This is a genomic window from Knoellia sinensis KCTC 19936 (genome assembly GCF_000768705.1).
Lineage (GTDB): Bacteria > Actinomycetota > Actinomycetes > Actinomycetales > Dermatophilaceae > Knoellia > Knoellia sinensis.
Window position 1 is genome coordinate 57,672 of record NZ_AVPJ01000013.1, and the last position, 43,323, is coordinate 100,994.

The 43,323-nt window shown below is 69.7% G+C and carries 28 protein-coding genes and 1 pseudogene; 17 read left to right on the plus strand and 12 right to left on the minus strand.

Annotated elements, in window-relative coordinates:
* Positions 1-15 precede the first annotated feature (15 nt).
* The 3 genes from rsmG (at position 16) to N802_RS14920 (ending at position 4,160) form a co-directional block, all read left to right on the plus strand.
* Positions 16-639, plus strand: coding sequence for a 16S rRNA (guanine(527)-N(7))-methyltransferase RsmG (rsmG, locus tag N802_RS14910; protein ID WP_245613954.1), 624 nt, complete (start codon positions 16-18; stop codon positions 637-639).
* Positions 640-1,890: 1,251 nt separating this feature from the next.
* The gene (locus N802_RS14915; protein WP_281175146.1) at positions 1,891-3,003 is read left to right on the plus strand and encodes a ParA family protein; all 1,113 of its coding nucleotides are present in this window, start codon (positions 1,891-1,893) and stop codon (positions 3,001-3,003) included.
* Positions 3,000-4,160 carry a ParB/RepB/Spo0J family partition protein gene (locus N802_RS14920; protein ID WP_035917777.1) on the plus strand — a complete coding sequence of 387 codons (1,161 nt, stop codon included), beginning with the start codon at positions 3,000-3,002 and terminating at the stop codon, positions 4,158-4,160. The genes N802_RS14915 and N802_RS14920 overlap by 4 nt, the downstream gene beginning before the upstream one ends.
* 243 nt (positions 4,161-4,403) lie before the next feature.
* Here the strand turns inward: N802_RS14920 and trxA are convergent, their stop codons facing one another.
* From trxA to N802_RS14950, 6 genes are all read right to left on the minus strand, one after another.
* A complete protein-coding gene (gene trxA, locus N802_RS14925; protein WP_035917779.1) occupies positions 4,404-4,730 on the minus strand; it encodes a thioredoxin in 327 nt (108 codons plus the stop codon).
* Positions 4,731-4,843: 113 nt separating this feature from the next.
* Positions 4,844-5,887, minus strand: a complete 1,044-nt coding sequence (gene trxB / locus N802_RS14930) for a thioredoxin-disulfide reductase (protein WP_052110005.1) — start codon at positions 5,885-5,887, stop codon at positions 4,844-4,846.
* 101 nt (positions 5,888-5,988) lie between these two features.
* Complete coding sequence (locus N802_RS14935) at positions 5,989-6,768, minus strand: hypothetical protein (protein ID WP_156971436.1); 780 nt, start codon at positions 6,766-6,768, stop codon at positions 5,989-5,991.
* An 85-nt stretch (positions 6,769-6,853) separates the two neighbouring features.
* Complete coding sequence (sigM, locus tag N802_RS14940; protein WP_035917781.1) at positions 6,854-7,432, minus strand: RNA polymerase sigma factor SigM; 579 nt, start codon at positions 7,430-7,432, stop codon at positions 6,854-6,856.
* 2 nt (positions 7,433-7,434) lie between these two features.
* Complete coding sequence (locus tag N802_RS14945; protein ID WP_035917783.1) at positions 7,435-9,708, minus strand: protein kinase family protein; 2,274 nt, start codon at positions 9,706-9,708, stop codon at positions 7,435-7,437.
* A 63-nt stretch (positions 9,709-9,771) separates the two neighbouring features.
* A complete protein-coding gene (locus N802_RS14950; RefSeq protein ID WP_035917786.1) occupies positions 9,772-10,254 on the minus strand; it encodes an NUDIX hydrolase in 483 nt (160 codons plus the stop codon).
* A 76-nt stretch (positions 10,255-10,330) separates the two neighbouring features.
* On the opposite strand from N802_RS14950, the gene N802_RS14955 reads away from it, so the two are divergent.
* Positions 10,331-11,785: a CCA tRNA nucleotidyltransferase gene (locus N802_RS14955; RefSeq protein ID WP_035917787.1), complete on the plus strand. Its 1,455-nt coding sequence runs from the start codon at positions 10,331-10,333 to the stop codon at positions 11,783-11,785.
* 90 nt (positions 11,786-11,875) lie between these two features.
* Here the strand turns inward: N802_RS14955 and N802_RS14960 are convergent, their stop codons facing one another.
* Positions 11,876-14,038, minus strand: coding sequence for an RICIN domain-containing protein (locus N802_RS14960; RefSeq protein ID WP_035917789.1), 2,163 nt, complete (start codon positions 14,036-14,038; stop codon positions 11,876-11,878).
* A gap of 224 nt (positions 14,039-14,262) precedes the next feature.
* On the opposite strand from N802_RS14960, the gene N802_RS14965 reads away from it, so the two are divergent.
* From N802_RS14965 to N802_RS15015, 11 genes are all read left to right on the plus strand, one after another.
* A complete protein-coding gene (locus tag N802_RS14965; protein WP_035917790.1) occupies positions 14,263-14,775 on the plus strand; it encodes a hypothetical protein in 513 nt (170 codons plus the stop codon).
* Entirely contained in the window at positions 14,772-15,587 is an 816-nt protein-coding gene (locus tag N802_RS14970) for a PP2C family protein-serine/threonine phosphatase (RefSeq protein ID WP_052110007.1), read from the plus strand. The genes N802_RS14965 and N802_RS14970 overlap by 4 nt, the downstream gene beginning before the upstream one ends.
* Positions 15,588-15,598: 11 nt before the next feature.
* The gene (locus tag N802_RS14975; protein ID WP_035917792.1) at positions 15,599-17,143 is read left to right on the plus strand and encodes an FHA domain-containing protein; all 1,545 of its coding nucleotides are present in this window, start codon (positions 15,599-15,601) and stop codon (positions 17,141-17,143) included.
* Complete coding sequence (locus N802_RS14980) at positions 17,140-18,627, plus strand: serine/threonine-protein kinase (RefSeq protein WP_035917793.1); 1,488 nt, start codon at positions 17,140-17,142, stop codon at positions 18,625-18,627. The genes N802_RS14975 and N802_RS14980 overlap by 4 nt, the downstream gene beginning before the upstream one ends.
* Before the next feature lie 3 nt (positions 18,628-18,630).
* A complete protein-coding gene (locus N802_RS14985; protein ID WP_035917796.1) occupies positions 18,631-19,323 on the plus strand; it encodes an FHA domain-containing protein in 693 nt (230 codons plus the stop codon).
* A 163-nt stretch (positions 19,324-19,486) separates the two neighbouring features.
* The gene (locus N802_RS14990) at positions 19,487-20,542 is read left to right on the plus strand and encodes a hypothetical protein (protein WP_035917797.1); all 1,056 of its coding nucleotides are present in this window, start codon (positions 19,487-19,489) and stop codon (positions 20,540-20,542) included.
* Positions 20,543-21,064: 522 nt separating this feature from the next.
* Entirely contained in the window at positions 21,065-22,033 is a 969-nt protein-coding gene (locus tag N802_RS14995; RefSeq protein ID WP_035917798.1) for an AAA family ATPase, read from the plus strand.
* Positions 22,034-22,035: 2 nt separating this feature from the next.
* Entirely contained in the window at positions 22,036-23,652 is a 1,617-nt protein-coding gene (locus N802_RS15000) for a DUF58 domain-containing protein (RefSeq protein WP_035917800.1), read from the plus strand.
* A complete protein-coding gene (locus N802_RS15005; RefSeq protein WP_035917801.1) occupies positions 23,649-26,063 on the plus strand; it encodes a transglutaminase domain-containing protein in 2,415 nt (804 codons plus the stop codon). The genes N802_RS15000 and N802_RS15005 overlap by 4 nt, the downstream gene beginning before the upstream one ends.
* Positions 26,064-26,179: 116 nt before the next feature.
* Positions 26,180-32,461 (plus strand): Ig-like domain-containing protein, encoded by a 6,282-nt coding sequence (locus N802_RS15010; RefSeq protein WP_035917802.1) that lies wholly within the window; start codon positions 26,180-26,182, stop codon positions 32,459-32,461.
* Between the two features lie 46 nt (positions 32,462-32,507).
* A complete protein-coding gene (locus N802_RS15015; RefSeq protein ID WP_035917804.1) occupies positions 32,508-38,900 on the plus strand; it encodes an Ig-like domain-containing protein in 6,393 nt (2,130 codons plus the stop codon).
* A 24-nt stretch (positions 38,901-38,924) separates the two neighbouring features.
* Here the strand turns inward: N802_RS15015 and N802_RS15020 are convergent, their stop codons facing one another.
* On the minus strand, positions 38,925-39,140 hold the full coding sequence (locus tag N802_RS15020) for a biotin/lipoyl-binding carrier protein (RefSeq protein ID WP_035917805.1): 216 nt from the start codon (positions 39,138-39,140) through the stop codon (positions 38,925-38,927).
* 215 nt (positions 39,141-39,355) lie between these two features.
* Here N802_RS15020 and N802_RS21120 point away from each other — a divergent pair.
* Positions 39,356-39,418, plus strand: a pseudogene (locus N802_RS21120) (zinc-ribbon domain-containing protein); the annotation flags it as partial.
* A 158-nt stretch (positions 39,419-39,576) separates the two neighbouring features.
* Here the strand turns inward: N802_RS21120 and N802_RS20895 are convergent.
* The gene (locus N802_RS20895) at positions 39,577-39,825 is read right to left on the minus strand and encodes a hypothetical protein (protein WP_245613955.1); all 249 of its coding nucleotides are present in this window, start codon (positions 39,823-39,825) and stop codon (positions 39,577-39,579) included.
* A 168-nt stretch (positions 39,826-39,993) separates the two neighbouring features.
* Positions 39,994-40,152 (minus strand): hypothetical protein, encoded by a 159-nt coding sequence (locus N802_RS20900; RefSeq protein WP_245613956.1) that lies wholly within the window; start codon positions 40,150-40,152, stop codon positions 39,994-39,996.
* Here N802_RS20900 and N802_RS19630 point away from each other — a divergent pair.
* Complete coding sequence (locus tag N802_RS19630) at positions 40,151-41,128, plus strand: zinc ribbon domain-containing protein (protein WP_245613957.1); 978 nt, start codon at positions 40,151-40,153, stop codon at positions 41,126-41,128. The genes N802_RS20900 and N802_RS19630 overlap by 2 nt on opposite strands.
* A 99-nt stretch (positions 41,129-41,227) precedes the next feature.
* Here the strand turns inward: N802_RS19630 and N802_RS15035 are convergent, their stop codons facing one another.
* Together N802_RS15035 and N802_RS15040 are read right to left on the minus strand one after the other, a co-directional pair.
* Complete coding sequence (locus tag N802_RS15035; RefSeq protein ID WP_035917807.1) at positions 41,228-42,319, minus strand: inositol-3-phosphate synthase; 1,092 nt, start codon at positions 42,317-42,319, stop codon at positions 41,228-41,230.
* A 129-nt stretch (positions 42,320-42,448) separates the two neighbouring features.
* Entirely contained in the window at positions 42,449-43,039 is a 591-nt protein-coding gene (locus tag N802_RS15040) for a PadR family transcriptional regulator (RefSeq protein WP_035917808.1), read from the minus strand.
* Between the last annotated feature and the right edge of the window lie 284 nt (positions 43,040-43,323).

Genomic DNA, 43,323 nt, shown 5'->3' on the forward strand with positions numbered 1-43,323 from the left:
GTGTTTGGTGAACGCATGCCGATCGCCCACCGTTTCGCCGAGATCCTCGCCGACACGGGAGTGACCCACGGGCTCATCGGGCCGCGTGAAGTCCCGCGCCTGTGGGATCGCCACGTGCTCAACTGCGCCGTGATCGAGGGCGCCTTCCCCGAAGGCGCCAAGGTCATCGACGTCGGCTCTGGTGCTGGCCTGCCCGGCGTGGCTCTGGCCGTCGTGCGCCCCGATCTCGACGTCCATCTCGTCGAGCCGATGCAGCGGCGGACGGACTGGCTGTCCACCACCGTCGCCGATCTCGAACTCGCCAATGTCACGGTGCATCGTGGGCGCGCCGAGGAGTTCGTCGGCGTCCTCTCGGCTCCGTGGGTCACGGCCCGGGCCGTCGCTCGCATCGCCAAGCTGGCGCGGTGGTGCGTTCCCCTCCTCGACGGACGGGGCACGCTTGTGGCGATGAAGGGCCGATCCGCGCAGGAGGAACTCGACACGGACCGTCGAGACCTCAACAAGCTCGGCCTGGTGGAAGCATCAGTGTCCGAGCACGGTGGAGACGTGTTGGACGACCCGACCTTGACGCTGGACCTGACGTTCGTCCCCAAGGCACGCCAGGCTGCCTCGACGAAGGGGCGTCGCAAGAAGCGGTGACCCCAGGGTGCTGAAGGCACTCCCGCCAGAGCTCGGCCCCGACTCCCATGGAGTTCGGGGCCGATCTGTCTGCGGTGGCCACGCAGAGGTCGCACGGTCCGTTGGGTGCGAGTACGCCATGTTTCACGTGAAACGGTGTGCGAGGTTGGGGCGCCTCGGCTGCCATCCCGGCGAGCCACTCGCGATGCCACACGATCCGTTTCACGTGAAACCTGATGTCAATCTCGGTGAGCCATCGACCCGTCTCCTCGTGGTGTTGAGTGGGGATGCGTCAGGGGTGGGCACGCTGGGTAGGTGCCTCTCGAACCTGCTCCAATCCGTCCACGGGCGTGCCGCTGGGCACCTCGCGGGATCTGGGACTAAGCCGTGAGGACGTTGCAGAAGGACGTCGGTTCGACGATCCACCCACTTGTTGTCGTCGTGGTCCACCGCCCGCTGGATCCGACCCCTCGCGAGATCGGTGTCGCAGCAGCCTCGGCCAGGGGCTCAATCACGGTCACGTCATCGACCCCGGAGCAACGGCCGCGTCGGTACGTCCTTCAGACTCACGCGGGCCTTCTTCAAGTGACGGGCGAGAGTCACTCCCGAGCCGACTCATGGCCCCAATGTGGAGGCGGGCGGCCTCACCGATCCACTGCGGGTCGGGTCCTCACCTGTGTCGCCGCGGCCAGGATCTCCCTCAGGCCTGTGAGGCCCCGACATCCAATGTCGACGCCCGCGGAGCCGGAGGAACCGTGGCCACGCGATTGTCAGGACTCCAGATCCGCAGGACGCAGCTCGCGGGGCTCCGACACCGGCAGCCACGAGAGCCGCCCTGCGACGTGAGGGTTTCACGTGAAACATTGCGCTCGCAGCGGAATTCGCGGCACGGCGCGCCGGTGGTTTGGCGTGTTGGCAGACGGTCCTGTTGGATTGAGTGTCCCTGCCCGATCGACTGTGAGGTGGTCCCCGACGATGGCCGTCGAGACCGAACGCCGAGTGACCCCCGGGCTGGGATTCCCCGCCCTGCCAGGCCCAGAGACGAGCGCCTTGGGGTGGCCCGGAGCTGATGGCGTGTTCCGTGGTGATGTTTCACGTGAAACCCCGACGGAGTCACCCACCGCTCCCGTCACGGACCTGACATCGGCATCTTCGTCGGAGGAGTCGCAGGGACCGACTGAGGCACCCACCCCGGAACCATCACCGGCGTCAGGAGCCGCCAATGCCACGGCGGGGACAGGGGACGCGTCCGCCCCTGAGCCCACTGAATCCGTGACAGCGGCTGTGGGGGAGTTCGACGGCCCAGATGCCGGGTCGGTCCCCAACGGTGAGGACGTCGTGGGGGAGACTCAGCCTGTGGCCGACCTCGATGTTTCACGTGAAACGCACCCTTCCGAGTCCGAACGAGCGGCTGACGCATTGGCGAAGGTGTCCCGGGACGCCAAGGGGGAGGAGCTGCAGGACCTCGCCGATATCCCGGCAGCCGGAGCGGACACACCTCTGGCGCAGGCAGTGGCCGAAGACACCCGCAAACGCCTGACCTTGGCTGGTCGTGAACTCCCGCGCCCTGCAGAAACGCGGATCATGACCGTGGCCAACCAGAAGGGCGGCGTGGGCAAGACGACGACAGCGGTCAACATCGCCGCTGCCCTCGCCCAGGCGGGGGCGACGGTGCTCGTGGTCGATCTCGACCCTCAGGGCAACGCGAGTACCGCGCTGGGGATCGAGCACCACACCGAGGTCCCGAGCATCTACGACGTTCTCGTCGACGGTGATCCGATGAGCAAGGTCGTCCAGGCGTGTCCCGATGTGCCGGGCCTCTACTGCGCACCCGCGACGATCGACCTCGCCGGCGCGGAGATCGAGCTCGTGTCGCTCGTGGCGCGTGAGACGCGCCTCAAGAAGGCGATCACCGCCTACCGTGCGGAACTTGCCGAACACGGCGAGAACCTCGACTACGTGTTTGTCGACTGCCCGCCGAGCCTCGGCCTGCTCACGGTGAACGCCTTCGTGGCGGCGAGTGAGGTCTTCATCCCGATCCAGTGCGAGTACTACGCACTCGAGGGCCTGTCGGCGCTTCTCAAGAACATCGAACTCATCAAGAACCACCTCAACCCGACTCTGCACGTGTCGACCATTCTGCTCACGATGTACGACGGCCGAACACGCCTCGCGGCGCAGGTGGTCGAGGAGGTTCGGCACCACTTCCCGGACCAGACCCTCAAGGCCACCGTGCCCCGCTCAGTGCGCATCTCCGAGGCGCCCAGCCACGGACAGACCGTCATGACCTACGACCCCAACAGCAGTGGCGCCCTCTCCTACCTCGAGGCCGCCTCCGAGATGGCAGCGCAGAACGCCGCCGAGAACAGTGAGGACCGCTCATGAGCGACAAGCGACGTGCCCTTGGTCGGGGACTCGGGGCACTCATCCCGCCGGGCGCCGGCGGGAGCAGCGTCAACCGTCCCTCCGACGTCTTCTTCAAGGAGCGCACCGAGCCGACCACCGATTCCGGGGGCTCAGTCGCCACGGCGGAACGTCCCACCGGCGGTCCGGCGGATCTCCCGGCGAACGGTGCCGTGCCGCCGGTCGACGGGGTGGGGACCGACATCACCGGCCCGGCATCGTCGCAGGTCAGCGGCCAGAACGGCAACGGTGCGGGCACCGTCGAGGCGGAGACTGAGAAGGCCCAGGACGGTCCAGAACTCGTCGCCGTCCCAGGCGCCCAGTTCGCTGAGGTCCCACTCGACTCCATCCGCCCCAACCCGCGCCAGCCACGCACCGTCTTCGACGAGGACGACCTCGCCGAACTCGTGCACAGCATCCGTGAGATCGGCGTCCTCCAGCCCATCGTCGTCCGGCCCCTGCCGGCCGATGCCGCCGACGTGCCCGAGGGCGTCACCTACGAACTCATCATGGGTGAGCGCCGTTGGCGCGCCAGCCGCGAGGCAGGCAAGGACACCGTCCCGGCCATCATCAAGGCCACCGAGGACGACGACCTCCTGCGCGACGCGCTGCTCGAGAACCTCCACCGCAGCCAGCTCAACGCGTTGGAGGAGGCGGCTGCCTACCAGCAGCTCCTCGACGACTTCGGTTGCACCCAGGAAGAGCTCGCCACCCGCATTGGCCGGTCGCGCCCCCAGATCAGCAACACGTTGCGCCTGCTCAAGCTGCCCCCGATGGTCGCCCGCCGGGTCGCCGCCGGTGTGCTGTCGGCCGGCCACGCCCGCGCACTCCTCGGACTCAGCGACGGGGGAGCGATGGAGCGGCTCGCGCAGCGCATCGTCGCCGAGGGACTCTCCGTCCGCAGTGTCGAGGAGATCGTCGCCCTCGGACTGGACGACGAGAAGCCAGTGAAGCGGCGCCCGCGTGCCGGTGGGCGCCACCCGCAGCTCGACGACCTCGCGGCATCACTGTCCGACCGGCTTGAGACGCGCGTCGGCATTGCCCTCGGCAAGTCGAGGGGGAAGGTCACCATCGACTTCGCCTCGGTCGAGGACCTCAACCGGATCCTCGACGCGATGAACCTCCGCGCTACCAACTGAGCTTGTCCGCCGCGGCCTTCGTCCGCTTCGCGCTCATGTGCTCGTTCGCCGCAGTCCCATCCGCACTCGCGCGCTGAGCGCGCTTCGCGCTCCCGCCAGGCCCAGCCAGCGGCGACACGACGCATGCTCGGCTCCGCTCGGTCGCGTTGTCGCCTCGCCAATTCGGTTGGGGTGCAACGCAATTGGTCTCAGCATGACGAAGCCCCGGTCCTTCTGGACCGGGGCTTCGCTGTTGATCTTGGGTCAGGCGAGGAAGGGCTCGAGCTCGCGGAGAAGCTTGGGCTTCGGCATGGCGCCGACGATGGTCTTGACGATCTCGCCGTCCTTGTAGACGTGCATCGTCGGGATGGACGTGATGCCGAGCTTGCCGGTGATGGCGGGGTTCTCGTCCGTGTTGAGCTTGACGACGTCGAGGGTGTCGGCGTGGTCGCGCGCGATCTCCTCGAGGACCGGAGCGATCGCCTTGCACGGGCCACACCAGGGCGCCCAGAAGTCGACGAGGGTGACCTTGGAGTTCTTCAGGACGTCTGCGTCGAACGAGGCGTCGTCGGTGGTGCGGGTGGCTCCCATGTCGGGGGTCCTTCCTGGGTTGGGGTCGATGGTCGTGGCGCGCAATCAGTGTTCAACTGCGAAGGAGGGCCAACTCTCCGCCAGTGGTGGGGCGGGATCAGCCGGGGGCTGGGTCAGGGTGCGACGAGCGCGGGGGCGGCGATCTCTGCAGGGGTCGTCGGAGACGCGGTGTGCTCGGCGTGGGCGAGGAAGCGCTCGGCGTCCAGGGCCGCGGCGCAGCCGGAGCCGGCGGCGGTGATCGCCTGTCGGTACGTGTGGTCGACAAGGTCACCGCAGGCGAAGACTCCGGTGACGTTGGTCAGCGTGGAACGTCCCTCGACCAGCACGTAGCCCTCGCCATCCAGAGCCACCTGCTCGAGGTCGTCGGTCTGCTTGAGGAGTTCGTTGCGAGGGTCGTGGCCGATGGCGATGAAGAGGCCGGTGACAGCCAACTCGCTCGTCGCGCCAGTGACGGTGTCACGCAGGGTCACGGCGGACAGCTTGTCGTCGCCGTGGATGCCCACGACCTCGCTGTTCCACGCAAACTTGATCTTGTCGTTGGTGAGGGCGCGCTCAGCCATGATCTTGGAGGCGCGCAGCTCCTCACGGCGGTGCACGATCGTGACCGACCGGGCGAACTTCGTGAGGAAGGTGGCCTCCTCGACGGCCGAGTCTCCACCGCCGACGACGGCGATGTCCTGGTCGCGGAAGAAGAAGCCGTCGCAGGTCGCACACCACGAGACTCCGTGCCCCGAGAGGCGCTTCTCGTCGGGCAGGCCCAGCTCGCGGTACGCCGAGCCCATGGCGAGGATGATCGAGCGGGCGCGCCACGTGCGACCCTCACCGTCGACAACGGTCTTGATGTCGCCATCGAGGGACACCGACTCGACGTCGTCGGTGATGAGTTCGGCGCCGAACCGCTCGGCCTGCGCTCGCATCTCATCCATGAGGTCGGGCCCCATGATGCCGTCACGGAAGCCGGGGAAGTTCTCGACCTCGGTCGTGTTCATGAGCGCCCCACCCGCGGTGACGGCGCCCTCGAAAACGACCGGGTGCAGGTTTGCGCGGGCGGCATAGACCGCCGCGGTGTATCCAGCCGGCCCGGAGCCGATGATGATGACGTTGCGCACGTCCTTGTCGTCGGTCGCAATAGCGTCGGCGGAGGAGCTCACGAACACCGTCCCTTGTGTCTGTCACGGGTGACCACCGCTATATGCGGTGGTTCAGGTGCAACCGATCCTAGGTGCTCGATATTCCCGACACGCGGCCCGACCCGCCCTCAGGGCAGGTCGATCGGTCCGACGAGGATCGCCGGGTTGCCGAGCGTGCACTCACGACGCACGGCGTATGCCGTCCGCGCACCATCCGTGCCCACGACGATGACCGCAGCGGGCGTCCCGTCAACCGGTCCGAGGTCGACGTCGGCACGGGTGTCAGGGGGAAGGCCCAGGGCCTCGAGGCACGAACGAACCCCGATCTCGGTGCCGATGGGACCGATGCCGGGTGACTCAGCGGTCAGTGGCGTCAGAGGTGCGCTGCGCCCCGCTTCACCGAGTTGGCCGGCGAGGCCCGCGGCCGTGTAGGCCCGCCCGGACATGGTCACCACCACGGGCCCGGTCGCGAGGTCGCGGCCGCTCAGCTGGCCGTCGGAGTCACCCTGGGAGGCGGCAGTCTTCCCCTCGTCTGCGAGGGACCGTGACTCGGCGCTTCCTGCGGCGGAGTCCGCGCTCGAGCCGGCGCTGTCACTGCCCGCCCCGGACCCGAACCCGGATCCGACAAGGCCCGCAACTGAACTGCCGCCGATGAGTACCACTGCCGCCACGGCAACCTTGGATCCGTGCCGACTCCACCAGGACCGGATCCCGGGCCTCACCGTTCCACGTGAAACGGAAGTCACCCCCACTGAGGACACCGGCGGGGTCTCCTCGTCCAGCGAGAGGTCGGACAGCGACGCGCGGATCCGGTCCGCAAGGTCGTCAGGCATCGGACCCGGGTCTGGAAGGGCGCGCAGCAGTGCACGCATCCCCGTCGGGTCCGTGTCGTCGTCGTGCGTGCTCACCACCAGCTCCATTTCCCGGCCACACCTGTCACCCGGAGCCCCGAAGGGGGACGTCGGGTCGCATGGGCCACTCTGGGGTAGGACGTCACGGGCGCTCCTGAGGTTCCCGCGCCGCCGGATCGGTGCGGCCGCCCAGCACGGCGGCCAAAGCCTCGCGACCCCTAGCGCACCTCGACTTGATGGTGCCCACAGCGACACCGAGCACGTCCGCGGCGTCCGCGACCGGCATACCGTGCATGTCGACGAGCACGAGCGCGAGGCGTTGGTGCTCCGGAAGGTGAGCCAGCGCGGCCCGCACGTCGAGCTCGGTCTCGGCCTGGTCGTGCCGGTCGTGGTCGTCGACGATGTCGATGTCGGCCACATCGCCCGCACGCCGCAGGACGTCACGTTCGCGCCGCAGGCGATCGAGACAGGCGTTGACGACGATGCGATGGAGCCAGGTCGACACGGCGGCGTCCCCGCGATAGGAGCCCGCGCGGCGGAAGGCGTTGACGAAGCCGTCCTGCACGCAGTCCGAGGCGAGCTCGCGATCGCCGGTGGTGCGGACCGCCACAGCCCACAACCTGTCCCGGTGCCGACGGAAGATCTCTCCGAACGCGTCGGGGTCGCCAGCGACGTGCCGGGCCATGAGGGCGCGGTCGTCGACGCCCTCGAGGTCGCTCATCGTCAGTTCTTGACTTCGACCTCGCCGAGAATGGCGCGGTAGCGACCGTTGTCGTCGGTGGTCAGTCCGGTGAACCACACGATGACGTACTGGCCAGTGGTGCCCTGCTTGACCGGGAAGGTGACCGAGCCGTCGGCAGAAGCCTTCTCGCCGACCTTCGTCGCAGCGTCGAGGGACTTCTCGGGACCGATGTAGACCTCGACGTCGGCCCTGTTGCCCAAGGTCAACGTGACTTCGCGGGCCGCAACATTGGGTCCGAGGTCGACGCTCACGCCGACCCCGCTCTTGAGGCCACCGAGTGCGGCGGAGGAGTAGCCCTCCGACTGCCACACCGTCGACTTGTCACCGTCGAAGACGCGCGGGGCACGCGTGCCGTTCTCCCGCCCGTCGCCCTGGGGATCGAAACCGTCGGCAGCGAGGATCTGCAGCGACTCCCCGCCGGCCGTGGCACCACCCGCCGCAGGAGGCGATGCTGGGCTGGAAGGCGCGGGGGACTTGCCGGTCGCCGCGGTGGTCTGCTGTGCGGGGACCCCGCCGAAGTCGAGATCGGTGTTGGCGCCGATCCGCGAGACGCCCCACAGTCCGATGATGAGGGCCAGCACGAGGAATCCGGCGACGATGCTCAGCGCGAGCTTGGACTCGTCCTTGGTCAACGGCTGGGACGGGACGAGCGGGGCAGGTGCCTCGAGGAGCGCGTCACTCCCGGTGCCGGGTCGCAGGCGCTCGCCGTCGGGCGTGAGACCCGGCGCGTTGGGTGCGGTGATCCGCTCGCGGAACCCGCGTCGCTCGGCAGCCTTCTCAGCCGCCCGCTCGGCGGCCTGGCGACTGATCTCGCCGACCTTGGTCCCCATCCGGCCCATCGCACCGGCGACTGCCGTGCCCGCGCCGGCCATGGCCGCGCCGGCCGCGGTGGCGGCTGCAGCGGCGCTCGCCGCAGCCTTGGCAGCGGTGACGGCAGCAGGGCTGGGGCCAGAGGGCTCGGCGGGACTCCCGGACTGGCTGGGCTTGGCAGGTGTGGCGGGAGCGGAAGTCGTCTCGGCCCCGGCCCGAGCGCTGGGAGCGGCACTGACGGGCGCCAGCTCGGCCGTGTTGTCGAGGTGGGCGCGCGGGTTCGTGGTGTCGGCGTCGGCCTCGACGTGGTTCCGTGGCTGCGCGATCGACTCTGTCACCGGACTCGAGTCCGAGTGCGCCGCGGAGGTCGAACCCACGGTCATGCCCGAACGCGGACTCGGGCCTGCCCCGTCACGGTCCTCAGCCAGCCCGTCGACGCGCCGTGTCGGCGAGTCGTCGTCGTAGACCTCGACCCAGTCCGGGGAGTCCGGGGTCAGCGGGCCGGCGTCACCCGCTGGTCCCGCGGGCGATGCCGTAGCCGCAGCCGACGTCGCGGCAGCAGCCGCCGGCGCTGCGGCTGGCTGTGCGGGAGGGGCGCCCATGGGTGTCCGGGCACCAGGAGGGGCAGCCGGCACGCGGGGATCCGCGCCCGGCGACGTCGAGATCGCGATCGTCGAGCGACCGGCCACCTGGCGCGAGGGCCAGGGCGCGATCTGGCGGGCGAAGTCGCCGGGTGACGTCGGCCCCTGGTCATCGCCCAAGGTCAGGCGGCACAACGCGTCGAGGTCGCGCGGCACCCCCGCCGCGATCTCAGAGGGCGCGGCAACGCGCCCGAGGACGCGCGGGGCGGACCCGAGCGAGGTCTCGCTGGAGCCGGGCCACAGACCGGTGAGGCCGGCATACGTCAAAGAAACAACGCCGATGGCATCGCGACGCGAGGCTTCCTCGGCCTCGAGGTCGTCGCGCTCGACGATGGCAGCACTCGTGGCGACACCGCGAACCCGGATCTCGCCGTCGAGCGTGCGCAGGACGTCTTCTGGGCGGAGGTCGAGGTGGTGCAAACCGCGCTGGCGGGAGGATTCGAGGGCCGTGGCCACCTCACCGACGATGCGACGGACCTCGTCAGCGGGCAATCCGCCCTCGTGGACGAGCTGCGCCAGGGACCGGGTGCCCGGCGTGTGCGCCTCGACGAGCCAGGCCACACCGCGCTCGCGGCCCACGTCCAGCACCCGCAGCAAGGAAGGCGTGTCGAGTCCCGCAGCCCGCCGTGCGGCGTCGAGGATCGCGCTCGCGCGGTGGTCGCTGTCGGGGAGGCACAGGATGACGACGGAACGACCGAGCGTGGTGTCGTCAGCGGTCCACCGCTCACACCCATGGCGCTGCTCGATCCTGCGCTGGGTGGTGTACCGCCCGTCGAGGGTGGTTCCGGGTCCGACGCCCTCCAACGGGTGCCCCTTCCACTCGGTTTCGCGGCCAGCATAGGTGCACGAACTGTGCAGTGGGCGGTGTCAGTCCCCGGCGAGGCGCTGCCAGGCGAGGCGAGCGATGCGCCTCTCGTTGGGGAAGGTGAGGTGCCGGTGGGCATCACGCAGTGCAAACCAGGCGACATCGATCGCCTCGTGGTCCGGGTCGTTCTCGATGGTGAGGTCGCCACCGACGGCCTCGAGGAGGTAGTGGTGGACGTACTTGTGGATGCGCCGGTCACCGACCGCGAACCAGTAGTCGATCGTGCCCAGCTCGATCAGGACCTTGCCCTGTATGCCGGTCTCTTCCGCGACCTCGCGGGCGGCGGTCTGCGGGAGGGTCTCGGCACCTTCGATGTGCCCCTTGGGGAGGCACCACTCGATGCGGCCTGCCCGGTTGCGCCGCGCGATCACGGCGATGCGGGCCTCGCCCTCGTGGACGTCGACGACGACGCCACCGGCCGAGCGCTCCTCCACAGCAGGGAGCCGCCGGGTCACCCGGGGCGGTTCCGCTGCGGCGTGGCTCATCTGGTCACTCTAGTCACACCTCCCAATGCACCTAGTCTTGTCACTCGTGTCGCCCACCCCGCCCCCCGCTGCGCTCATGAAGCAGGCCGTCGCCCGACTGGCGCCAGTCCTGCCCCTCCTCACCGACCTCGGAACCCGGTTCACGCAGGCCGGTCACGAGCTCGCACTCGTCGGTGGACCGGTGCGCGACGCCTTCCTCGACCGGACCCCGCCGGACCTCGATTTCACGACGAGCGCGTCGCCCGACGAGACCGAGGCGATCCTGCGCGAGTGGGGCACGGCGACCTGGGACATGGGCCGCGACTTCGGCACGATCGGTGCGCGTCGGCGTGTCGACGGGGTCGAGACCACGGTGGAGGTCACGACCTATCGGGCGGACGCCTACGACGGGGTGACCCGCAAGCCCATCGTGGCCTTCGGGGAGTCGCTGGAGGTGGACCTCGTCCGCCGCGACTTCACGGTGAACGCCATGGCCTTGCGGCTGCCGTCGCTGGAGTTCGTCGACCCGTACGGTGGCCTGGACGACCTGCGGGAGGGTGTGCTCCGGACGCCGTCGACCCCCGAGGTGAGCTTCGGGGACGACCCGCTCCGGATGATGCGTGCCGTGCGCTTCGTCGCGCAGCTCGGTCTCGTGCCCGCGCCCGAGGTGTATGCCGCGATGCAGGAGATGGCGTCCAGCCTCGAGATCGTCTCGGCCGAACGGATCCGGGACGAACTCGTGAAGTTGCTCCTGGCTCCCCATCCCCGCGCAGGACTGGAGCTACTCACGCGAAGTGGGCTCGCGGCATACGTGCTGCCCGAACTTCCCGCACTGCAACTGGAGATCGACGAGCACCACCGGCACAAGGACGTCTACGAGCACTCCCTCATCGTGCTCGAGCAGGCGATCGCCATGGAGGGTCCGGCGGGCGGACCGGAGGAGTCGGTGCCGGGGCCGGATCTCGTGCTGCGGTTGGCCGCCCTGCTCCACGACATCGGCAAGCCGCCGACGCGCCGGTTCGAAGACGGCGGGGGAGTGAGCTTCCACCACCACGAGGTCGTCGGCGCCAAGATGACGGCGAAGCGGCTCAAGGCGCTGCGCTTCGACAAGGACACGGTCAAGGCGGTGTCGCGGCTCGTGGAGCTGCACTTGCGCTTCCACGGCTACGGCGACGGGCAGTGGACCGACTCGGCGGTGCGGCGCTATGTCACCGATGCCGGGCCACTCTTGCAGCGGCTGCACCGACTGACACGTGCTGACTCCACGACCCGGAACGTCCGCAAGGCACAGCGCCTGGCGCGTACCTATGACGAGCTCGAGGCGCGCATCGAGAATCTGCTCGAGCAGGAGTCGCTCGCTGCGGTGCGCCCCGAACTTGACGGCAACGAGATCGCGGCGGTGCTCGGGATCACGCCCGGGCCGGTGCTGGGGCGGGCGTACAAGTACCTCTTGTCGGTGCGGCTCGACGAGGGGCCGATCGGGCCTAAGGCAGCGGCTGATCGGCTGCGGGTCTGGTGGGCAGACCAGCCCGAGTCCCGCGCGGACGCCTGACGCACTGCCGCGCGACGACTCCCTCAGTGGAGGTGTCCAGCTGGACGCGTGCTCTGGCCCGCGCCCAACTGGACACATCCCTCACGCGTGTCAGTTGGCGGTCAGGCGGAACTCCTGATTGGTCCTCAGGGTCGATTGAGCGATGCGGAGGGCGCTGCCCTTGGTGCCGGGTCCGACGTCGAGGACGAAGCCGTTCTCGGGTCCGGGGACGTCGTGCACCTCATGCGTCAGCAGGGCTGACGTGATGGTGTAGTTGCGTCCGTCCAGCGTGCTCACCCGCCACTTCTGGGCGTTCGAGCCGTTGGACCGGTACTGCCAGACGTTGGTGCCGTTGGCCGCCACGCCACCCTTGACATCGAGGGCCAGGCCGGAGTTGACGTTGGTGATCGTGTAGTACGAATCCGACCCGCGCACCAGCCGGAACTTCTGCGCGGTGGAGCCGTTGCGACTCCACAGCTGGATGCCGGCCCGAACGGCGAGTGATGCGCGCGTGACGTCGAGCGAGAGCGCTCCGTTGTCGATCCGGTAGGTGCCGTTGGCCGGCAGCGTTCCCGCCGTGTAGTTGCCCGCGAACACCGATCCCAGGGCCCCGTGGCGCCGCAGCAGGTAGGAACGCAGGTGGCCGGTGTCTCGCGCCGGGGTGCTGCCGACGACGCTCTGCCCGCTGGGAGTCCAACGCAGTTTGTTGAGCGCGGCCGACCGTTCGACCTCGCTGGCCGCGTCGGCGAGGTGCCCGGTCTTCGACACGATCGCCCCGACCGCAGGGCCGACGACGGTTGCGTGGGCCTGCTTGACCGCCGATCGGAAGGCGGGCTGGGCGAGGAGTTGGTGGATCCAGCGGGGCTTGACCCGGGCGGGGTCGCCGACGTGCACGCGGTCCACTGCGGGAGCGGTGTTGAGCGCGCCCATGGTGCGGTCGGCGTCCCAGACGGGTCCGGCGTGGAGGGCCCCGCCCTTGTCCATGTACATGTACGTGCTCGACTTGAACGCGTCGTCGTTGGCGGTCATCTCCTGGACGAGGTAGTACCTCGCCCACGAGGGCACGTCGATCAGCTCCGAGAAGTGCTCGCCCTGGGAGTTGCGCCCCGTGGGCGAGGAGATCGCGTCCTCGAGCCGCTGCAGCTTCCGGCCCACGAAGGCCAACTGCTCCGCGTTCGCGTCCTCAGGGGCCTTCACGGTGAACGGCGTCCCCTGTTTGGTGATGACATATGAGCGCTCGCCACGTGCCCCCGCGGCGAAGTCCATCTCGAGGAGGAAGCCGCTCTGCTCGAACCCGGCAGGTGTGTTGGTGAAGGGCACATAGCTCGCCTCTCGGATGCCCGGCGCGCCCGCGAGGCTCGTCGTCCTGGTGGGTGTGAGGGACGACAGGCCGGGGTTGGCCGTCTCGTTCGCCTTCTGGAGGTCGGTGATCGCGAGCCGGGTCGCTCCGACCTGGACCTTCTCGGTCAGGAAGTACGACCCGCGGAAGCCACCGTCGATGAACAGGTCGATCATGCGGCCCTTGATCGAGTGGTCCATCGCCCCGGCCCGTCGCAGCACGTCACCCTCGAGGTCATACGCCACCTTGTTGCGGATCAAGGACGCGTCGAGGTAGTTGGCGAGAAGGATCCACGTCTTGTGAGCACCTGCGCCAGGGACGAGTTCGGTGTTGGTGGGGAGCTTGATCTGGTACGGCTTCTTGACGTAGCCCCACGTCGAGTTGCCGCGGCCCTTCATCTCCGACAGGGCCCCGTTGAACACGGTTCCCGTCGCCTCGTCGACCATCGCCATCGTCCCGCCGGTGTCCTCGAACTCCTTGTCCGCCTCGATGGCGGCGAGGCCCGACCCGGTGGTGATGAACATCGATGGAACCTTGGCCGAGGTGTGCACCTTGACGGGGGCGCCCAGGTCGGAGCGATCGAAGTCGAGGACGTACTCACCCGCCGTCGACGAGGGGGTCAAGGAGTAGTCGTCTGCGTCGAACGCCTCCTGGGTCCCGTTGTCGGACAGCACCCAGCCCGACAACCCCTGCACCGAGGTCGAGGCCGGGAGGAACAGGTCGCGGCCCGAGGTCACCGGAATGTCATCCACGTCATCGGTCGACGCGGGGTCCGCGTTGAGCGCGGGCGCGCCGCTCACGTTGTTGAACACGATGCTCGTGATCGCGGCAGCCTGAGCCTGGGCAGGCATGACGCCGACCCAGGTCAGGGCGCCGGTCACGGCGGCGGTGGCGAGCCGGGAAGACGTTCTCCGGGCCATGCGGGTCGTGGACATCGACAGCTCCCTCTGTTGGCCGCGTCCCTCCCGCGGGTCGCGGAGAGTTTCCCACCGTCACTTGCCCCGGGGAGGGATTTTCGCGATACCCGGGGGGACCTCACCGCACACGGCACGCATGCACGCCTCGCGGGGAGTTCTCCCCATCGTGCGGTGGTGGTGCTCGCGGCTAGGCTGGTTCGGATCATGCACAGCACTCGTTCGACCACGGTGCCCTGACTGCCATGGAGGTGGCCCCGATGCCCACGGTGGGCCATCCCAGCGGGCTCAGTCCGCAGCTCCCCACGATCGAACTCACGCTCCCCGACGGCTGGTCCGCCGGACCCGGTGGTGACGCGCTCTTCCGCGCCACGCGCGGAACGGGAGCCGACCTCACACCGGAGCTCACGGCATACGTGCACACGTCGCGCGAGACGACCACGGACGAACTCGTCGCCGCTCTCGTCCTGGAGGCCCGGGAGGAAGAGGACGGTGAGGCAGACCCGACGTTCGAGGTCGTCCTCGAGGACCGGACCTGGACCGGCCTGAACGTGTCATGGGTCGAGGTGGGCGAACACGCCTACGTCATCCACCTCATCACGCCCGTCGAGGCCGGTGAGGTCACCCAGTTCGTCCACCTGAGCGGCCACGTCACCGGAGCCGACTCGGAGGCCGACTACGACGAGATCCAGGGCATCCTCGAGACCGTCCGCGTCACGCCCGCAGCCCCCGCCTCCCGCACCGGAGAAGGAGGGTGAGCGGCCGGCACTATGCCGCGCTCACAGGACCCGACGTGACGATCCGATCCGGCGCCGCCACCCACGTGGGACGGGTGCGAGACCACAACGAGGACAGCCTCATCGCGGAGGGTCGCGTCTACGCCGTCGCCGACGGCATGGGCGGTCACGCTGCCGGCGAGGTCGCGAGCGGCATCGCCGTCCAGTGCCTGGGTGAGCTCAACGCCCGTGACCGCGTCCGGTCCGAGGACGTCGTCGCCCTGCTGCGCCACACCAATGCCCGCATTCTCGAGTCCGCCGCAGCCCACCCGGAGCAGACGGGGATGGGCACGACCGTTGCCGGGCTCACCGTCGTCGACGCCGGTGGCGCCGACCACTGGATCGTCTTCAACATCGGCGACTCGCGCGTCTACCGGTTCCTCGGCAACCGGATGAGCCTCGTGACGCAGGACCACTCCGAGGTGCGCGAGATGGTCGACGCCGGACTCATCACCGCCGAGGAGGCCCTGCGCCACCCGATGCGCAACATCATCACCCGCTCGCTCGGCACCAATCCGGGCCCGAACGCGGACGTCTGGGTCTTCCCGCCACACCCCGGCGAACGCTTCGTCCTGTGCAGCGACGGCCTCACCAACGAGCTCGACGACCGCACGATCATGGTGGCGCTGCAGAAGTACGACGACCCGCAGGTCGTCGCCGACCACCTGTGCCAGGCGGCGGTCGAGGCGGGCGGTCGTGACAACATCAGTGTTGTCGTGGTGGCGTTCGACGCCGATGACGACGACAGCGACGAGGCCGACACCGCTCCCCGTCACACCCTGATCCCGACCTGAGGACGATCGCAGTGAGCAGCACCGAGGTCACGACCCAGGCCCCCGCGGGCTGGGTTGCCTTGTCCGCCGAAGACCGCCACCTGGTCGTCCGGGGCCATTCCTCGCTGAGTGACGACCTCCGCGGTCCCCTGGGCGTGGGACTCGTTGCGGTGCTCGACGCGCTGTCTCGCGACGGTTTGGGTGCGTTGCCCGACTTCGCCCTCGTGGACACCTCGGGGGAGCGGGCGCGAGTCCTCGTGCGCGGTTCCGCCGTGGTGCGCGCTGACGGTTCCGAGGTCTCCGCGGAGGGTCGTATGCCGTGGCGCGACGTCGACGTCGACGCTGCGGTTCTCGAGGTGGCTGGGTCGGATGGACTTCGCGGGGGCTGGCGGCGTCCGTCGCGACTGGGTCGGCCCGTGGTCGCTGCCGCAGCCGTTGACCCCGAGCCCGGCGCCGTGAGTTCCTCACCCGAGTCCGCCGTCAGTGACGAGCCGGCCGAGCCGGTCATCCCCGCTGAGTCGGACGTCGAGGTCGCGCCGGAGCCGATGGTCGAGGCGGCCCTCGAACCGGAGCCGGGACTCACGCCTGGGCTGGAACCCCAGCCCGCACCTGTGGCTCCGCCCGTCCCGCCGGCCGACCTCACCCTGCCTCCCTCGGAGGAGTACGCCGGTGCGGCGCCGGCCGAGCGGGTCATCCCCGAGCCGGAGTCCCGACCGGCCAAGAAGGTCCTCATCGACAGCGTCCCGTGGCGGACGCTCCCCGACGACGCGTCTCACGGTGCGAAGCCCGAGACCGCTGACCAGGCGGAATCCCCGTCGTCGCAGCCTGCCGCCGCTCCGGCAGTCCCCGACGCGCACGCGGGCCCGACCGGTCCGGACAACTGGGGGATGACCGGACCGCCCCCCGGTGCCGCCGCGCCGGCCGCACCCGGACCTGCCCCGGTCGCCCCCGCTCCGTCAGCTCCCGGCGCAGACACGCCCGTCGTGGATGCGCCCGCCGGGGATGCGCCCGCCGTGGAGGCGCCCGCCACCCCTGCGCCGACCCCACCACCGGTCCCCGAGCTGACCGTGGACCGCGGCGCGGTCGCCCCGAGTCACGATGGCCCGGCCGACAGCCCGATCGTCCTGGCCGTCATCTGCCCGGCCGGACACCACTCGTCACCCCACGCAAGCGCTTGCCGGGTCTGCGGTCGCGACCTCCCGACCCAGCAGCCGTTCCAGACGCCGCGTCCCCAGCTCGGGAGCCTGCGCGTCTCGACCGGTGGCCTCGTGCCGCTCGACCGCGGCATCCTCCTCGGCCGGTCGCCGAAGGTGAACGCCGACCTCCCGCCGAGCAGCCGCCCCCACCTCGTCCGGCTGGCCTCGCGCGACAACGACATCTCCCGCAACCACGCCGAGGTCATCCTCGAGGGCTGGCACGTGCTCGTTCGCGACCTCGGGTCGACCAACGGCACGACCGTGACCCTCCCCGGTCAGGAGCCGGTCCGCCTGCGCCCCACCGAGGACTTCGGCATCGAGCCGGGCGCGATCATCACCCTCGCCGACGAGGTCGCCCTCACCTACGAGGTCTCCGAGTGAGTCGGACAGCACCCAGCACGGCCCCGGAGATCCCCGGACTCGTCTATCGCCAACCCCTGGGTTCGGGCGGCTACGCCGACGTCTTCCTCTACGAGCAGCAGATGCCGCGCATGCCCGTGGCCGTCAAGGTCCTCAAGCGCGACGGGCTGACTCCGGCGATCCGGCGCCAGTTCATCGAAGAGGCCAACACCATGGCCGAGCTCGCGGACCACCCCTACATCGTCCAGGTCTTCCGCAGCGAGCAGCTCGCCGACGGCGGCGCCTACCTCGTGATGAAGTACTACCCGCCGCCCAACCTCGCGACGCGAGCGAAGCGCGAGCGGCTGACGGTCGAGGAAGTGCTGCGTACCGGCATACAACTGTCTTCTGCGGTCGAGACCGCGCACCGCGCGGGCATCATCCACCGCGACATCAAGCCGGCGAACGTCCTCGTGAGCCAGTACGGCGCACCGGGGCTGACCGACTTCGGCATCGCCGGGCGTGGTGGCAACCAGGACGAGCACGACGAGGACGTCGGTGTCTCCGTGCCGTGGTCGCCGCCCGAGGTGCTCTATGGCCAGAGCAACGGGGACTCCCGCAGCGACGTCTACTCCCTGGCCGCGACGCTGTGGCACCTCCTCGTGGGGCGCTCGCCGTTCGAGCAGCCGGGGGGCGACAACTCCGCCTACGCGCTCATGCCGCGCATCCGCGCGACGCCGGCCCCGCAGACCGGGCGTGCTGACGTCCCCCTCAGCCTCGAACGCCTCCTCGGCCAGGCCATGGCCAAGAAGCCCGACGCCCGACCGCAGACGGCGATCGAGTTCGCCCGTGGGCTGCAGGCGATCGAGCAGGAACAGCGCTTCGCACGGACCCCCATCGTCGTCCTCGACGAGTCCGGGCACACGACCGTCGCCGACGGCGGTGGTCGCCCGGCACCGGAGCACACCGACCACGACCGCACGAGCGTTCGCGCGCCTGCGGTCATGTCGCCGCAACCCCAGTTGCCCACTGCGACACCGCGTTCCGCGGACGAAGCCGCCGTCGACGAGGGACCGCAACCTCTCACGATCAGCGGTGGCGCCCTCCTCGCCGGGGTCGGAGTCGTGCTCCTCGCCCTGGTCGGTGCGCTCGTGTGGGCGATCGGCTTCCGCAGTGATGACGCCCCGGTGGACGCCTCGACCGACGCACCCAGGGCGTCGGCGACCGTTGGTGGTGGTGGCCCGGTCGTCGACATCCCGGAGCCGCCGGGCCTCGACGGGCAGGGAGTCCCGGGGTCAGTGGTGTTCACGTGGAACTACGCCGGTGTCCGCAAGGGCGACTTCTATCGGATGCGGATCGCGCCGAGTCAGGCCGAGGTTGTCGATGCTGAGGTGACGACCGTCAGGGAGATGCCGCACAAGGTGGCCGCCGCGCCGGGGGAGACCGTGTGCGCTCAGGTGGCCGTGGCCCGCGCCGCTGGTGCCACGTCGGCGTATTCGGGAATCAAGTGCCTGCAGGGAGGGTGACCCATGGCTGTGACGGTGGAGTTCTGCGGTGAGGAGTTCGTCGCCGGGGAGGAGGCCCCGCTGACGATCGGTCGGGTGGCGGACGTCGAGATCGACGACAACCCCTACCTCCACCGAGTCTTCCTCCAGGTGCACCGCGAGCATGACCTGTGGTGGCTGAGCAACGTCGGGTCGACCCTCACTGCGACGGTCGGCGACCGGCAGGGCCTGTTCCAGGCGTGGCTCAACCCGGGGGCGCGCATTCCCCTGGCGCTCGAGGCGTTCACCGTGTGGTTCACGGCAGGGCCGACGACCTATGACTTCGACATCACCGTCGACGACGCGACGTTCACGTCCATCGTCACCGAACCGGAACCCGAGCCGGAGGACTCGCCGGGTGAGACGACGGTCGGACGCGTCTCGATGACGCCCGACCAGAAGCTCCTCATCGTCGCCCTGTGCGAGGGCTTCCTGCGCACCCCGTCGGCCGGGCAGGGCACGATCCCGTCCTCGGCCCAGGCTGCCGCCCGCCTCGGGTGGACGACGACGAAGTTCAACCGCAAGCTCGACAACGTCTGCCAGAAGCTCGCCGACGCCGGCACCCGGGGCCTGCACGGAGGGCCGGGCAAGCTGGCGAGCAACCGCAAGTCCCGCCTCGTCGAGCACGCCCTCTCGACCCGCATGGTGACCGAAGCAGACCTCGCCCTCCTCCCCTGATCCCTCTGCGACTTTGTGCCCCATTGGGACACGGCCTCTCTCGACTTTGTGCCCCAATGGGACACGGCTCCGCGTTGTCCACAGTGGGCGGATCGGCCCGGCGTCGTCCACAGATCTGCTGGCGCCGTAGCGCGCCCCGAGCCGGTCCTCGCAATGTGGGTGGATGAGCGCCTTCAAGGACCTCCCGCAACCTTTCGCCCGTGCCGACGTTCTGGCCGCGGACCTCTCACCTCGTGCGATCGGCAGGGAAGTCGCGCGCGGACTCGTGATCGAAGTCGCCAAGCGCCTGTATGCCGTCCGCTCGCCTTGGGAGGAGCAGCCCCCTTGGGTGCGCCACCGGTCCATGGCCGCGGCCGCGGTGCGCCTGACCAAGGACGCGATCATCAGCCACGCGAGCGATGCCGCGCTCTTGGGCCTGCCGTACCCGACGCATCCACCCAGCAGGGTGTCGATGACACTCATGGATGACGGTCGAACACTTCGATCCGACAGTTGGCGGCGCTTCGCCCGTGCGCAGACTCCTTATGAGCATGTGGAGATCCGGGACGGGGTTCCCCGGCTCGTGCGGGCTCGAACCGTCATCGACTGTGCCCGCGTCCTGCACCCCCGGGATGCACTCGCCATTGCCGATGGCGCCCTTCGCGCAGGAATGGTGACCCATGAAGCACTTCTCACGATGCGGCGCCACCAACGGAAGTGGCCGGGTGTCGCCAAAGCCAACGACGTCCTCATGCTGGCCGACGGCCGACGGGAGAACTGGCTTGAGTCCGCCTCCGCCTGGGCCGCGCATGAGTGGGGTCTGCCGATCGCGGTCCCACAGGTGAACATCCTGACCTCGACCCGGCGCTTCGCCGGTCGATGCGACGCGCTGTGGCCGGACGAGGGGATCGTGGGGGAGGCCGACGGGGTGGAGAAGTACCTCATGGGCGGTTCCTCCGAGGCCGCAGTGCTCCAGCGACTCGAGGCGGAGGCTGTCCGGCAGCGGGGTTTCACCGAACTGGGGCTCGAGGTCGTGCGATGGGTTCCCCGCGAGGCCATTGACGGCGCTGAGCTCCATGCGCGGTTCCAGGCGGCGAAGCGTGGTGCTGGCTCTCCGACGCTGACGGCCGAGTTCGCCTGTAGCTGTTGCAGTAGGGCGTTGGCCGAATGCTCGGTGGAGGCGCACCTACGGCAGTGGCGTCGACAACTCGTTGAGGAGTTCGCCCCGAAGGTGTGGTGAGGACCACCCGCGTCCGCTCGTGCGCACGCCGGAACGTCACCAGGCTTTCGCTCGTCCTTGTGCCCCGTTGGGACACGACCTTGGAAGGTGAGAGGGCGAGGAACGGGGCGCGACGGCATACGTGCAGGTCCGTCGTCTTTGTGCCCCACCGAGACTCCACCGATCACCGCTGGCTGTCCCAATGGGGCACAAGGACGCGGGGTGCTGGCTGTCCCCATGGGGCACAAGGACGCGGGGTGCTGGCTGTCCCAATGGGGCACAAAGTCGGGGAGGAGCGGGGGAGGAAAAGGTGCCGATTCAACTACTCGGGCGTAGCCCGAACGGGGTATGGACACCGACTGGACCTGTGCGCTCAGGCCGGTAGCATGCATCGCGGCACGCGTGACTTCCTGACAGAGTCGAGGGGGATGCGTCGGTGTCTGAACACCCATGGGGGGTGACGTCTCGCGTCCGGGACCACATCGCATTTCCGGTTCCGCGCGACACGGGTCGCCCTCCACCGCGATGAGAGGACCCTGACCCATGACGGTCACCCATGACCAGGCTGCCTGGTTCACCAAGACCTTCGAGGCGATGGTGAGCAACGTCGACAAGGCCGTGCTCGGCAAGGAGCACGTCATCCGACTGGCCCTGACCTGCATGCTGTCCGAGGGGCACCTGCTCCTCGAGGACTTCCCCGGCACGGGCAAGACCCAGCTGGCCCGCGCGCTCTCGAGCACCGTGCACGGCACCAACAGCCGCATCCAGTTCACACCGGACCTGCTCCCCAGCGACGTCACCGGCGTGACGATCTATGACCCCAACAGCAAGACGTTCGAGTTCCACAAGGGTCCGATCTTCGCGACGATCGTCCTCGCCGACGAGATCAACCGCGCCTCACCCAAGACGCAGTCCGCGCTCCTCGAGGTCATGGAGGAAGCCAAGGTCACCGTCGACGGCACCCGCCACGAGGTCGGCGAGCCGTTCATGGTCATCGCCACCCAGAACCCGATCGAGCAGGCCGGCACCTACCGCCTCCCCGAGGCGCAGCTCGACCGCTTCCTCATGAAGACGTCGCTCGGCTACCCCGACCACGACGCCACCGTCCGGGTCCTGCGCGACGCGAAGACCCGTGACCGCACCAAGGCGCTCGAGCCGGTCGTCACGTCCCAGGTGATCCTCGACATGGCCGAGCTCGCGGACGAGGTGCACGTCGACGACGCGATCCTCGACTACGTCTCCCGCATCGCGGAGGAGTCGCGCCGCCACGTGAGCGTCCGCCTCGGCCTGTCGGTCCGCGGCTGCCTCGCGTTCATCCGCTGCGCCAAGACCTGGGCCATCGGCCAGGGCCGCACCCACGTCATCCCCGACGACATCAAGCTCCTCGCGCAGCCGGTCCTCAACCACCGCCTGCTCGTGACGGCCGAGGCCCAGTTCGCCGGCATCGACGTCGACCAGGTCATCACCCAGATCCTCGGAGAGGTCGCCCCGCCGACCGAGCGGGTCGCCTGACGATGACCAAGCCGGTGGAGTCCGAGGAGTCGACAGTTCGACGGTCCGATCTGTCCGGACCGCCGCCGTCGACCCCTCAGGCACCGCCGCGGCAACCGCTCCACCCCGACCCGGTCGACGCCGAGTCCACCATCTCGCGCTCCTCGCTCAAGGTGCGTCCCGCCCAGGACCAGCCCAGTCGGAGGCGCTCGAACGGCGCCACTGCGTCCGGCGGCTCCCGCTGGCGGTCCGTCCTCGGCCTCGGGTCCCGCGCCGAGGACACGCAGGCCATCCGGCGCAACGACACCCAGCCCGCCGCGGTCAGTGGGAAGTCCACCCGCCGCCGAGCCGAGCTGCCGACCATCACCCTGCCGCGGGTGCAGATCCCGACCGCACTCACCGAGACCGGCGCCCGCATCCTCGACCTGACGGGTGACCGCATCAAGCCGCTCGCCGAGCGCTCCGAGCCGGTGTGGCGCCCGGTGACGCGGGGCCTCGCGTGGGTTTCACCGCTCGGCTGGACCGTCCTCGCGCTCGGGCTCGTCGCGTGGTTCCTCGCGAGCCGCTACGAATGGACCGAGCTGGCGATGATCGCCGTCGCCTGCCTCGTCCTCTTCCTCGCCTGCGTGGCGCTCGCGGTCGGCCACGCCAAGGTCGAGATCCGCACTGATGTCGACCCCACCCGCGTCGTCGTCGGTGAGCCGGCGACCGGTCGCATCGAGGTCCGCAACCTCTCGGGCCGCGGCATGCTGCCGCTGCTGGTCGAGTTGCCCGTCGGCCGGTCCGCGGCGCGATTCACCCTGCCCTCCCTCGCGTCCGGCAAGACACACGAGGAACTCTTCGTCGTACCCACCGAACGCCGCGGCGTCATCAAGGTCGGGCCGGCGACGACCGTCCATGGCGACCCCCTCGGCCTCGTCCGTCGCACGATGGAGTGGACCGAGCAGACCGAGCTCTTCGTGCACCCCGAGACGACCTCCCTCGAGTCCCTCGGTGCCGGGCTCCTGCGCGACCTCGAGGGTGAGGTCACCCCGGATCTCTCGATGTCCGACCTCGCCTTCCACGCCCTGCGCGAGTACCAGCCCGGCGACGACCGTCGCTACATCCACTGGCGCTCCAGCGCGAAGCACGGTCGACTCCTCGTGCGCCAGTTCCTCGACACCCGGCGCTCCCACCTCGCGGTCGTCGTCGACACGACACCCGAGGTCTACACCGGGGAGGACGCGGCGGTCGAGCTTGCGATCTCCTGCGCCGCCTCGCTCGCCGTGCGCTCGATCCTCGACGAGCAGGACACCACGGTCGTCTGCCATGACCAGCAGATCTCGCGGTCCACGGCACCCATCACGCTCGACGCCTTCGCTCGCGCCGAGGTCGGCCCCGTCGACGTCTTCGGGTCGACCGGCGACGCGGCGGCGCTGGCTCCCGACGCGAGCATCGCCATCCTCGTCACCGGCTCGCACCGCCCGTTCATCCAGGTCCAGCGCGCACTCGCCCAGTTCGAGGTCGAGGTCATCAAGGTCGCCCTCGTCATCGACCCGGATGCTCAGGTCGGCGTCCGCAGCGCGGCCGGGCTGACGATCCTCACCGTTCGTGAACTCGCCGACCTGCGCCGCGTCCTCTTCAGTGGAGCTCTCGTATGAGCGCCGACGCCACCGCGAGCCGGCGGGCAGTCGCCGACGAGCGCGCGCGCCGGTCCTCGGCCGCTCGCCCCTCCTTCTCCCGTATGCCGTCCAGTGCGGCTCTCGTCGACCTCGCCTTCGCGATCGCGCTCGTCACGATCGCCCTGATCGGCTTCCGCACCGGCTTCATCGGCTGGGAGTGGGTGGTCGCTGCAGGAGTGGGTGTCGTCCTCGGGACGCTCGTGGCCCACCTGTCCACAGTGCGCGGTTGGCCGCTGCTGGTCACCGTGCTGGTCCTCGTGGTCGTGCACTTCCTGCTCGGGGGGCCGGTCGCCGTGCGCGGTGACCTCGTGGCCGGTGTGTTGCCGACCCCGCAGACCTTCATCGATCTGGCCACCGCCCCGGTGACCGGCTGGAAGGAGTGGCTCACCCTCCTTCCGCCCGTCGATGCGCGTGGGCCGCTCGTGGCCCTCCCGTGGGTCACGGGACTCTTCGGCTCAGCCGCGACCTATGGCATCGCCCGGCGCTTCCCGAGTGTCGGCGCGGTCGCCGTGACGCCGCTCGTGCTTCTCGTCGGGAGCATCGCCCTCGGTACCCAGCAGCCGGCCGCCAAGGTCGTCCAGGGTGTCGTCTTCGCGCTCGTCCTCATCCTCTGGCTCGTCGTGCGCGCCGGCCGCAGCCGCGCGGCCCTGCAGAACGGCGCGGGCCGTCGTGCCCGCACCGTCACGGGCGTCGTCCTCCTCACGGTGGCAGCCTTGGCAGGTGGGCTGCTCGGCCAGTTCCTGCCGGGCACCGACGAGGGGTCGGCCCGGGCGGTTGTCCGCAACGAGCTGACCCCGCCCTACGACGTGGCCCAGTTCACCAGCCCGCTGTCCGGCTTCCGTCAATACACCGAGCCCAACAGCGCCGAGCTCTACGACACCGAGATCCTCACGGTGAGTGGCCTGCCCGACGGCACGCCGGTCCGCTTCGCCACCCTGGACAACTACGACGGTCTGGTGTGGGGTGCCGCGGACCGGGCGATGGACGGGACTCCGTTCCAGCAGGTCGGCTCGAGGATCGCCGCGCGCACCACGGGTGACACCGTGACGGCCACCGTGTCGATCCCCGATGGCGGCTACGACGGCGCGTGGCTGCCGATCGCCGGGTCGACCACGGGTGTGCACTTCACCGGGGCGCGCCGCGACGACCTCGCCGACGCGCTGTGGCTCAACACATCGACCGAGACCGCGGTGGTCCCCGCTCTGGTCCAGCCCGGTGACACCTACACGTTCGACACGGTCCTGCCGCAGAACTACTCGACCAAGCTCCCGGCCGAGCTCGACGTCGCGAGTGGTGGGCAGGTCGCCGAGGACACGAGCTTCCTCGACGCCAAGCTCGACGCCTGGACCGGGCAGGCAGGCGGATCTTGGGAGAAGTTCACGGCCGTCGCCAAAACCATGACGGCCGACGGCGCCTACACCGACGGCGGCACGGCCAACTCCTACGAAAAGGTCTACCTCCCCGGCCACGGCCTCGCTCGACTGAGCCGCTTCGTGGGCTCGACGCAGCTGGCCGGCAACGACGAGCAGTACGCCGCGACCCTCGCGCTCGTCGGCAATCGCCTGGGCATCCCCAGCCGCGTCGTCATGGGCGCGGTCCCCGACGCGTCCGGTGTCATCAAGGGCAAGGACGTCCACGCGTGGGTGGAGGTCAAGGAGGACAACGGGCAGTGGCACGCGCTGCTCCCGTCGACCTTCCTCCCCGATCGCAACAAGAAGCCCAACGAGCAGCAGCTCAAGTCCGAGGAGCAGAAGGTCGGCGCCCAGGTGCCGCCCCCGGCAGGAGTCAACCCGCCGTCGGTGCTCCAGGGACCTGACCAGGCGCAGAACGCGACGGACATCAAGAAGAAGAAGCGCAACCCGCTCGACATCGGAGCCTGGCCGCTCTGGCTCCAGATCCTCGTGCTGGGTCTCGTCCTGCCGCTGCTCCTGGTCCTCGGCGCCTACGCGCTGATCCGCGGACTCAAGGCGCGACGTCGACGCAAGCACGCAACGGCCGGCCCCACTCCGTCCCGGGCTGCGTGGGTCTGGCGCGACCTCGTCTCCGATGCTCGGAGCCTCGGGGTCCAGGTCCCGCGGGGCGCCACGCGGCTCGAGCAGGCGCGAGCCTTCCCGGACAGTGCCGCAGCGGCCCGCATTGCGGCCGGTGCGAACGGAGCCGTGTTCGGGCCGGGCGATCCCGATCCCGCGGTCGCCATGGCACTGCTCACCGACGCCGACGGCGCACGCCGTCAGCTCCGCGGCGCTGCCTCGCGCTGGCGCCGCATCCGTGCGGACTTCAGCATCCGTCCGCTCCTCGAGCGCGATCGCCGACCCGGAACCACCAGGGGTCGCCGCCTGCCGTCGTTGCCGTCCCTGCGTCGTGCCCGCGGCGCGGAAGGATCCGCGTGAGACTACGACGTTCGCAGCGCTCCGCCCCCGTCACCCCGAACGCCCCCGCACGCCGCGCCTCACGCTCCCTCGGTGCACCGCGCCGTGGCCGCGCACGTGCACGGATCGCCTCCACGATGACGGTGGTCCTCGCGGCCGCGACGTTGGGCTATGCCGCCGTCACCTCCCAGGGCGCGACCGTCCACGAGGCCGATGTCGGCGACGGTGGCGTGTGGATCACGTCGGACGCCCAGGCGAAGTTCGGCCGACTCAACAAGGCTGCCAACCAGCTCGACGCCGGTGTCGCCGCCGACGTCGCACCGGGCTCGGGGTTGGACGTGCTCCAGGACGGCTCCGCCGTCGTCGCCTGGGCCAAGGCCACCTCTCAGCTGCAGCCCATCGACGTCCGCACGGCGCAGTTCCGTGAGGAGACTGCGACGTCGCCGGCGGCCCCGACGACAGAGCCCGGCCTCATCTCGCCCACCCTCGTCGACCTGCGCGGCGGAACCCTCGCGGTCGTCGACCCCAAGACCGGCAAGGTGTGGGCGCAGCGCGTCGACACGCGGGCCGGGATCGACGACCTCACGGGTCTCGGAGCGAGCGCCAAACCCCTGGCAACCGTCGGCCCGGCCGCGGTCCTCGCCGTCGGTGAGGACGGCGCCGTCCATGTCGCGTCGGGTCGCCAGGGCACGGTCACGACCCTGCGTCCGGCAGGGGAGGAGTTCGCCAAGCCCGTCACCGAGCAGAGCGGTGCCAAGGGCAATCGCCTGCAGGTCACCGCGCTCGGTTCGACGTGGGCGGTCTACGACCCGGAGCGCGACGCCATCCACAGCTCCGGCCGGACCGACGGTCTCCCCGCCGGTTTCGCTCCCACCCCGGGCGAGGGCGCCTATGCCGCACTCCAACTCCCCGGTCCGAAGGCCGACGCCGTCGCCCTGGCCGGCAGTGCCGGCCTGCGCATGGTGCGCCTCGACGGTGGCGCGGCCAGCGGCGGCATCGAGATCGCCGAGCGGATGAACCGCGCCGGTGCCGTCATGCCAGCCCACCCGGTGGTGCTTCGCGGTTGCGTCCACGGCGCCTGGTCCGAGCCGGGCAAGGTCTTCTATGCCGCGAACTGCGGTCGCCAGGACCCCGTGCCGACGGGGACCATCGACAACGTCAGCGAGACCCCGCTGCGCGACGGCGTCGCCTTCCGGGTCAACCGCGGCGTCGTCGTCCTCAACGACCTCGACAACGGCGCCGCTTGGGACATCCAGAGCGACAAGCAGAAGATCGACAACTGGGACGCGCTGATCCCGCCGCCCGAGCGCGACCAGGACAGCAAGAAGAAGGACAGGAACGTCATCGACGACGCTGTCGTCAAGCAGCCGCCGACGGCGAAGCCCGACAACCTCACCGTCCGCCCCGGACGCACGAGCAAGCTGCACGTCCTCGACAACGACAGCGACGCCGCCGGCTCGGTGCTCGCCATCGACCCCCGCGACGTCAGTGCCACGTCCGACCCCGACGTGCGTGCGACGGTCTCGGCCGATGGCCAGAGCATCGATGTCACCGTCCCCACGGGCAGCACCGCGCCGTTCCAGTTCACCTACCTCGTCGGCAACGGCAAGGTCAAGGCCAAGACGCGCGCCGCCGTCAAGGTGAGCATCGCGGCGGAGGGCACCAATGGCGCCCCGTTCGTGCGCGCGGGGCAGGCCAAACTGGCAAAGACGGCATACCCCGTTCTTGCCGGCCAGCGCCTTGCCGTGCCGGTGATCGCCGACTGGCGGGACCCCGAGTCCGACCCGATCGTCGCCTCCGTCGAGGGTGACGGCCTGAGCATCGACGGCCAGGGGCGCGTGGCCTACCTCGCCCCGCCGGAGGCGGGCAAGGCTGCCATCGCCTACGTCGCCGACGACGGGCGCGGCGGGCAGACCAAGGGCTCGGTCCCGGTCGAGGTCATCGCCCTGACCGAGACCAAGCCGCGACCGCCGGTGACCCAGCCCGACGTCATCCGCGGCGTGGTCGGCAAGCCGCTCCAGATCGAGCCGCTCGGCAACGACATCGCCGGGGCGGATCCGAGCGACCCCGACGACCGCATGCACCTCGCCGGAGACGTTCGGGTCACCGGTCCGCTCACGGTCGACACCAATCTCGACACCAACGTCGTGACCGTGACGCCGTCGGCAGCGGGGACCTTCGAACTTTCGTATGCCGCACAGGTCGGCGGCGGGGTCAGTCCCGGTCGCATCCGGGTCGACGTCATTGCGGCACCCGATCCCGACGCTCCGCCGGTCGCGGTGGGGGACACCGCGACGCTGCGCGACCAGTCGCCGACCCTCGTCGACCCGCTCGCCAACGACTACAGCCCACGTGCCGATGTCCTCGTGACCCAAGGAGCGGTCGCCGCCACGAGTGAGGATGCGTGGCTGCAGGCGTCGGTCTACCAGGGCCGCTGGATTCGGGTCACCGCCCTCGAGCCGGCCGGCTCCGCCACCGAGTCGAACCGTCGCGGGACGATCCGCTACACCGTCAGCGACGGGACCAAACGCGCGACCGGCGAGGTCACGGTCACCCAGAAGGCCGGGCTCGACCTCAGCCCCGTCGTCGTCGACGACACCGGGATCGTCCGCGAGGGTGACACCGTCGCCGTCCCGGTCCTCGACAACGACACCATGGCCGACGGCATCCCGCTGCGCATCGACCCCACGAGCGTCACGGTGCTCGGGGACGGCGTCCAGCAGACAGCCTTCGCGTCCGGCAACGTCGTGCGGTTCGCACCGTGGTCGACAGGCCTCACGACCGAGGAGTCGGTCACGGTCGAGTACGCCGCCTTCCCCGAAGGTATGCCGGAACGCGCCCAGACCGGCCGCGTCGCCATCCGCGTCACACCCCTTCCGACCAAGGCCCGGCCCAACCAGGTTCCGGTCGCCCGCAGCTTCTCCTCGTCCGTGACGGCCGGCGACCCCCTGACGATCACCGTCCCCACGACGGGCGTCGACCCCGACGGCGACTCCGTCGGGGTGACGGGTGTCGTCGGGACCAACGGCGGACCGGTCACCCTCGGACTGGGCCGGGTCGTCTCCACAGGCCCGTCGACCATTCGCTACGAGTCGTTCCCGTCGTCGTCGGGGACCGAGGTCATCAACTACGAGGTCGTCGACCGCTTCGGCTCGGTGAGTCGCGCTTTCGTGCGGGTGGGGGTCGTCGCGCCCGGAGACCCGGAGCCGCCCGTGGCCGTCGATGACAGCGTGCGAGCCGCGCCCGGCAAGACCGTGACCGTCCCCGTCACGGCCAACGACCTCATTGCTCGCGGTGACAGTGTCGACCTCGAGCACGAATCACTGAACCCGCCGTCCGAACGCACCACCTGGAAGGTCGACGCCGAGGACCTCACGGTCTCGACGAAGGTCCCCGACGAGGGAGCGCCGGTCCACGACTTCACCTACGGCATCAGCAACGGGCTCTTCGACCCGTCTCGGGCAAGCCTGCTCGTGCGCGGCCAGAAGGACTGGATCAACCCTCCGACGGCCACGGACGATGTCGCCAAGCCCAAGAACGGCGAAGCCACGACGACGGTCGACGTCCTCGCCAACGACACCGACATCGACTCGGACCCGGCGACCCTCAAGGTCGTCGAGGTGCTCTCGCCGAACGCGAAGATCGAGGGTTCCAAGGTCACGGTCTCGGTCCTGGGCCACCCGTACTCCGCTCCCTACGTCGTCGAGGACGAGGACGGCGCTCGTGCCATGGCGGTCGTCCATGTTCCACGTGGAACGGGCGGAACACCGTTCGTCGTCGAGGGTGCGCTCATCGAGATGGGCAAGGACGCGACGACGACTGTCCGCCTCGCCGACTACGTGAAGTCGCCACAGGGCCGCAGGCTCGGCATCACCTCGGCGAGCACCGTGTCCACGGCCCCTGCCCCCAACCTCGCCATGGTGGCGGACTCCGAGGGCAACCTGACGCTCACGTCTTCGGGCGGCTACGTCGGCCCGGCCTCGGTGATGTTCGAGGTGACCGACCAGCAAAGTGACGTGCAAGAGGACGTCCACACGGCATACGTCTCCATCCCGGTGCAGATCGGACCCAGGGCGCCGCAGCTCAGGTGCCCGTCCACGGCAGTGACGGTGCTCGCGGGGGGTCTCCCTCGGGAGCTCGACCTGCCCACCCTGTGCCGGGTGTGGCTTCCGGTCGGCCTCACCATGGAGGAGGTCGCCTTCACCACCGAGTGGGAGGGCAAGGCCGCCGACGTCGCCCTGGAGCAGAGCGGAGAGGGGCAGCGGATCGTCAGCCTCAAGGCCGCCGCGGGTGCGCGCAGTGGGACCGGCGTCCTCAAGGTGGGAGCACGCGGTTCCGACATCACGTCCAAGGTCAACGTCAGCGTCCTCGGCGGAACGGCCGAACAGGGGCTGGCCGACCTCGCGCCTCCTCGCCTGCGCCCGATGTCCATCAACGGACTCAAGGAGGGCGACAGCCAGCAGGTCGACCTGCGCTCGTATCTCGACTCGCCGCTCGAGAACCCCACGTGCTCCGTCGATGCCGCGTCGGTGACGGCCGGCCAGGGCCTCAGCGTCACGCGAAGCGGCTGCACGATCACGGTCGCCGCAGGAGCGAAGCCCAGTCCCACGGGTCGCATCTCGCTGAGCGTGTCGGATGGGCCAGGTCGCTCGGCGATCGGTGCCGTGGACGTCACCATGCTCGGACGTCCGGGTGCCCCCACTTCCGTTGCGGCACAGGCAGACCGGGACGCCGGCGGTCGGGCGCGAGTCAGCTGGTCGGCGCCGACCTACGACGGTGGGGCGCCCATCAGCGGCTACACCGTGTCCTGGACCGGCGGATCGACGGGCCGTCTGGACTGCACTGCTTCGCCGTGCACCATCGACGGACTCACCAACGGCAAGGACTACTTCTTCAGCGTCACAGCGACGAACGTCGTCGGCGAGAGTGAGCCGGGTGGACCCAGTGGCGCGGCCCGTCCCGACACCAAGCCGGGCCCCGTGTCCGGGGTGACGATGGCCGGCCGGGGCGACGGCTCCCTGACAATCAGGTGGTCGCCTCCGGAGAACAAGGGGTCGGCGGTCTCCAAGTACGTCCTTCGACTCATCCCGACGGGCGGGGGCACCCCGCGCACCACCGAGGTGGCGGCCCCGGCGACGACGACGACGGTCACCGGGCTCAACAACATGAGCGAGTACTCCGTCGAGGCGCAGGCCTACAACGAAGCCGGTCCCGGACCCTTCGGGCCGGGCACGACGATGCAGTCGGCGGGCACACCCCGAGCGCCGAGCGGCTTCAAGGCCACACCTGACGGGCCGGGAGCCAACAAGGACCTCGCCGCGATCACCCTCACGTGGAGCGCGACGAGTCCGAACGGCCCGCCCCTGAAGAACTACACGGTCAAACGTCGGGTCAACGGCGGTGCCTGGTCGGTGCTCAAGACCGTCCCCGCGTCCACGACGAGGGCGTCCGACCAGGTGCAGTACGACGGGCGTCGATACGACTACGTCGTCACCGCCACCAACGGCGCCGACCTCGAGTCGCCCAACAGTGCGGTCGAGTCGTTCACCTCGATCGGTATGCCGTCCACCCCATCCGTCACGGCCTCGACCCCGAGCAGCAATGAGCGTGTCCGACTTGTTGTCAGGCTCGGCCAGCCCCGCGCCGCGGGCTTCCGGTCGGTGACCTGGCGCTCCTCCAACGGTGCGACGGGGACCTTCACCTGCGGCTCGTGCCCGGCGAACGGTCAGGTGACGATCACGACGAGCCAGTTGAGCACCAACCCACAGACGTTCACCGTCACCACGAGCAACGGCACGAGAGCTTCGCAGCGGTCAGCCAACAGCAACCAGGTCCAGCCCTATGGCCCCACCCCGCGCCCGGTCGCCAACGGGGGGTCGACGTCCGGCAAGACGGTGACGTTCAACTGGACCCTGCCGACGAACGGACGACCGATCACGGGCGTCAGGATCAGCGGCGCCAAGTCCTACAACGGCAGCAGGATCACCTCGACCTCGGTGACGGCTGCCAACTTCAACCAGGACGTGACCATCACGATCGTGGCCAGGTCGGCCGCGGGCGACTCGCCACCGCTGACGATGACTCGCCGCACGGGACCGCCCCCGGACCCGGTGATCCACAACGTCCGTCCCAGCCCGGAGCAGTACAACGATCCCAACGGGGTGGGGACCTGCCGCTACTCAACCTGCCCGAAGGTCAACTACAACGTCCGTGACTTCCCCCCGAACACGTCGTGGACCGCGGTCTGCGAGTCCGAGACCTCCGGGAGTTCGTCGCCGCGCACAGCGACCATCGACGGCTCGGGCAACGGCGTGTCCATGCCCCGCTACTGCCTCTTCGCTCGTGGGGGCGTGGGGCAGGTGCGCATGAAGCTCAGCCGCAACGGCCAGACGGTCTATTCACCGTGGGTGCCGTTCTGATGGGCATCATGGTGAGGGTTTCGAAACGTGGGGTGACGTGAGGCAAATGAAGCGCACTACTGGGGGCGTCGCTGCCTCTCGCAGCCGACGGGGCCTGGCCTCGCTCGGCGTCGTCGCCATCGCTGCATCCACGCTCGCATATGCCGCCGTGACCAGCCAGGGGTCAACGGTCCACGAGGCCGACATCGGCGACGGTGGCGTCTGGGTGTCGTCCTCGGCGCAGGCGAAGTTCGCCCGCCTCAACACTGGCGCCCGACAGCTCGACGCCGGTGTCTCCACCGCCCTCGCCGACGGGTCTCGCGTCGACATCCTGCAGGACGGGGCAGCCGTCGTCGGCGTCGCGACGGGCAACACCCTCCTCCCCATCGACGTCCGCACGGCGACGTCGGAGGAGTCCGGAGCAGCGGCCCCCGTGCCACCTCCCGGCAAGCCCGGAGAGTTCACCCCGTCGACCGTCGACCTGCGCGGCGGCACCATCGCGACCGTCGACCCCAAGACCGGCAAGGTGTGGGCGCAGCGCGTCGACGTCAAGGGCGGGATCGAGTCCCTCCAGGACGTCGGCTCGACCGCCAAGCCCCTCGCGACCGTCGGTGGCAACGCGGTCGTGACCGTCGACACGGCAGGCACCGTCGTCGCCGCGTCCGGGTCCACCGGCCGGGTCGTCACCATCGCGCCGGCCGGCGACACGTTCGCCAAGCCGGTCACTGCCAGCACCAGCGTCCGGGCACCACGACTCGACATCACCGCAGTCGGCGACACCTGGGTCCTCTACGACCCCGCCCAGGACGAACTCCACGTCGAGGGTCGCGACGAGGCGATCAGTGCCGGTGCAGCGCTCGGTGACGGGCCGGCATACGCCGCTCTGCAACAGCCGGGCCCCAGGGCCGATACGGTCGTCGTCGCCAACGCCGTCTCGGCGCGCCCGGTCAGGCTCAACGGTGGCGGCGAGGGTCAGGGCGGCGTCGCCATCCAGGAGCAGGCCAACCGATCCGTCGACCCGCCGCTCGTGACGCGTCCCGTTGTGCTGCGTGGGTGCCTCCACGCCGCGTGGGCCGAGACGGGCAACATCTTCTATGGCGCCAACTGTGGTCGCAGCGACCTCATCGCGGCGGGCACCCTCGGCGGCGCGAGTGTGGGGATCATCCGCGACGGCGTGGCCTTCCGCGTCAACCGCGACAACATCGTCCTCAACCAGCTCGACACGGGCGACGTCTGGGATGTCGACTCGACGAAGCAGAAGATCGACAACTGGGACGCACTCATCCCGCCCACGAAGAAGGACGACGACAACGACAAGAAGGACGAGAACGTCGTCGACGACAACCAGGTGAGCCAGCCGCCGAAGGCGATGCCGGACAACCTGCGCGTCCGTCCCGGTCGAACGAGCAAGATCCACCCGCTCGACAACGACACCGACGCCAAGGGCTCCATCCTCGCCATCGACCCCAGGGACCTCACGGCGCCGAGCGCCACGGACGTCACGGCGACGGTGTCGAGCGACGGGCAGACCGTCGACGTGGCCGTCCCGGCGAACCCGTCGGCGTCGACGATCACGTTCTCCTACAAGGTGAGCAACGGCAAGGCGAAGGAGAAGAGCACCGGCAAGGTCGTCCTCACAGTCGTCGGCGACGAGATCAACACCCCGCCGAAGGTGCGTGACGGCCAGGCCGACCTTGCTCGCACGACCTACCCCGTGGTCTCCGGCGGACGCGTCGCAGCCTCCGTCCTTGGCGACTGGCGCGACGGCGAGAGCGACCCCCTCGCCGTCGATGCGGCTGACGCGAGCACGGTCATCGACGGCCAGGGGCGCATCGGCATCACCGCACCGGTCAAGGCCGGGCCGGCGACGGTGCCCTATCTCATCAACGACGGACGCCAGAGCAGCAAGGGCGAGGTCAACCTCACCGTCCTCGACCTGGCCGACCCCAAGGCCGTCGCGCCCAAGACCCAGCCCGACGTCATCCGTGCGGTCCTTGGCAAGCCGATCCAGCTCGAGCCCCTCGGCAACGACATCCCCGGGGCCGACCCGGGCGACCCCGACGCGCGTCTCCGCCTGGCCGGGGAGGTCGCTCCCTCTGGTCCTCTCGACGTCGACACCAACCTCACGACCGGCGTCGTCACCGTGACCCCGAACGGCCTCGGGACAACCGAACTCGCGTATGCCGCGCAGTCCGGTGGAACTGTGACTCCCGGCCGCATTCGGATCGACACCGTCGAGCCCGCCGACCCGGAGGCGCCGCCCGTCGCCGTTCCGGACGGTGCCACGCTGCGCGACCAGTCGCCCACGATGGTCGACGTCCTGGCCAACGACTACAGCCCGCGCGCCGACGTCGTCGTCACCCAGAGCGCCAAGGTCGATGTCGAGAACTCGTGGCTGCGCCCCACGATCTACCAGGGCCGGTGGGTCCGGATCGAGGCGCTCGAGCCGTCTCCGATCAGCGGCCAGGGAAGCCGACAGGGCACGGTCGAATACACGATCAGCGACGGCACCAAGCGGACCACCGGCACGATCAACGTCGTCCAGCGTCCACCGCTCCCCGGCGCGGCGCCGACGGTCGAGGACGACCGCGCCGCCGTCCGTGAAGGCGACAGCGTTTCGGTCGGCGTGCTCGACAACGACACGATGGCGGACGGCATACCGCTGGTCCTCGACCCGGGAAGCGTCAAGGTCATCACCGACGGCGAGCAGCGCGCCTTCGCCTCCGGCAACCTCATCCGCTACGTCCCGGAGGCCACCGGACTCAAGGCACCGCAGGACGTGGTGATCGAATATTCCGCGTATGCCGAGGGCTCACCCGAGCGGGCCAAGACCGGTCGTCTCACGGTCACCGTCAACCCGCTTCCGACCAAGACGTCCCCGAACCAGGCGCCGATCGCGCGCAGCTTCTCGGGGTCGGTGACCGCGGGCGAGTCGGTGACGCTGACGATCCCGTCGACCGGTGTGGACCCCGACGGCGACACCGTGACGATGCGCGGCATCACGGGCAAGGACGCCGACGCGCTCGACCTCACCTTCGGACGCGTCGTCTCGGTGGGGCCGTCGACGATCCGCTACGAGGCCTATCCGAACGCCGCCGGCACCGAGCTCATCCGCTACGAGGTGCAGGACCGCTTCGGCGCGACGAGCCAGGCGTTCGTTCGGGTCGGCGTCGTCCGCCCCGGTGACCCGCAGCCGCCCGTCGCCGTCGAGGACGAGGTCGTCGCCGCGCCGGGCAAGCGTGTGACCGCGCACGTCCTGCGCAACGACCTCATCGCCCGCGGTGACGCAGTGCGCCTCGACCACAAGGACCTCAACCCGGACTCTGCCCAGCGGCAGTGGACCGTCGACGAGGACGAGAACACGGTCACGACGACGGCACCGCAACCCGAGGCCCCGACGCACGAGTTCGTCTACGGCATCGACAACGGGATCTTCGACCCCTCCCGCACCACCCTGCTCGTCCGCGGTGTCGCCGGGCACATCAACCCGCCCATCGCGCAGGACGACGTCGCCAAGGCGACGCCGGGTGAGACCACCGCCCTCGTCGACGCCCTCGCCAACGACACCGACATCGACTCCGACCCGGCCACCCTCAGGATCGTCGAGGTGCTCTCGCCGCACGGCACGGTCGAGAACGGCAAGGTCCGGGTCACCCTCCTCGACCACCCGCAGACGGTGCCCTACGTCATCGAGGACGAGGACGAAGCCAAGGCGCTCGCCCTGATCCACGTGCCCGCCGGCGACAAGGGTCTCCCGTTCGTCGTCGAGGGCGCGCTCATCGAGATGGACAAGGACTCGACCACGACGGTCAAGCTCGACAAGTACGTCAAGTCCCCGCGTGGCAAGGCCATCAGCATCACCGCGGCAGCGACGGTGTCGGCCTCCCCGCGGGAGAACCTCACGGCCGGGGCCGAAGGTCGCGACGCGATCACCCTCACGTCGCGTGGCGGCTACATCGGACCGGCGGCGCTCATGCTCGAGGTGAGCGACCAAGAGGCGGCCGACGACAAGGATGTGCGGACGGCATACGTGTCCATCCCGGTGCAGATCGGACCCAAGGTTCCGCTGCTCCGGTGCCCCGACGCACCCCTCGTCATCGCGGCCGGTGGCCGTGCGCGCGAGGTCGACATCCCGACCTACTGCCGTGCCTGGCTCCCAGTCGGCATGAACCTCGACGAGGTCGAGTTCGAGGCGAAGTGGGACCCGGAAGCCCAGGGCGCCGAGCTCGAGCAGGCCGAGACGGGCGGGCGCCTCGTGACGCTGCGCGCCGGTGAGCGTGCGCCGAGCGGAACGGGGTCGGTCACCGTCACTTCACCCGGTATGCCGTCCGTGAAGTTCCCGGTCCGTGTCCTCGGACTCGCGGGGGACGACGACACCACGGCGGCAGGGTCCGAAGCTGGGGCCGAGGCAGCCGCCGCTGCCGCCGCCGCTGCTGCCCTCGGCCCGCCGCGGATGCGCCCGATCAGCGTGGACGGCCTCAACGAGGGCGAGTCCGAGTCCGTCGACGTCAGTCGCTACCTCGACTCACCGCTGGAGAAGCCAGCGTGCTCGATCCTCGCCGCTGCCCTGGAGAGCGGCACCGGCATCGAGGTGTCCCGCAGCGGCTGCACGCTGACCTTGCGGGCGACGTCACAGCCGTCCCCGACCGCGACCGTGTCGCTCCTCGTGAGCGATGGACCCGACCGTCAGGCGGCCGGCCGCGTCACGATCACCATGCGCGGCAAGCCGACCGCACCCACCGGCGTGAGCGCCATCGCCGACCGGATCGCCGGCGGTCAGGCCCGGGTCTCGTGGGTCGCGCCGGCCTACGACGGTGGCGTGACGATCTCGAACTACAAGGTGCGGTGGACCGGCGGCAGCTCGGGCACGCTGGACTGCTCGTCGTCACCCTGCACGATCACCGGTCTGACCAACGGCAAGGACTACACGTTCACGGTCGTCGCGACCAACGGCGTCGGCGACAGCCCGCCGAGCGCCCCGAGTGGCGTCGTGCGGCCCGACACCAAGCCCGAGGCCACCATCGGTGTGCGCATGGTGAGCCGTGGTGACGGGACTCTCAACGTCGCGTGGTCACCCGCGCCCAACAAGGGCTCGGCCATCACCAAATACATCGTGCGCCTCGTCCCCACCGGTGGTGGATCGGCGCGGACGGTGCAGGCTGCCGGCGGTGCGACGAGCGCCACCGCGTCAGGGCTCGACAACAACACCCCCTACTCAGTCGCCGTGCAGGCCTGGAACGAAGCCGGCGCAGGCCCGTTCGGACCCGCCGTCCAGATGCAGTCCGCCGGCACGCCGCCCGCAGTCACCGGCATCAACGGTGCGACGCGTGGTCCCGGCGCGGGCTTCGACTCCGAGTCGATCACCGTCTCGTGGAACCAGCAGACCAACCCGAACGGTCCGCCGCTCAAGCACTACACGGTCTATCGGAACGTCGACGGTGGCGGCTGGACGCAGATCGGCCGGGTCGGCGCCCAGACGCGCACCCTCGCCGACACGATCCCCTACGACGGTCGCCGCTACGGCTACACCGTGACGGCGACCAACGGCGCGGACCTCGAGTCGGCCAAGGGAAGCCCGTGGACCTACACGTCGGTCGGTGTCCCGAGCAACCCGTCGGTGACGGCCGCGACCCCGAACGCCAACAAGTCCGTCGTCGTCGACGTCCGCGTGGGCCAGCCGCGAGCCGGAGGGTTCCAGTCGATCCAGTGGCGTGGCGGCGGCAAGTCGGGATCGCACGCCTGTGGCTGCGCGCCCGGCTCGACCGTGAGATTCACCCTGCCCAACATGGGGATCGACCCGCTGACGGTCAAGGTGCGCACGGTCAACACCGGAGGACAGCAGTCCAGCGAGGCCACGAGCAACCAGGTGCAGCCCTATGGCGACACGCTCACACCGGTCAACCTCACCTCCTCCGTGAGTGGGCGCACCATCACGTGGCGCTGGGACCTTCGCACGAACGGACGCAACGTCGACCAGGTGCAGATCAGCACCGACGGCGGCCCGTGGCGAGCGCCGGACAACCGGCAGAGCCACAGCCAGACCTTCGGCTACGCCGAGGCGCACGGATTGCGTGTCCGGGCGCACGCCACCCCCACGGGGTGGAGTGCCCCCACTGCTGGCGAACGTGCCACGACGGTGCCGGAGCCGAAGAACCCCGAGATCTACAACGTTCGGGCCAACGGCACGGGGACCGGCGGCGGCAGCTGCGTGAGCGGGTGTCCCAAGATGGACTTCGACATCCGTGACTTCCCGGGCAACACGTCGTGGACGATCACCTGCCAGCACTCGTCGCCGAACGCCAATGACTACACCAGCGGATCAACGGTGAACGTTGGTCCGGCCGGCAACGGCTACTCGTGGGCTGGGTACTGCGTCTTCGACAAGGGGTTGGCCGGCAATGCCCGGATCAGGCTGACTCGGGGAGGCACGACCCACTTCTCGCCGTGGGTGCCGTGGTGACCCTGGGTGAGGGACCGAGCGCGCTCAGTCGATGATCGCGAGGATGTCGCCCTCCTGGACGACATCACCCACCTCGACCTTGACCTCGGTCACGGTGCCGGCGTGTTCGGTGAGGACCGGGATCTCCATCTTCATCGACTCGAGGAGCGCGATCTCGGCTCCTGCCTCGACGGTATCCCCGGCGTGGACGGCGATGCTCAGGACGTTGGCGACGAGGTCGGAGACGACGTGATGCGGCATAGCGCGACCGTATCCACTACGCACCGGTAACCCCGCTTTCCGGGTGCGGCGGCCCGCAGTGGTGGGCGGACGGCATACGGGAAAAGAACCCGACGTATGCCGTCCGCACCCGTTCGCGGTACGGTCTCCGGTTCGTCGCAGGCGATGTTCGCCGTTACTGTGGTCGGTCGGACCCGGCGCCGCGTGGCGCCCTGATCGGGGGAAGGACCGCGACCATGTACTGCCGCTCATGCGGGACAGCCTTGCCTGACGGGGCTGCCTACTGCCTGCAGTGCGGTGAGCGCGTGGACGATTTGAGCCGGACCCAGGAGCTGCCCAGGATCACCCCGGTCGCGCCGCCTGCCCCGGTCGACGCGGTCCCGGAGCGCCGTCACCGGTCTCGGCACGGGGCTCCGGCTGGGGCATGGCGAGCCGAGCTCGCCGAGCACCCCCGTGCTCACGTCATCGCGATGGTCGCGGCCTTCGTCGCCCTGACGATCATCGGCACCTTCGCGCTGACCCGAATCGTGGGCTCGAACTCTGCAGATGAGGCCTCATCCGCCGGTTCCGGCTCCTCGTCACCGTCCAGCCCGGGACCCTCCGCGGCGACGCCAAGCGACGCGAGCTCCGAGTCGGCGAGTGCCTCCGAGTCGCCGACCGCCGCAAACTCACCCTCGGCATCCACCTCCGTCTCTGCATCGCCCACGCAGAGCGAGGCGATCCCGGCCGAAGCGCGCCGGTGTTCGAAGAGCGGCGACGACGCGGTCGCCACGGCCTACGCAGCGAATGACCGCACGTCCTGCGAGTTCGCGGTGTCCGTGCGTGAGGCCTACCGGAAGGCCGGAAACCCGGGAGGGTCGGCGACGCTGCGCGCCTACAGCCCGGTGACGAAGAAGTGGTACTCCCTTTCCTGCGACGGCGGTGAGCCGGTTCGGTGTGCCACGCCGAGCAATGCCGTCGTGATCCTTTCCCCCTGACCCGACGGCGACACCATGACCCACGGCGACACCATGAAGCGAAGCGACAACGACATGCCCTGTACCTCCTGTGGAAACCCACTGCCCTCCGACGCCCGCTTCTGCTCACGCTGCGGTGAGAAGGTCGCGCTGACCTCGCTCCTCGGGGTCGGGACCGACCTGCCTCCCGCGCCCACGCGGGAGGAGTTGCTCGCCCAGGCACAGGCCGCCCGGGCCGAGGCACAGGCGCGCGCCCAGGCGCAGGGCGGCGGGTCGGAGACGGTGACGGCGCAGTCCGGGTCGGCGTCCTCTGCCGGGTCGGACTCCGCTGGGTCGGACTCCGCTGAGACGAACGGCGTGGCGCCGGAGGCTCCGCGGACCGAACCCATCCAGATGGACAACGCCGTCACGCCCCGCCACGAACCGACCGCGGTGCTGCCCGCTGCGTTGCCACTGCAACGAGACGCTGGGGTGCCGATGCGACGAGAGCCCGCAGCGGCCAGGGACAACACCTGGTCCCGCCGGCCGTCGGAATCCCAGTCCGCGTTCCCACCGGGGCGGATCGCGGCGATGGTCGCCACCTTCGTCGTCCTCACACTGGTCGGCACGTTCGCCCTCTCGAAGATGTTCGGGTCCAACGCACCCCAGGCTTCGGCAGACCCCGCGGCCACGAGCGCGGCGTCAGGCCCGGCGGGTTCGTCGGGGGAGCCGTCGACGGAGGAGTCGCCCGAGCCCAGCGATACCCCGACGACCGAGGAGTCGCCCTCGGAGGACGTCAGCGACCAGCTCCCAGACGGTGCCCGACGCTGTTCCTCGAGCGGCAAGAGCCCTGTCGCCACGGCCTGGTCGGGCAACAAGGACACGTCGTGCGCCTACTCCAAGGCGGTCCGAAAGGCCTACCAAGAGGCCGGTGGCACGGGCGGCGAGGCCACCTTCCGGGCCTTCAGCCCCGTGACGAAGCGCTGGTACGACGTCACCTGTGAGGGTTCGCCGCTCGTGCGCTGCGTGGATGCCAGCGGCGCGGCCGTCGTCTTCCTCGGCCCCCGCACCTGACCGGGCTGACCCAGCCAGTCGAGAGTAGACAGAATCCCGCCTCCACCCAGTGGAAGCGGGATTCTGTCTACTGTCGATTGAGCGTCAGCGCTCGACGGATCAGCGCTCTTCGGTGCCCGCGATGAAGGCCTCGAGCTTCGCGCGACCGAGGTCGTCGGGACGCTGCTCCGGCGGGGACTTCATGAGGTAGGACGACGCGGACAGCAGGGCGCCACCGACGCCGCGGTCCTTGGCGATCTTCGCCGCACGGATGGCGTCGATGATGATGCCGGCCGAGTTGGGGGAGTCCCAGACCTCGAGCTTGTACTCGAGGTTCAGCGGCACGTCACCGAACGCGCGACCCTCGAGGCGCACGTAGGCCCACTTGCGGTCGTCGAGCCACGCGACGTAGTCCGACGGGCCGATGTGGACGTTCTTGTCTTCGACCTTGCCGGCGAGCGAGCCGGTGAGGTTGGACGTGACGGCCTGCGTCTTGGAGACCTTCTTGGACTCGAGGCGCTCGCGCTCGAGCATGTTCTTGAAGTCCATGTTGCCGCCGACGTTGAGCTGGTAGGTGCGGTCCAGCGTGACGCCACGGTCTTCGAAGAGCTTGGCCATGACGCGGTGCGTGATGGTTGCGCCGACCTGGGACTTGATGTCGTCACCGATGATCGGGACGCCGGCGTCCTCGAACTTCTTGGCCCACTCGGGGTCCGAGGCGATGAAGACGGGGAGGGCGTTGACGAAGGCGACGCCCGCGTCGATGGCGCACTGCGCATAGAACTTGTCGGCCTGCTCCGAACCCACCGGGAGGTAGGACACGAGCACGTCGACCTGGGAGTCCTTGAGCGCGGCGACGATGTCGACCGGTTCGGCCGGCGACTCGTCGATCGTCATGGCGTAGTACTTGCCGATGCCGTCGAGGGTGTGGCCACGCTGGACCGTCACGCCCGTGGTGGGGACGTCGGCGATCTTGATGGTGTTGTTCTCGGAGGCGTTGATGGCCTCGGCGAGGTCCTTGCCGACCTTCTTGTCGTCGACGTCGAACGCCGCGACGAACTCGACGTCCTTGACGTGGTACTCACCGAACTGGACGTGCATGAGCCCGGGGACGGTGCCCGCCGGGTCGGCGTCCTTGTAGTACTCGACGCCCTGCACGAGCGAGCTCGCGCAGTTGCCGACGCCAACGATGGCGACGCGAATCGAACCCATGATGGTGCTCTCCTTCAGTGTTTTCCGTGTGGTGCTGCTGTTGATGCCGTCCATCGGCCGGTATGCCGTGTGGCTGGCTGTGTTCTGACTTGCCGGGTGGTCTGTGGTCACCGTTGTCTGGGTCGCCGCCTAGGGCTGCGGCCCCGGGTCGGTGGGGTGTCGGCGCTCGGCGTCGATGAGTTCGGTGAGCCACCGGACCTCGCGCTCGGTGCTCTCCTCACCGTGGCGCTGGAGGGCCTGGGTCCAGGAGTCCATGCGCTCGCGACTGCGGCTGGAGTTGGTGCGGACGATCTCGAGCTGCTCCTCGACGCGGGAGCGGCGTCCCTCGAGGATGCGCAGCCGCACGTCGGCCTCGGTCCGCCCGAAGAACGCCAGGCGCACGCCGAATCCGTCCTCCTCGTAGGCGGCGGTGTCGATGCGCCGCGCGGCCTCCTCGAAGGACTCCTTGCCGGCGGCGGTGATCTCGTAGTAGATCCGGTTGCGTCCGGACGTCTTGACCGCAGTCTTGGCGGCGGGGACGGGCTGACCCGTCGGGGTCGACTGGGCGATGAGGCCGCGGTCCAGCAGGCCCGACAGTGCGGGGTAGAGCGTCCCGTAGGACAACGCCCTGAAGGCGCCGAGGGCTTCGTTGAGCCGCCGCCGCAGCTCGTAGCCGTGCGCCGGACCCTCGTGGAGCAGACCGAGAAGGGCGAAGTCGAGCAGCTCGGATCGCTTGCTCACATCACACCTCCCTGGTGGCACCTCGGACCCTGTCCGCAGCACTGTACCTGAGAGTTATATCGACGCGATACATCTTCTCGACACGCGCCCACTGCCCGCCCGTCCCGAACTCACCCAATTGGACGGTTCGGGGCGTTCGGGACGGCTGGGTCACGAACTCCCCGTACCGAACTCACCCAATTGGACGGTTGGGCACGCGAACCCGTCCCGAACTCACCGAATTCCTCGGTTCGGAACATTGAAATGCCAACGTCCCTAATGGGGATGCAGCTTCCCTTCACACC

Excerpts from the sequence above, each read along its gene's own strand:
- N802_RS14950 (WP_035917786.1), bottom strand. The coding sequence starts at position 10,254 with ATGAGCCACGCCGCAGCGGAACCGCCCCGGGTGACCCGGCGGCTCCCT.
- N802_RS14965 (WP_035917790.1), top strand. The coding sequence starts at position 14,263 with ATGGAGGTGGCCCCGATGCCCACGGTGGGCCATCCCAGCGGGCTCAGT.
- N802_RS19630 (WP_245613957.1), top strand. The coding sequence starts at position 40,151 with ATGCCCTGTACCTCCTGTGGAAACCCACTGCCCTCCGACGCCCGCTTC.
- N802_RS20900 (WP_245613956.1), bottom strand. The coding sequence starts at position 40,152 with ATGTCGTTGTCGCTTCGCTTCATGGTGTCGCCGTGGGTCATGGTGTCG.
- N802_RS14985 (WP_035917796.1), top strand. The coding sequence starts at position 18,631 with ATGGCTGTGACGGTGGAGTTCTGCGGTGAGGAGTTCGTCGCCGGGGAG.
- N802_RS14955 (WP_035917787.1), top strand. The coding sequence starts at position 10,331 with ATGAAGCAGGCCGTCGCCCGACTGGCGCCAGTCCTGCCCCTCCTCACC.
- N802_RS14990 (WP_035917797.1), top strand. The coding sequence starts at position 19,487 with ATGAGCGCCTTCAAGGACCTCCCGCAACCTTTCGCCCGTGCCGACGTT.
- N802_RS14995 (WP_035917798.1), top strand. The coding sequence starts at position 21,065 with ATGACGGTCACCCATGACCAGGCTGCCTGGTTCACCAAGACCTTCGAG.
- N802_RS14920 (WP_035917777.1), top strand. The coding sequence starts at position 3,000 with ATGAGCGACAAGCGACGTGCCCTTGGTCGGGGACTCGGGGCACTCATC.
- N802_RS15015 (WP_035917804.1), top strand. The coding sequence starts at position 32,508 with ATGAAGCGCACTACTGGGGGCGTCGCTGCCTCTCGCAGCCGACGGGGC.
- rsmG (WP_245613954.1), top strand. The coding sequence starts at position 16 with ATGCCGATCGCCCACCGTTTCGCCGAGATCCTCGCCGACACGGGAGTG.
- N802_RS15010 (WP_035917802.1), top strand. The coding sequence starts at position 26,180 with ATGACGGTGGTCCTCGCGGCCGCGACGTTGGGCTATGCCGCCGTCACC.
- N802_RS15020 (WP_035917805.1), bottom strand. The coding sequence starts at position 39,140 with ATGCCGCATCACGTCGTCTCCGACCTCGTCGCCAACGTCCTGAGCATC.
- N802_RS14960 (WP_035917789.1), bottom strand. The coding sequence starts at position 14,038 with ATGTCCACGACCCGCATGGCCCGGAGAACGTCTTCCCGGCTCGCCACC.
- trxA (WP_035917779.1), bottom strand. The coding sequence starts at position 4,730 with ATGGGAGCCACCCGCACCACCGACGACGCCTCGTTCGACGCAGACGTC.
- N802_RS15005 (WP_035917801.1), top strand. The coding sequence starts at position 23,649 with ATGAGCGCCGACGCCACCGCGAGCCGGCGGGCAGTCGCCGACGAGCGC.
- N802_RS15035 (WP_035917807.1), bottom strand. The coding sequence starts at position 42,319 with ATGGGTTCGATTCGCGTCGCCATCGTTGGCGTCGGCAACTGCGCGAGC.
- N802_RS15000 (WP_035917800.1), top strand. The coding sequence starts at position 22,036 with ATGACCAAGCCGGTGGAGTCCGAGGAGTCGACAGTTCGACGGTCCGAT.
- sigM (WP_035917781.1), bottom strand. The coding sequence starts at position 7,432 with ATGAGCGACCTCGAGGGCGTCGACGACCGCGCCCTCATGGCCCGGCAC.